Origin of the sequence: Kitasatospora sp. GAS204B (assembly GCF_029892155.1) — a bacterium.
Taxonomy (GTDB): domain Bacteria; phylum Actinomycetota; class Actinomycetes; order Streptomycetales; family Streptomycetaceae; genus Kitasatospora.
Genome location: NZ_JARZAG010000012.1, coordinates 55,667 through 113,337, shown reverse-complemented (window position 1 = coordinate 113,337; position 57,671 = coordinate 55,667). Strand labels below are relative to the sequence as shown.

Annotated in this window: 45 protein-coding genes, 1 tRNA gene, 1 other RNA gene and 2 pseudogenes (2 of these 49 running past the window's edge); 27 read left to right on the top strand and 22 right to left on the bottom strand. The window is 70.2% G+C overall.

Annotated features, from left to right (window positions below; genetic code table 11):
* Positions 1–138, bottom strand: the beginning of a protein-coding gene (locus P3T41_RS18415) for an ATP-binding protein (RefSeq protein ID WP_280690983.1). The gene continues 363 nt to the left of window position 1, outside the view; only the first 138 of its 501 coding nucleotides appear in the window; the start codon lies at positions 136–138; its stop codon lies off the left edge, out of view.
* 104 nt (positions 139–242) lie between these two features.
* Here P3T41_RS18415 and P3T41_RS18410 point away from each other — a divergent pair, with 104 nt between their 5' ends.
* Positions 243–1,160: an FkbM family methyltransferase gene (locus P3T41_RS18410; protein ID WP_280690982.1), complete on the top strand. Its 918-nt coding sequence runs from the start codon at positions 243–245 to the stop codon at positions 1,158–1,160.
* A gap of 88 nt (positions 1,161–1,248) precedes the next feature.
* The gene (locus tag P3T41_RS18405) at positions 1,249–1,725 is read left to right on the top strand and encodes an NUDIX hydrolase (RefSeq protein ID WP_280690981.1); all 477 of its coding nucleotides are present in this window, start codon (positions 1,249–1,251) and stop codon (positions 1,723–1,725) included.
* A gap of 104 nt (positions 1,726–1,829) precedes the next feature.
* On the opposite strand, the gene P3T41_RS18400 is transcribed toward P3T41_RS18405, so the two are convergent.
* The 5 genes from P3T41_RS18400 to P3T41_RS18380 form a co-directional block, all read right to left on the bottom strand.
* Positions 1,830–2,159, bottom strand: coding sequence for a hypothetical protein (locus P3T41_RS18400; RefSeq protein ID WP_280690980.1), 330 nt, complete (start codon positions 2,157–2,159; stop codon positions 1,830–1,832).
* 206 nt (positions 2,160–2,365) lie between these two features.
* Positions 2,366–4,126, bottom strand: a complete 1,761-nt coding sequence (locus P3T41_RS18395; RefSeq protein WP_280690979.1) for a mobilization protein — start codon at positions 4,124–4,126, stop codon at positions 2,366–2,368.
* 6 nt (positions 4,127–4,132) lie between these two features.
* Positions 4,133–4,699 (bottom strand): MobC family plasmid mobilization relaxosome protein, encoded by a 567-nt coding sequence (locus tag P3T41_RS18390; RefSeq protein WP_280690978.1) that lies wholly within the window; start codon positions 4,697–4,699, stop codon positions 4,133–4,135.
* 428 nt (positions 4,700–5,127) lie between these two features.
* On the bottom strand, positions 5,128–6,045 hold the full coding sequence (locus P3T41_RS36955) for a SpdA protein (RefSeq protein WP_348533669.1): 918 nt from the start codon (positions 6,043–6,045) through the stop codon (positions 5,128–5,130).
* A 416-nt stretch (positions 6,046–6,461) separates the two neighbouring features.
* On the bottom strand, positions 6,462–7,583 hold the full coding sequence (locus tag P3T41_RS18380; protein WP_280691121.1) for a DUF3631 domain-containing protein: 1,122 nt from the start codon (positions 7,581–7,583) through the stop codon (positions 6,462–6,464).
* A 595-nt stretch (positions 7,584–8,178) separates the two neighbouring features.
* On the opposite strand from P3T41_RS18380, the gene P3T41_RS18375 reads away from it, so the two are divergent.
* The 3 genes from P3T41_RS18375 (at position 8,179) to P3T41_RS18365 (ending at position 10,536) form a co-directional block, all read left to right on the top strand.
* The gene (locus tag P3T41_RS18375) at positions 8,179–8,700 is read left to right on the top strand and encodes a helix-turn-helix transcriptional regulator (RefSeq protein WP_280690977.1); all 522 of its coding nucleotides are present in this window, start codon (positions 8,179–8,181) and stop codon (positions 8,698–8,700) included.
* Positions 8,701–8,991: 291 nt separating this feature from the next.
* A complete protein-coding gene (locus tag P3T41_RS18370) occupies positions 8,992–9,297 on the top strand; it encodes a helix-turn-helix domain-containing protein (protein ID WP_280690976.1) in 306 nt (101 codons plus the stop codon).
* Between the two features lie 12 nt (positions 9,298–9,309).
* Positions 9,310–10,536, top strand: coding sequence for a site-specific integrase (locus P3T41_RS18365; RefSeq protein WP_280690975.1), 1,227 nt, complete (start codon positions 9,310–9,312; stop codon positions 10,534–10,536).
* A gap of 136 nt (positions 10,537–10,672) precedes the next feature.
* Here P3T41_RS18365 and P3T41_RS18360 read toward each other — a convergent pair whose 3' ends face one another.
* Together P3T41_RS18360 and P3T41_RS18355 are read right to left on the bottom strand one after the other, a co-directional pair.
* Positions 10,673–12,655 (bottom strand): AAA family ATPase, encoded by a 1,983-nt coding sequence (locus tag P3T41_RS18360; protein WP_280690974.1) that lies wholly within the window; start codon positions 12,653–12,655, stop codon positions 10,673–10,675.
* Between the two features lie 349 nt (positions 12,656–13,004).
* Positions 13,005–13,092: transfer RNA gene (locus tag P3T41_RS18355), tRNA-Ser, on the bottom strand.
* A gap of 132 nt (positions 13,093–13,224) precedes the next feature.
* Between P3T41_RS18355 and ffs the strand changes: the two genes are divergently transcribed.
* The 10 genes from ffs to P3T41_RS18305 all read left to right on the top strand — a co-directional run bounded on the left by ffs (position 13,225) and on the right by P3T41_RS18305 (position 23,210).
* An RNA gene (gene ffs / locus P3T41_RS18350) (signal recognition particle sRNA small type) lies at positions 13,225–13,315 on the top strand.
* Positions 13,316–13,384: 69 nt separating this feature from the next.
* On the top strand, positions 13,385–15,577 hold the full coding sequence (locus tag P3T41_RS18345; RefSeq protein WP_280690973.1) for a DNA polymerase III subunit gamma and tau: 2,193 nt from the start codon (positions 13,385–13,387) through the stop codon (positions 15,575–15,577).
* 93 nt (positions 15,578–15,670) lie between these two features.
* Positions 15,671–16,015, top strand: a complete 345-nt coding sequence (locus tag P3T41_RS18340) for a YbaB/EbfC family nucleoid-associated protein (RefSeq protein ID WP_280690971.1) — start codon at positions 15,671–15,673, stop codon at positions 16,013–16,015.
* A gap of 234 nt (positions 16,016–16,249) precedes the next feature.
* Complete coding sequence (recR, locus tag P3T41_RS18335; protein ID WP_280690970.1) at positions 16,250–16,849, top strand: recombination mediator RecR; 600 nt, start codon at positions 16,250–16,252, stop codon at positions 16,847–16,849.
* Positions 16,842–17,498 carry a DUF5063 domain-containing protein gene (locus tag P3T41_RS18330; RefSeq protein WP_280690969.1) on the top strand — a complete coding sequence of 219 codons (657 nt, stop codon included), beginning with the start codon at positions 16,842–16,844 and terminating at the stop codon, positions 17,496–17,498. Before recR ends, P3T41_RS18330 begins: the two co-directional genes overlap by 8 nt.
* A 430-nt stretch (positions 17,499–17,928) precedes the next feature.
* The gene (locus tag P3T41_RS18325) at positions 17,929–19,209 is read left to right on the top strand and encodes an aspartate kinase (protein ID WP_280690967.1); all 1,281 of its coding nucleotides are present in this window, start codon (positions 17,929–17,931) and stop codon (positions 19,207–19,209) included.
* Positions 19,206–20,279, top strand: a complete 1,074-nt coding sequence (locus P3T41_RS18320; RefSeq protein ID WP_280690965.1) for an aspartate-semialdehyde dehydrogenase — start codon at positions 19,206–19,208, stop codon at positions 20,277–20,279. The genes P3T41_RS18325 and P3T41_RS18320 overlap by 4 nt, the downstream gene beginning before the upstream one ends.
* 201 nt (positions 20,280–20,480) lie before the next feature.
* Complete coding sequence (locus P3T41_RS18315; RefSeq protein ID WP_280690963.1) at positions 20,481–21,002, top strand: SigE family RNA polymerase sigma factor; 522 nt, start codon at positions 20,481–20,483, stop codon at positions 21,000–21,002.
* Positions 20,995–22,293 (top strand): hypothetical protein, encoded by a 1,299-nt coding sequence (locus tag P3T41_RS18310; RefSeq protein ID WP_280690961.1) that lies wholly within the window; start codon positions 20,995–20,997, stop codon positions 22,291–22,293. The genes P3T41_RS18315 and P3T41_RS18310 overlap by 8 nt, the downstream gene beginning before the upstream one ends.
* A 131-nt stretch (positions 22,294–22,424) precedes the next feature.
* Positions 22,425–23,210, top strand: coding sequence for an SURF1 family protein (locus P3T41_RS18305; protein WP_280690959.1), 786 nt, complete (start codon positions 22,425–22,427; stop codon positions 23,208–23,210).
* A 15-nt stretch (positions 23,211–23,225) separates the two neighbouring features.
* Here P3T41_RS18305 and P3T41_RS18300 read toward each other — a convergent pair whose 3' ends face one another.
* The 3 genes from P3T41_RS18300 to P3T41_RS18290 form a co-directional block, all read right to left on the bottom strand.
* Complete coding sequence (locus P3T41_RS18300) at positions 23,226–25,037, bottom strand: prolyl oligopeptidase family serine peptidase (protein WP_280690957.1); 1,812 nt, start codon at positions 25,035–25,037, stop codon at positions 23,226–23,228.
* 45 nt (positions 25,038–25,082) lie between these two features.
* The gene (locus P3T41_RS18295; RefSeq protein WP_280690956.1) at positions 25,083–26,486 is read right to left on the bottom strand and encodes an MFS transporter; all 1,404 of its coding nucleotides are present in this window, start codon (positions 26,484–26,486) and stop codon (positions 25,083–25,085) included.
* A gap of 70 nt (positions 26,487–26,556) precedes the next feature.
* Positions 26,557–26,919: a nuclear transport factor 2 family protein gene (locus P3T41_RS18290; protein WP_280690954.1), complete on the bottom strand. Its 363-nt coding sequence runs from the start codon at positions 26,917–26,919 to the stop codon at positions 26,557–26,559.
* A gap of 101 nt (positions 26,920–27,020) precedes the next feature.
* On the opposite strand from P3T41_RS18290, the gene P3T41_RS18285 reads away from it, so the two are divergent.
* Positions 27,021–29,750 carry a helix-turn-helix transcriptional regulator gene (locus P3T41_RS18285; RefSeq protein WP_280690953.1) on the top strand — a complete coding sequence of 910 codons (2,730 nt, stop codon included), beginning with the start codon at positions 27,021–27,023 and terminating at the stop codon, positions 29,748–29,750.
* A 27-nt stretch (positions 29,751–29,777) separates the two neighbouring features.
* On the opposite strand, the gene P3T41_RS18280 is transcribed toward P3T41_RS18285, so the two are convergent.
* From P3T41_RS18280 to P3T41_RS18265, 4 genes are all read right to left on the bottom strand, one after another.
* Positions 29,778–31,334: an adenosine deaminase gene (locus P3T41_RS18280; RefSeq protein WP_280690952.1), complete on the bottom strand. Its 1,557-nt coding sequence runs from the start codon at positions 31,332–31,334 to the stop codon at positions 29,778–29,780.
* Between the two features lie 105 nt (positions 31,335–31,439).
* Positions 31,440–33,629, bottom strand: a complete 2,190-nt coding sequence (locus P3T41_RS18275; protein WP_280690950.1) for an MMPL family transporter — start codon at positions 33,627–33,629, stop codon at positions 31,440–31,442.
* Between the two features lie 97 nt (positions 33,630–33,726).
* On the bottom strand, positions 33,727–35,382 hold the full coding sequence (locus tag P3T41_RS18270; protein ID WP_280690949.1) for an alkaline phosphatase family protein: 1,656 nt from the start codon (positions 35,380–35,382) through the stop codon (positions 33,727–33,729).
* A 152-nt stretch (positions 35,383–35,534) separates the two neighbouring features.
* Positions 35,535–36,227, bottom strand: a complete 693-nt coding sequence (locus tag P3T41_RS18265) for a TetR/AcrR family transcriptional regulator (protein ID WP_280690948.1) — start codon at positions 36,225–36,227, stop codon at positions 35,535–35,537.
* A gap of 252 nt (positions 36,228–36,479) precedes the next feature.
* Here P3T41_RS18265 and P3T41_RS18260 point away from each other — a divergent pair, with 252 nt between their 5' ends.
* Entirely contained in the window at positions 36,480–37,124 is a 645-nt protein-coding gene (locus P3T41_RS18260; RefSeq protein WP_280690947.1) for a hypothetical protein, read from the top strand.
* On the opposite strand, the gene P3T41_RS18255 is transcribed toward P3T41_RS18260, so the two are convergent.
* The 3 genes from P3T41_RS18255 to P3T41_RS18245 all read right to left on the bottom strand — a co-directional run bounded on the left by P3T41_RS18255 (position 37,125) and on the right by P3T41_RS18245 (position 39,698).
* Positions 37,125–38,066 carry an N-acetylmuramic acid 6-phosphate etherase gene (locus P3T41_RS18255; RefSeq protein WP_280690946.1) on the bottom strand — a complete coding sequence of 314 codons (942 nt, stop codon included), beginning with the start codon at positions 38,064–38,066 and terminating at the stop codon, positions 37,125–37,127.
* A 91-nt stretch (positions 38,067–38,157) separates the two neighbouring features.
* Complete coding sequence (locus P3T41_RS18250; RefSeq protein ID WP_280690945.1) at positions 38,158–39,114, bottom strand: hypothetical protein; 957 nt, start codon at positions 39,112–39,114, stop codon at positions 38,158–38,160.
* The gene (locus tag P3T41_RS18245; RefSeq protein ID WP_280690944.1) at positions 39,111–39,698 is read right to left on the bottom strand and encodes a SigE family RNA polymerase sigma factor; all 588 of its coding nucleotides are present in this window, start codon (positions 39,696–39,698) and stop codon (positions 39,111–39,113) included. The genes P3T41_RS18250 and P3T41_RS18245 overlap by 4 nt, the downstream gene beginning before the upstream one ends.
* A gap of 138 nt (positions 39,699–39,836) precedes the next feature.
* On the opposite strand from P3T41_RS18245, the gene P3T41_RS18240 reads away from it, so the two are divergent.
* The 3 genes and pseudogenes from P3T41_RS18240 (at position 39,837) to P3T41_RS18230 (ending at position 42,889) form a co-directional block, all read left to right on the top strand.
* Complete coding sequence (locus P3T41_RS18240; protein ID WP_280690943.1) at positions 39,837–40,730, top strand: phytanoyl-CoA dioxygenase family protein; 894 nt, start codon at positions 39,837–39,839, stop codon at positions 40,728–40,730.
* Positions 40,731–40,791: 61 nt separating this feature from the next.
* Positions 40,792–42,096: pseudogene (locus P3T41_RS18235) on the top strand (bifunctional GNAT family N-acetyltransferase/ATP-binding protein); the annotation flags it as partial.
* Between the two features lie 421 nt (positions 42,097–42,517).
* The gene (locus P3T41_RS18230; RefSeq protein ID WP_280690942.1) at positions 42,518–42,889 is read left to right on the top strand and encodes a hypothetical protein; all 372 of its coding nucleotides are present in this window, start codon (positions 42,518–42,520) and stop codon (positions 42,887–42,889) included.
* Positions 42,890–42,931: 42 nt separating this feature from the next.
* Here P3T41_RS18230 and fxsT read toward each other — a convergent pair whose 3' ends face one another.
* Both fxsT and P3T41_RS18220 read right to left on the bottom strand, forming a co-directional pair.
* Positions 42,932–45,616 carry an FxSxx-COOH system tetratricopeptide repeat protein gene (gene fxsT, locus P3T41_RS18225; protein WP_280690940.1) on the bottom strand — a complete coding sequence of 895 codons (2,685 nt, stop codon included), beginning with the start codon at positions 45,614–45,616 and terminating at the stop codon, positions 42,932–42,934.
* On the bottom strand, positions 45,613–46,029 hold the full coding sequence (locus tag P3T41_RS18220; protein WP_280690938.1) for a hypothetical protein: 417 nt from the start codon (positions 46,027–46,029) through the stop codon (positions 45,613–45,615). The genes fxsT and P3T41_RS18220 overlap by 4 nt, the downstream gene beginning before the upstream one ends.
* 553 nt (positions 46,030–46,582) lie before the next feature.
* On the opposite strand from P3T41_RS18220, the pseudogene P3T41_RS18215 reads away from it, so the two are divergent.
* The 6 genes and pseudogenes from P3T41_RS18215 to P3T41_RS18190 all read left to right on the top strand — a co-directional run.
* Positions 46,583–46,786 (top strand): annotated as a pseudogene (locus P3T41_RS18215) (LacI family transcriptional regulator); the annotation flags it as partial.
* A 1,213-nt stretch (positions 46,787–47,999) separates the two neighbouring features.
* Complete coding sequence (locus P3T41_RS18210; RefSeq protein WP_280690937.1) at positions 48,000–49,475, top strand: RNA-directed DNA polymerase; 1,476 nt, start codon at positions 48,000–48,002, stop codon at positions 49,473–49,475.
* Between the two features lie 7 nt (positions 49,476–49,482).
* The gene (locus tag P3T41_RS18205; RefSeq protein ID WP_280690936.1) at positions 49,483–49,998 is read left to right on the top strand and encodes a hypothetical protein; all 516 of its coding nucleotides are present in this window, start codon (positions 49,483–49,485) and stop codon (positions 49,996–49,998) included.
* Positions 49,999–50,338: 340 nt separating this feature from the next.
* Complete coding sequence (locus P3T41_RS18200) at positions 50,339–52,849, top strand: glycoside hydrolase family 3 C-terminal domain-containing protein (RefSeq protein WP_280690935.1); 2,511 nt, start codon at positions 50,339–50,341, stop codon at positions 52,847–52,849.
* A 247-nt stretch (positions 52,850–53,096) separates the two neighbouring features.
* Positions 53,097–53,645 (top strand): hypothetical protein, encoded by a 549-nt coding sequence (locus tag P3T41_RS18195; protein WP_280690934.1) that lies wholly within the window; start codon positions 53,097–53,099, stop codon positions 53,643–53,645.
* 310 nt (positions 53,646–53,955) lie between these two features.
* Positions 53,956–54,402 (top strand): hypothetical protein, encoded by a 447-nt coding sequence (locus P3T41_RS18190; protein WP_280690933.1) that lies wholly within the window; start codon positions 53,956–53,958, stop codon positions 54,400–54,402.
* Positions 54,403–55,083: 681 nt separating this feature from the next.
* Here the strand turns inward: P3T41_RS18190 and P3T41_RS18185 are convergent.
* Together P3T41_RS18185 and P3T41_RS18180 are read right to left on the bottom strand one after the other, a co-directional pair.
* Positions 55,084–55,653, bottom strand: a complete 570-nt coding sequence (locus tag P3T41_RS18185; protein ID WP_280690932.1) for a hypothetical protein — start codon at positions 55,651–55,653, stop codon at positions 55,084–55,086.
* Positions 55,654–55,935: 282 nt separating this feature from the next.
* Positions 55,936–56,688, bottom strand: coding sequence for a GntR family transcriptional regulator (locus P3T41_RS18180; protein WP_280690930.1), 753 nt, complete (start codon positions 56,686–56,688; stop codon positions 55,936–55,938).
* 512 nt (positions 56,689–57,200) lie between these two features.
* Here P3T41_RS18180 and P3T41_RS18175 point away from each other — a divergent pair.
* On the top strand, positions 57,201–57,671 hold the 5' portion of the coding sequence (locus P3T41_RS18175) for a GntR family transcriptional regulator (RefSeq protein ID WP_280690929.1). The gene runs 261 nt beyond the window's last position; only the first 471 of its 732 coding nucleotides appear in the window; the start codon lies at positions 57,201–57,203; the stop codon falls past the right edge of the window.

The following is a 57,671-nucleotide window of genomic DNA, read 5'->3' as shown; positions in this document are numbered from 1 at the left end:
GCCGTGCCGCTCGTGGACGACCTCGTCCACCGACAGCCGCACAGCACCCTGCGGCTCAAGCTCCCGCTGAGCGTAGGTCGTCTTCCCCGAACCGGTGAGCCCCACCAGCAGGAACACCACCGAGTCACTATCGGTCACCGACAACTCCCCTCACCGCCACCAGCGTTCACCGGCAAGTCTGCCACCACTGCGGACCCCGGGAACCGCGTTCCGCACCCGCCGCCACTCGAAGGAGCACACGCGTGCCCGCATCCGCCTTCGCCCGCCTCCTGCGGGCCTACGTCCGCCACGCGCCCGGAACCGTCGGCAAGGCCCAGCTCGTCGACCGCTTCCTCGACGACCACCTGCGGATCCACCCTGTCCACACCACCGCCAGGTTGCGCTCGGGCGACACGGTCACCGTCACCACCAGCGACGTCATCCAGCGCTACCAGTACCTCTTCGGCGATTGGGAGCCGAACCTGAGCGCCTTCCTGCGCGACTGCCTGCGGCCCGGGGACACCTTCATCGACGTCGGAGCCCACCGCGGCGCGTTCAGCCTCCTGGCCTCCCACGCCGTCGGCTCCCACGGCCGAGTCGTCGCCATCGAGCCCACCCCGCAGTTCCACGACGACCTGACCGTCGCGGCCACCACCAACCACCAAGCCAACATCCGCGCGGTCCGCGCAGCCGCCTCCGACATCACCGGCACGCTCACCCTCTACCTGGAGGACCCGGCCAACCTCGGCCACACCACCGCCATCCGGCCCCGCCACGTCCACACGGCCTTTCATGTGCCAGCCGCGCCGCTCGCGGAGCTGGTCAGCCAGGCCGAACTCTCCACCGCCCGGGTCATCAAGATCGACGTCGAGGGCGCCGAGGCGGCAGCGGTCAGGGGACTGCTGCCCGCGATCCCACACCTGCGTGAGGACGTGGAGCTGGTCGTGGAAGTCACCCCCAGGCTCCTGGCCAAGCAGGGCGAGAGCGCCGCCGGCATCATCGACACCTTGCGCGAGCACGGCTTCCACGTCTACACGCTCACCAACGACTACGACCCGGCCACCTACCCCCGGGCCATGCGTCGGCCGCAGCCGCCCGTCCGGTGCACCGAGACCCCGGAGCAGATGACCGACCTGGTCTTCTCCCGCACCGACGCCGACCGCCTCACGCTCGGGCGCTGAGCACCCAAGCGATCCGAGAAGCGGAGCCAGCCCGGCCACCCGCCTGGCTCGCCGACATCCTCCGGCACTTCGACAAGGAGTGGGTACCGTGACCACCACCAGCGTGATGAACAGCCGCAACGCGGTCTGCGTGATCGTCCACGACAAGGACACCGACACGATCCCCGCCGTGCTCTACGCCGCTCGCAACTGGTCCCCGCTGCCGGCCTGGACCGTCCCGGGCGGCAAGGCCGAGCCCGGCGAAGCCCTCGACGAGGCCGCCGCCCGCGAACTCAAGGAGGAGACCGGCCTGCTCGTCGACCCGGCAGATCTCGTTCTCGTCCACGTCGTCCACGTCGAACAGGGCTGGGACCTGGCCGGACCGTTCGTCCTCTTCGTCTTCGCTACCGACACCTGGACCGGCGAGCTGACCAACACCGAGCCGGACAAGCACCTGGCCGCCCAGTGGGTTGCCGTAGACCGCTTCCCCGAGCCCGCGTTCCCGACCTCCGCGCAGGCCCTGGCCGCGTACCGGGAGGGAGGTCCCTCCTTCTCCCGCTACGGATGGTCGGTCACTGCGGCGTGATGGCGTCAGCAGGCTGGGGCTGGGAGTTTGGTGCACCTTTCCCAGCACGGCAAGTGGGTGGGGCCAACGCTGAACAGCGTTGGCCCCACCCGGCCTTGAGCGCACTAGTTCCAAATCACTCCCGCGAACAGCCCGTCGAACGCGAGTGCCCGCATGGCGGTGTCGTAGTCGTCCCACTCGTGTTCGGGTTCGGTGTAGTGCTGGTCGAAGTAGGCGCGGGTGAGGTCGGGCTCGGGCCACTCGGCCGCGCAGCGGCAGCGGACGAAGACCTGGGGGCCGACATTCAGGAGGAGCCAGTCGCGGCGGGCGTGGCAGTTGAGGCAGGTGATGGGGATGCCGCGGGCGTCGAGTTCGCCGGGGTGGGGGACGGCGCGGATGACGGGCTGGTAGGGCTCAAGGCGGGGGTTGTAGAAGTCGTGGTCGTAGTCGGTCATGCGGTCCTTCCGCGTTGGTGGCGAGTTGCAAGGACCACAAGACGTACGGCGGCCGGGATGGTTCCTGGCCGCCGCAGAAGACATCAAACCGACATCTCAGCAGTGCTGTTGGCCTGCTGACGGGGTGGATCGGATGGCCTTGTGGCTGGTCGGCGTCGTGATGAGGCGTGGATCTCGTCGCGCGGCGGGTGTGCGGGTGCTGGCGGTCAGCGGCGTCGGGGCTGATTCCCGGTTGGCTGGAGGGCGGTTATGGGGGCTGGCGTGGTGGTCAGCGGGCCGGTGGGCTGGCGGGGGAGTGCCCTTGCGGCGCGGGAGCGCATGAGAGCTGCCTCGGCGGTGCGGTTGGGTGCGGGGTTGCGGCTGGTGTGTTGGATGCGGCCGATGAGGACCTTGGCGGGTAGGCGGGCGGTGGTGAGTTCGCGGCGGGCGGCGGCGTCGGTGAGGAGTTGGCGGGGTTGGTGGCCGCTGGCTTCGGCGTCGGCGAGGACGGTGGCCAGGGCGGGCCAGTTGGGGTCGGCGAGGATCCGTGTGGCGTGCTCGGGCACGGCGGAGCGGACGTCGCTGGCGAGGGTGTTGCAGACTTCTTCCTTGGGCTGGCGGTTGGCGAGGGCGGCGAGTTGCGGTGCGGCGGCCTGGTCGTAGGCGGTCTGCAGGTGCTGGACGGCCTGGCTGGCGGCTTCGGCCTGCTGGTGGTGGCCTCGGCTCTGGTGCCAGCGTCCGGCGAGGATCGCGGCCCAGACGAGGGTGGCGAGAAGGACCGTGAGGGTGCTGCCGTCCTTGCCGTCGGCGGCGTGGATGACGTCACGGGCGGCGTGGCGCAGGTCGGCTGCGGCGCGGTGTTCGGCGCGGATCTGGGAGCGCTGGGCTCGGGCGAACGTCCTTGTGGCGGCTCGTAGTTCGGCGCGTAGTTCGGCGGGTGCGGTCTGGGAGGTGGCCTCGATCAGTTCGCCCAGTGCGGTGATCTGGGCCTGCGCGAGGCTGCCGTCACCGTCGCCGCTGCCGGCCGGGTCGCTGTCGGCGAGGTCGGTGTGGAGGGTGTCGAGGGCGTCGAGGGCGTCGGTGGCGCGTGTCCAGGGGGTGCCGGGCCGATTGCGGCGGGCGGTGGGGTGCTCCTCGGGCTGGCCGTCTTCGAGGAGGGCCTGGAGCTGGGGCAGGGACAGGTCGGGGGCGATCTTGCTGCCGGGGATGTAGTTCGGCTGGCCGTTCTTCTTCAGGTCGTCGGGGTGGGCGGCGGAGTAGCTGGCCAGGTCGCCGGAGGGCAGGCGGCGGAGCTTGACCTCGATGCCCTCGGCCTGGAGGTAGGCGAGGAGTTCCTCGATGTTGGCGGCGTGGGGGATGGCGGCGCGGATTCGCTCGTCGAGCCATGCGCGGGCGGGCTGTTCCCAGCCGAGGCGTTTGGCCTTGTGCATCTCGCCCTGGGTCGGCCGCTTGGCGGCGGTGCCGTCGCCGGTGCCGAGCTGACGCAGGCCGTAGTTCCTCTCGATCTCGCGGCACTCGGCTCCGGCGCGCTCGCCGCTCTTGTGGAGCTTGGGACGGCGGCCGTCCTCGCGGACGCTGGTGGCGAGGATGTGGATGTGGTCATCCGCGTGGCGCACCGCGATCCACCGGCAGGCGAGGTCGTCACCTTCGGGGGCGATGCCGGCGGCGCGGACGATGCGCTCGGCGATCTCGCCCCACTCGGCGTCGGAGAGATAACGGTCCTCAGGGGCGGCGCGGACGGGGCAGTGCCAGACGTGGTCGGTGACCGGCTTGCCGGGCTCGCTGTTGCGGAGCTTGACCGGCTCATCGAGGTAGCGGGCGAGTTCGGTGAGCGTGGCGCGCTCGTCGCGGCCGGGGTCGGGCATGCCGAGCATGGCGAAGCCGGCGACGATGTGCGGGTCGTGGTGCTCGTCGTGGCGGCCGGGCCCGTAGAGGTAGGCGAGCAGACCGCGGGTATTCGAGCCGGGGTCCTTGATGGGCGCGATCATGGCGGGTCAGGCTTCCTGGTCGGCGGGCTGACGGACGGCTTCGGCGATCTCCGCGAGGAGGCGGTGCAGCTCGTCGAGGGTCTGGCGGGCGTCGACGGGGGGTTCGTAGCCGCCGTTGAGGGCGTGGGCGATCTGGTTGACGTTGTTGCCGATGCGGTTGAGCGCGCGGATGACCTGGGTGCGGAAGTGGTGGAGCTTGCGGCGTTCTTCCGCGAGCGGCAGGTCGACGAAGAACCGGCCGTCGATGAAGGCCAGGGTGACGTCGGCGGCGAACCCGCCGGGGCTGCGGTAACCGTTGGCGGCGGCGGAGATATCTAGGTGCGCGCGTTCCTCGGGCCGGAACTGCAGAGGGCCGACGCGCTTCTCGCGGTTGACGCCGTTGAAGCGGCGGTTCGAGCGGTGGGCGCTCTGCTCGACGTGCTCGGCGGCGGAGCTGTCGTCGTCGGCGCTGTCGCTTTGGCGCACGGGGGCGAGGACTTCTTGCTGGACGGTGAGGAGCTTGTCCGGGTCGTGGCCGCCCACGGCCGCGACCTCCAGGCCCGGCGCGCCCTCGCGCTGGGCCGTCTCCGCCACCCCTGGGGCGGAGACTCCCCCACTCCGGCTGTAAGTCGGAGTTGGGGGACTACTGGCTCCACCAGGTGCTTCTTTTCCGAAGGCTCGCCGCCAAAGAGCCTTCAGTGTATGGGACTTCGGACGCTCGTCGGGGCCTTCCGCGGTGTGGTCGGCGTGGTGCTGGTCGTGTGTCACGGCTGGGCTCCCGGTAGAGCGGTCGGTGGGCCGAGCAGGTCGTGGCCCGCTCGTGTGGTGTGCGGGTGATGATCTCGGCGGCTGGCGGTTTGGCAGTGCCGGGTGCGCGGTGTAGTGCGGCGGCGGACCTGTGTTCGCGGATGTCGGCTGACGGCTCGTTGGACATCCGCGAACGGACCGGCAGGCGACGAGGGAGCCCCCTGCCCGGTCCGGACGGATCGCGGGCAGGCGGCATGGCTGGACTGGATAGGCGGTCAGTCGACGGCCGGATGCGCGAGGGCCAGTTCGTACTGAGGACCGGTCTGCTCGGCGCGCAGGAGCTTCATCAGCTTCGTGAAGCGCTCGCTGCTGATCGGGAGGCCGGATTCGCGGAGGGCCTCCTTGACCACGGCCACACTGACGCCGTCCTCGGCGACGGCCGGACGCGCGACCGCCAGAAGCTCGTCCATGCTCGCGCGCGGCGGACGGCCGGTGCGCTTACGCGGTTCGGTGGGCTCGCGGTCCGCGCTCGGGGAGTCGACGGCAGCCGACGGCTCAGCCTGGTCGTCATCGCTGGCTTGCCCGAGTTCCGGCTGCGGCTTGGGGCCACATTCGACTGGCGGAGCGCCGCCGCCGACGGGCGGCTGAGCCTGCGTGGGCTCCGGAGCCGACTGCGGCTCGGCGTCGCACTCGGCCGGGGGAGGCTCGGTGGCGGGCGTTTTGGCCGAAGGGGTGTGCTCCGTCGGGTCCGTGGTGGTAGCGGTTGGGGCGTGGAGGTGGCGTAGGAGGGTGGGGCCGACGGTTCCCCACCCGAGGAGGAGGGCGGGGGCGACGGTGTCGAGGGCGGCTCGGCCGTAGTGTCCGGCGAGGAGCGGTTCGGCGAAGTTGAGGACGAGGGCCAGCAGGCCGCACAGGTGCATCAGCCTGTTGGCCGAGCGGAGCTGGTCGGGGTGGGTGCCGGTGGCGGCGAGGTGGTGCAGGGCGACCATGAGGCCGACCACGGAGAGGTCGACCATGGGCGCGATCAGCGGCGCGACAGGGTGTGGGACGCCGAGTCGCAGGGCCAGGGTCCAGACGTTGCCGAAGGAGAAGACGAAGGCGAGGGCGGTGATGACCGCCATCACGATGGTGATCGTGGTGCGGGCGAAGGTGCCGGGGGCGGCCGGGCGGGCGGCCGGCGGGGCGGTGGGCATGCGGGAGGGGTCCTTGCGGTGGAGGTGGTGTCGTGGGATCCGTCTTTGCCGTCTTGGCCGTTGCATCCGCAGGTCAGGGCGGGTACGGCAGGGGCGGGCTCGGGTGGCCGGTCGCGTATTGGACGCGGGCGGGTGCCGTCTCGGTACGCGGAGCGTTTCCGTCTTGGGACGGTGATCCGTCTTGGCGGCAGGCCATCTGAGCTGCGGTTTTACGGCAGGGACGGCTGGGACGGCACAAGACGGATGTGCTTGCCGTCCCGGCCCGGCCCGCCGTCGGCGCGGTGGTGCGCCCGGCGGCAGGCCGGTGGCGGTGTCGGCTCACGTGCCGTCTTGGACGTGGTTGCCGTCTTGCCCGCAGCGGCTGTGACCTGCGCTGTTACGGCTGGGACGGCAGGGACGGCAACCGTGGGGGTGGGTCAGCTCTCGCCGGCCACTTTCGGCGCGAGGGGGTGGACGGTGGGGCAGTACCGTCGCCAGGCGTCGGCGAACTTGTTGCGCATGTAGCCCTTGCGCTGGGAGCCGTCGCCGATGCGCACGTTGCCCGGGGAGATGCCGTAGGCGCGGAGCATCGTGCCGAGCCCGCGCGCCGTGAGACCGCCTCGGCCCCATTCGGCCCACGGGGCCTCGGGGTCGCTGTTCAGGGCGAACAGGAGCTGGTCGGTGGTGACGCTGTCCTGGTCTCCGCTGCCGACGAAGATCCGCCGGATGTCGGCGAGGATCCGCGCGCCGCTGGGGGCCTCCTCCTCGGCCTGGGCCTCGGAGGCGACCATGCGGGAGCACGCCTGCCGGGCCAGGCGGGGCCAGGGGCCGCCCGCGAGGTCGGCGATGATCACCAGGGGCTCCCAGGTGTCGGCGGCGCGGTCCTCGACCGGCATGGCCGGTTCCAGCTGCAGGGCCTGGTCGGCGAGGGGCTTGGTCCAGAGGGCGATCTTGGTGCGGATCTCGTGCAGGGAGGGGCTGTCGCGCTTGGTGCGGTACGGCGAGACACGCTCGCCGTCGGCTCGGCGGCGCATGCGGATGACGATCGAGCGGTCCATGATCGTGTCGGGGAGGTCGCCGATCCCGGCGATGGCCGCCATGGCGAAGGTGTGGAACCGGTGGGGCGTGTGGTCGTTGCCGACCACCCGGAGCACGTAGCGGTCGCGCTGGTGCCCGGCGTTGAGCAGGCCGCGCATCTCCTCGTTCTTCTCGGCCATCTTCGGGCTGCCGAAGATCGTGTCGGCCTCGTCCACCAGGAGCGTGGGCGGCTCCTCGGTGATGGAGCGGAAGACCGCCGCCGGGGTCGAGTTCACCGTCAGCACCGGCTGGTGCACGGTCTCGGCCAGTACGTCGAGCAGGCGGGACTTGCCGCAGCGCTTCGCGGGGCCGACCACCGCCAGACGCGGGGCGTGCTGCCACGAGGGCTGCAGGTGGGTCGCCGCGACCCAGAGCGTGGCGGCGTCCAGCGCCTCCTCGCAGGGCAGGATCACGTACTTGGAGATCAGGGCCTTCAGCTCCGCGAGCACCTCGGCGCCCCCGTTCACCGGGGCGTCCGGCATGTCGTCGAAGCCGGTCGGCCCGGCGGGCTCGTCCGGTGCGGCGTCCTGCGGCTGTCCACAGGATGTGGACACGGCGTCCTGCTGGGTGGGCAGGTAGGTGCCGGGCTCGCCGGCCTTCGCGACGGGCGGCCAGCCCGTGGCCGACAGTGCGGTGCTGGGGGCTGCGGGCGTGGGGCTGGAGGCAGTAGTCTCGGTCATGGCGATTCCTCACTCGGCGGCTCCGGGGGGCAACCCGGTCCGCCGTAGCTCGACTGTCCTGGGATGGGCGGTGGCGAGGTTTCCGATCAGCCCCCGGTGTTCGTAGCGCCGGGGGCTTCGCGTTTTCTCTGGGACACCGGGCCGCTGCTCGACCCGACGTAACCTCCTCTCGGTTGGGATCTTCATGCTGACGTGGACAGTGTAAGCATGCGTGGCGCGCCGATGTCAAGCTATTAGAGCATGAAGTTTTCATGCCAATCCAGCATTTTCCCTGTTCGGCCGCTATGCGAAGGTCTTGTGAAGGATGGCTTTAACCGCTTGGCGCATAGCAGGTTCATACTGCTAGATTCTTCCTATCCGCCCCGTCGCGTCTACGAGCAATCGGAAGGAGGTTGGTATGGTCAACCCCATGGTGCATCGCTACAAGCCCCTTGAGGGCGAGGCCCTGGTGGCCCACAACCTGAAGGTCCTCCGGCAGGCCGCCCGGCTCTCCCAGGAGGACGTGGCGGAGCGCATGACCAGGCTCGGCTTCAAGCTCCACCAGACCCAGATCGCCAAGATCGAGAACGGCACCCGCCCGGTGCGCTTCGACGAGGTGATCGGCCTGGCCAAGGCGCTCAGCGTCCCGGCCGCCAACTTCATGACGGAGGCCGTCGCCGGCCCCGATGAGCCGGACTACGAGCTACAGGAAGCGGGCTTCCGCCTCCAGGCAGTCGAGCTGGAGTGGAGAACCGCCCACGACATCGAGCAGGGCGCCAAGGCCCGGCTCGAAGCGGCGGAGCGCGAGTACGACGAGATCGCCGAGCGTCTCGCCGCCCAAGGCATCGCCGTCGACACCGGCGACACCACGCCCGCGTTCTACCCAGCTCCCAACTCCCCCTGGGATCCGCTCCGCAAGGACCCCGGAGCCGACCGGTAAGCCCGCACGCTCCACCTGACTCGGGGCGCGACGACTTCGTGCGCACATCGTCGCCCAGCGCCTGGCCGTTTTCCTAAATGGCTGGCCTGGACGGCCTCCCCGGCCCGTTTTTAGGAAAACGGCCGGACCTGCTCCTACGGTGCTGCTTCGTTGCCTTGAGCACGCCGCAGTCCCGCTGCCAGACCCCCGGCGCTACGAACGCCGGGGGCCGCCGAGCGGGCCTGTCCATCCACCGCCCATCCCAAGTCGCCACGGCGGCGCGTTGCCCACGCGCCGCCGGGAGGAATGCCCATGTCTGAAATACCCCTGTCCCTCGCGCGCCTGGCTGGTGCGCTCGGCCTCACCGAGCACCAGCTCCTCGGTCTTGTCGCCAGCTGCGGCGCCGCTATGCCGGACCCGACGCTGGTCGCGCTCACCGTCGAGGAGGCTGCCCGCCGACTCGGCGTCGGCCGCACGACGATGTACGCCCTCGTCGCCGCTGGTGAGGTCCCGTCCGTAACGATCGGCCGCCTTCGCCGGGTGCCCGCCCAGGCGCTGGCCGACTACATGGCCGCCCGAGTCCAGACCGCCGGCACTGCCGTCGCGCTCGCGGCCTGAGGGGGGGATCACATGACGAAGTCTCGACAGCCCAACGGCGCCTCCTCCATCTACCAGGGCGGCGACGGGCGCTGGCACGGCCGCGTCACCGTCGGGGTCAAGGACGACGGCGCCCCGGACCGCCGCCACGTCACTGCCAAGACCCGGGCCGAGGTCACCAAGAAGGTCCGGCAGCTGGAGAAGGACCGGGACGCCGGAACCGTCCGCAAGCCCGGCCAGCAGTGGACGGTCAAAACCTGGCTCACCCACTGGATCACGGACATCGTGCCCGACTCCGTCGGGGAGAACACCCTGTCCGGCTACGAGGTCGCGGTCCGCGTACACCTCATCCCCGGCCTGGGCGCGCACAAGCTCCTCAAGCTGGAGCCCGAGCATCTGGAGCGCCTCTACAAGAAGATGCGGGCCAACGGGAAGCGGGGCGGAACCGCTCACCAGGCGCACCGCACCGTCCGTGTCGCGCTCGGCGAGGCCGTCCGCCGTGGCCACCTCACCGTCAACGTGGCCACGATCGCCAAGGCGCCGAAGCTGGACGACGACGAGGTCGAGCCCTACGAGCACGAGGAGGTCCAGGCCCTCCTGGAGACGGCGCACAAGCGGCGCAACTCCGCCCGATGGATCTTCGCCCTCGCGCTCGGCCTGCGGCAGGGCGAGGTCCTCGGGCTCCGATGGACGGACATCGACTTCGACAAGGGGGTGGCCTGGGTCCGGCGAGGCCGACTGCGGCCCAAGTACGCGCACGGGTGCCACGAGGACTGCGGTCGCAAGCCCGGCTTCTGCCCCCAGAAGATCCTGACTCGCTCCGAGACCGCGGACCCGAAGTCCAGGGCGGGGAGGCGGCCCGTCCCGCTTCCCGAGCAGCTGGCCAAGATCCTCCGCCAGCACAAGGAGGAGCAGGCCCGCGAGCGCGCCCTCGCCCATGACCTCTGGGTGGACAAGGGCTACGTGTTCGCCTCCGAGGTCGGCGAGCCGCTCAACCCCAGCACCGACTACCACCACTGGAAGCGGCTCCTGCGCGAGGCCGGCGTACGCGACGGCCGTCTGCACGACGCGCGCCACACCGCGTCGACCGTGCTGCTGTTGCTCGGTGTGCCGGAGCGGATCGTGATGGCGATCATGGGCTGGTCCTCGGCCTCGATGGCCAAGCGCTACCAGCACGTCACCGATCCGATGCTGCACGACGTCGGCAAGAAGATCGGTGCCGCGCTGTGGGGCGGATCTGCGCTGGAAACCGCAGACTGACGCTCAAGGGCCTAACGGCTCATCAGTGAGTGAGCCGACGGGCCCTCTGCGTCCATGTCTCGCTGATCGCGCAGTCGCCCTTCACAAAAGACCTGCGGCCCCGTCCGGGGGAACGGGGCCGCAGCTGAGATAGGGGTTAGGAGGCAGCCTGCAGCTTTTTGAACACCGCTTCGAACTGGTTGAGGGTCTGGTCGTCCACCTGCTCGAAGAACTCGTCTCGTTCGCGGGTGAGTTCGTGGGCGGGTCCGACGTGGTCGAAGGTACCCGGCTTGCTCTGCTTCTCGCGTGCGATCTTGAGGCGCATCAGGATCGGGGTGGGCTTCTCCGTGGTGATCAGGTCCGTCTCGGCGAGGTTGCTGCCCGTGGCCTTGTTGTAGAGCCAGAGGTAGTCCTCGGTGGTGAACAGGTCCTCGATGTCGGCGGTGTCGGGCAGACCACCAAGCTGGCCGATGACGATGATGGCGGACGGGTCAACGCCGGCGGCCTCGGCCGCGCTGATGACCTTCGAGGTGACCTTGGTGGTCTCCGCGCCGTCGATGATGGCGCGGACAGTCAGGCGGCGGCCCATGACCGCGATGAAGGCCGGCATGTTGCCCACGCCGCCCACCGGGATGATGGCCGCGCGCGGATCGAGACCGGTACGGCCCTTGCTGATCAGGTAGTCCGAGACGCGCAGCAGGAAGACGAAGTCGCTGCTGCCCTCGACCGCCAGGAGCGGGCCGGAGCCGAGGAAGAGGTGCTGGGCGACGGAGTACCCGAGGGCGGCTTCGACGGGGAGGATCGTCTTGGGGTCGGCGGACAGGCTCACCGGGGTAATCACGACGCCCAGGGTCGGGTCCTGCCGGGTCGCCTGGTCGTGGATGGCGCGCATGGTCTCGTACCGCGTCGGGTCGATCATGTGCTGGGAGTGGGTGGTGTAGAGGACCTGCTGCTTGGTGCCGATTTCGCCGTAGATGTAGCGCAGGAAGTCGCCCTGGGCCTCGCCGTGCAAGCTGGTGCCGGGTTCGTCCAGCAGGACCACGACCCGCTCCTTGCGGTCGCGGTAGACGCTGAACGCCGCGAGGAAGGAGAAGAACCACTGGAAGCCGGTCGAGCGGGTGGAGAAGTTGGTCTCCACGCCGTGGCGCTCGTCGCGCAACTCGATCTTGAGGATGCGGTGGTGCGGCTGCGCCTCCCCCGTACTGGGGTCCGGCGGCGTGGGGACCAGGTCGGTGTCGAAGACGACCGTGAGCGCGTCGTTCTGCTTCCAGTACTCGAAGACCTGCTCGCTGAGCTCCAGGCTGGCCGCCTGGAGCTCAGCCTTGCGGCTGTCGTAGTCCTCGTCCAGGAAGTCCGCCGGGCCCTCGCCGGCGAGGCGCAGCAGGGCAAGCATGGTCGCGTCGCCCCGGCGCCGGGTCCCGCTCTTGTCGCGAGCGGCGAGCTCGTGGAGATCGCATTCGCCGGGCAGGAGCTCATAGGTGGAGAAGTAGAAGAACTTCGGGAGAAGGTCGACCAGTGCCTGGTGCTGCTCGTCGTCGAGCTCGCCGTCAAGGAGCAACTCGTACTTCTGAAGCTCGGTGGGGACCTTGTCGATGACCTTGGCGCGGGCGGTCTTCTTCTCCTCCTTCAGCTCCTTGGAGCGTGCCTTGGCCGCGGCCACGACGTCCGCGGTGCTCGCGCGGCCTTCCGTCAGGTGGGCGCGGTCGTCCTGCTCGTCGATGCCGACCTCATCGAAAACCAGCTCCAGGATGCGGTGCAGGTCGCAGACGATCCTGACCTCGAGCTCGTCGTCGTAGGTCCGGGCGGCCTCGATACGGGCGTCGGCCGGGGGCCGCACGCCCCACTGATCCTCCAGGACGTCGAGATCGCCTTCTTCAAGAACGAACGTCGCCGTCACGGGAGCGAGTTCGAGGAGGTCGTGCGCCCGCTTGTCCCGGGCCAGGTGCCGGCGCGGATAGTCCCTGGTGAGGTTGAACGTGTCCGGGTTGTTCGCGGGGTTCAGCCGGTGGAGGGCCTTGAGCACGGTGGTCTTCCCGGACTCGTTCTTCCCGATCAGGCAGGTGACAGCCGGGTCGACGGTCATGGTCTGCTTGTTCGTGAAGTTCCGGAACTTGTCGATCTGTACGGACAGCACCAGCATGGGCGCTCCCTCCCTGGGCGACGTTGCCCTGGTCGTTCAGCAGGCGGCCTGACAGCCTGATCCGTCAGTATGACTGGACGCGCCGACAGCCGCAGAACGCTTTTGTCGTGCCTTGTTTCCGCAGTTCGCGCTGTTGCCGTCCCGTAGTCATGGAAAGGGCGACCTACGATCGCGGGAAACTCCGAGAGCAGCTCCTGGGCCCTGTCACAAGCCGCGCTGCCATCCTTGGGGTGGTGCCGAGCGCCTTCTGTGCGACCCAAGGTTCGAAGTGAGACCAAAACTGAGACCACGAGACGACGAAGGCCCCGACCGCTGGGCGGTCGGGGCCTTCGTTATGGCTGGTCAGCCATGGCGGAGGATACGAGATTCGAACTCGTGAGGGGTTGCCCCCAACACGCTTTCCAAGCGTGCGCCCTAGGCCTCTAGGCGAATCCTCCGTGGGAGAGCTTAGCCCATGTTCAGGGGTGCTCGCGAACCGCTATGTCGCAGGTAGGGGGTGCGGGTGGCCTGCGGATCGGAGAGTGGGGGAGTGGGACGGAGTGGGGGTCGGGATCCGGTACTCTGGTGCCAGCCCCTCGTGTGGCGTTATCTCTCTGAACCCCCCCAGGGCCGGAAGGCAGCAAGGGTAGGAGGGCTCTGGCGGGTGCACGAGGGGTCCTTGCGTTCCCGGGGGAAGCCTGGGGATGAGGGACGACGCGTTTGTCCGTGCGTCCCGATATCGTCGGTGGCGTGTCCCTAGCCCTGTACCGCCGCTATCGCCCCGAGACTTTCGCCGAGGTCATCGGGCAGGAGCACGTGACCGCTCCGCTCCAGCAGGCCCTGCGCAACAACAGGGTCAACCACGCGTACCTGTTCAGCGGCCCGCGCGGCTGCGGGAAGACGACGAGCGCGCGGATCCTGGCGCGCTGCCTCAACTGCGCGCAGGGGCCGACGCCGACGCCGTGCGGGGAGTGCCAGTCCTGCCGGGACCTGGCGACGGGCGGACCCGGGTCGATCGACGTGATCGAGATCGACGCCGCCTCGCACGGTGGTGTGGACGACGCGCGTGAGCTGCGGGAGCGGGCGTTCTTCGCGCCGGTGCACAGCCGGTACAAGATCTTCATCCTGGACGAGGCGCACATGGTGACCTCGGCCGGCTTCAACGCGCTGCTGAAGGTGGTGGAGGAGCCGCCGGAGCACCTCAAGTTCATCTTCGCCACCACCGAGCCGGAGAAGGTGATCGGGACGATCCGGTCCCGGACGCACCACTATCCGTTCCGGCTGGTGCCGCCCGGGACGCTGCGGGACTACCTGACCGAGGTGTGCGGCCGGGAGGGGATCCAGGTCGAGGACTCGGTCTTCCCGCTGGTGGTGCGGGCCGGTGCCGGGTCGGTGCGTGACTCGATGTCGGTGATGGACCAGCTGCTCGCCGGGGCGGCCGAAGGCGGTGTCACCTACAAGATGGCCACCGCGCTGCTCGGTTACACCGACTCCGCGCTGCTGGACGAGGTGGTCGACGCGTTCGCCGCGCAGGACGGGGCGACGGTCTTCCAGCTGATCGACCGGGTGGTCGAGGGCGGGCACGATCCGCGGCGGTTCGTGACGGACCTGCTGGAGCGGCTGCGGGATCTGGTGATCCTGGCCACCGTGCCGGAGGCCGGGGAGAAGGGGCTGATCGACGCCCCGGCCGACCGGGTCGCGGTGATGCAGGCGCAGGCCGACCGGTTCGGGGCGGGGGAGCTGAGCCGGGCCGCCGACATCGTCAACACCGGGCTGACCGAGATGCGGGGCAACGCCGCGCCCCGGCTGCAGTTGGAGCTGATCTGCGCCCGGGTGATGCTGCCCGGCGCGTACTCGGACGAGCTTTCGCTGATGGCGCGGCTGGACAAGCTGGAGCGCCGGGGGGTGCTGCCGGGCGGCGGGGCGGTCCCGGGCCCGACGGCCCCGGCGGTACCCATGGCCCCGACGCCTCCGGTCGCACCGGCGGCGATGCCCGCTCAGCCGCAGGCTGCTCCGGTGGTCCAGCCGGCCCCGGCTCCGGTAGCGCAGCCCGCCCCCCCGACCCCTGCCCCCGCCGGCCCGGCCCCCGGGGCCTGGCCGATCCCGCGCAGCTTCGCCGCCCCCGGCGAGGCCGCGCCGGCGCCCGTGCAGCCGCCGGCTCCGGTGCAGGCGGCGCCGGCCCCCGCGCCCGTCGCGCCGCAACCGACGCCCACGCACCAGGCGGGCCCGTCCGCGCAGCAGCAGCAAGGGGCGGCCCAGGTCCGGCAGATGTGGCCACAGGTGCTGGAGGCGGTGAAGAACCGGCGCCGGTTCACCTGGATCCTGCTCAGCCAGAACGGCCAGGTGGCCGGATTCGACGGCAGCACGCTGCAGGTCTCGTTCATCAACGCCGGCGCCCGGGACAGCTTCGTCAGCAGCAACAGTGACGATGTGCTGCGCCAGGCCCTGGCCGACGCGCTCGGGGTCGACTGGCGGGTGGAGTGCATCGTCGATCCGTCCGGCGGCACCCAGACTCCGCAGCCCGGCGGCGGTGGCGGTGCCGGCGGTTGGGGCGCGGCCCCGCAGCCGCAGGCCCCGCGTCCGGCGGCCCCGGTGGCGACGGCCACGGCGGTCGGCGGCTTCGGTGGGCCGCCGCCCGGGCAGGCCGGGGCCGCTGCGCCGAGTCCGGTCCCGCCGGGCCCGGCTCAGCCGACGCAGGCCGCACCGCCGGCCCCCACGCCGCAGGCTCAGCAATCGCGACAGCCGCAGGCCCACGGCCAGGCCCAAGTCCACGGCCAGGTCCAGGCGCAGGCCCGGCCGCAGGCGGTGGATCCGGAGGACGAGGAGGTCTCGGCCGACGACGTCGCCGTGGCCGGGGTGCCCGAGGAGAGCGTCTCGGGGCAGGAGTTGATCATCCGTGAGCTGGGCGCGACCGTGTTGGAGGAGATCCAGCACGGCGGCTGATCGCTACCAGGGCCGCCGGGGCCGGCGGGTGCTGCCGAGCGCGTAGGCTCGACTCGAGCTACCTACTCACTTGTACCCAGGCAGGAGTGACCCGTGTTCCCTGGCGGCCAGCCCAACATGCAGCAGCTGCTCAAGCAGGCGCAGAAGATGCAGCAGGACCTCGCCACCGCCCAGCAGGAGCTGGCCGAGACGAAGCTGACCGGTTCGGCGGGCGGCGGCCTGGTCGAGGCGACGGTGACCGGCAGCGGTGAGCTGGTGGCGCTGACCATCGCCCCGGCGGCGGTCGACCCGGACGACACCGAGACGCTGGCCGACCTGGTGCTCGCGGCGGTCCGTGACGCCAACGCCGCCGCGCAGAAGCTGCAGGCGGACCGGATGGGCCCGCTGACCCAGGGCCTGGGCGGCATGGGCGGCGGCATCCCCGGCCTGCCGTTCTGACGTCGGACGTCCATCCAGGGCCGGACACCTGGCGTCCGACCGCGGCGCGGTTGCGACCCGTCGGGCCCGTCGCCGGCCGTGACTTCTCGGAGTCGCGCAGGGGAACTGTTCGATCAGAGTCGACTTTCGGGCGTCGGACGCTGTGTCCGGCGCCCGGTTCGTTGGATGATGGCACCGGCGGTACAGCGATACAGCGGTACGGCCGGGTCGTCTGACCAGTGGAAAGGCAGAGCGGTGTACGAGGGCGTGGTTCAGGACCTGATCGACGAACTGGGCAGGCTGCCAGGCGTCGGGCCCAAGAGCGCGCAGCGGATCGCCTTCCACGTCTTGCAGTCGGACCCGGTGGACGTGCGCCGGCTGGCCCACGCGCTGCTCGAGGTCAAGGAGAAGGTGCGGTTCTGCGCGGTCTGCGGCAATGTCGCCGAGGCCGAGCGGTGTCGCGTCTGCCTGGACCCGCGCCGCGACCTCACGGTGATCTGCGTGGTCGAGGAGTCCAAGGACGTGGTGGCGATCGAGCGCACCCGCGAGTTCCGTGGGCGCTACCACGTGCTGGGCGGCGCGATCAGCCCGATCGAGGGTGTCGGCCCGGACGATCTGCGGATCCGGGAGCTGCTGGCCCGGCTGGCCGACGGCAGCGTCGGCGAGCTGATCCTGGCCACAGACCCCAACCTGGAGGGGGAGGCGACCGCCACCTACCTGGCCCGGCTCTGCAAGCCGATGGGCCTGAAGGTGACTCGGCTGGCGAGCGGGCTGCCCGTCGGCGGGGACTTGGAGTATGCCGACGAGGTCACCCTCGGCCGGGCCTTCGAAGGGAGACGACTGCTCGATGTCTGACAACAGCACGCACCAGGCGGTGCACACGGTCCACATGGCCGAACCCGACGACTTCTCGGTCCAGATCTCGGACTCGATCAAGAGTTTCGTGCTCGCGGTGACCGAGATCGCCAAGGGCGACGAGCCGGGCAGCGCCGTGTCGCTGCTGCTCCTGGAGGTCTCGCAGCTGCTGCTGGCCGGTGGCCGGCTCGGCGCCATCGAGGACGTGCTGCCGGAGGACCGCTTCGAGCCGGACGCCGGTCCGGAGCCGGACGGGGTCGAGCTGCGCGAGCACCTCGCCGAGCTGCTCGCACCGATCGACGTCTACCACGAGGTCTTCGACCCGTACGGGCCGCCGATGATGCCGAACACCTTCCGGATCTCGGACGACCTGGCGGGCGTGGTCAGCGACCTGCGGCACGGGCTGACCCACTACGACGAGGGACGGGTCAGCGAGGCGCTCTGGTGGTGGCAGTTCTCCTACCTGTCGACCTGGGGCTCCACCTGCACCGCCGTGCTGCGGGCGCTGCAGTCGCTGATCGCGCACGTGCGCCTGGACAGCCCGATCGGCGCGGTGCCGGACGGCGCCGACACCGATGACGACGGGCTGACGGACGAGCAACTGGAGCAGCAGGCGGGCGACTTGATGGCAGCCGAGTTGGGGACCTGACGGTCCGACCGACGCGCTCGCCGCGCAGCCGGCACCCCGGTAGCGCGGCGAGCCGGCTACTCGTCGGCCGCCGAACCGCACGAACTCCCCGAAAAGCACCCGGCCCCGCCCTTGCGACCCCCTCCGCGTCCCGCTTCGGAGAATTCGCCGAAAAAATCTTCGCGGCAAATTCCGAGCCCGCGCCGCCCCCTTCCGCGAATTCTTTCGAAACCGTCGCCCCTCGCCCGCAGAGTCGCCGGTCGAGCCGCCTAACCGGCGTTCACCAGGTGAAACGTGAGTATCAACATATGGAATATGGCTGACGGCCGCCCCCTGCTCGGTAGACTGACGGGCGACCGCAGTACCCCCGCAGAGGGGGTCTGGGGGGACCGGACGGCGCCACCCCGCGTCGGGTACCACCCCCCGAAGACGACTTAGTCGAGGAGCGCACGTGGGCCTTGTCGTGCAGAAGTACGGCGGCTCATCCGTTGCGGATGCCGAGGGCATCAAGCGCGTGGCCCGTCGAATCGTCGACACCAAGAAGGCCGGCCATGAGGTCGTCGTCGTGGTGTCCGCGATGGGCGACACGACGGACGAGCTGATCGAACTCGCCGAGCAGGTATCCCCCATTCCGGCCGGTCGCGAGTTCGACATGCTGCTGACCGCCGGCGAGCGGATCTCCATGGCCCTGCTGGCGATGGCGATCAGGGCGCTGGGACATGAGGCCCAGTCCTTCACCGGCAGCCAGGCCGGCGTGATCACCGACCAGGTCCACAACAAGGCGCGCATCATCGACGTCACGCCGGGCCGGATCCGCTCCGCCCTGGACGAGGGCAACATCGCGATCGTGGCCGGTTTCCAGGGCGTCTCCCAGGTGAGCAAGGACATCACTACCCTGGGTCGAGGTGGGTCCGACACGACCGCGGTCGCGCTGGCCGCCGCGCTCAAGGCCCAGATCTGCGAGATCTACACCGATGTGGACGGCGTCTTCACCGCCGACCCGCGGGTGGTGAAGAAGGCCCGCAAGATCGACTGGATCGCCTACGAGGACATGCTGGAGCTGGCGTCCTCCGGGTCCAAGGTGCTGTTGGACCGCTGTGTGGAGTACGCGCGGCGCTACAACATCCCGATCCACGTACGATCGTCCTTCTCCGGTTTGCCGGGGACCATCGTCAGCAACACCAACCCGAACAAGCCCGAAGGGGGCGAGATGGAGCAGGCCATCATCTCCGGAGTCGCCCACGACACGTCCGAGGCCAAGGTCACGGTCGTCGGTGTGCCGGACAAGCCGGGTGAGGCGGCCCGGATCTTCCGCGCCATCGCGGACGCCGAGGTCAACATCGACATGGTCGTGCAGAACGTCTCCGCCGCCTCCACCGGGCTGACCGACATCTCCTTCACCCTGCCGAAGACCGAGGGCCAGAAGGCCATCGACGCGCTCGGCCGGGTCAAGGAGGGCATCGGCTACGAGTCGCTCCGCTACGACGACGCGATCGGCAAGATCTCCCTGGTCGGCGCCGGCATGCGGTCCAACCCGGGGGTCACCGCGACCTTCTTCGAGGCGCTCTCCGAGGCCGGCGTCAACATCGAGCTGATCTCCACCTCGGAGATCCGGATCTCGGTGGTCACCCGGGCCGACGACGTCAACGAGGCGGTCCGCGCCGTGCACAGCGCCTTCGGCCTGGACAGCGAGACCGACGAGGCGGTCGTCTACGGCGGGACCGGACGATGACCGGCGGCGGGGAGGAACGCAGCGGTCGGCCCAGCCTCGCGGTGGTCGGTGCCACCGGTGCGGTCGGGACCGTGCTGCTCGGCATCCTCTCCGCCCGAGCGGACATCTGGGGCGAGATCCGGCTGATCGCCTCCGCGCGCTCGGCCGGCCGCCGGCTGACCGTGCGCGGTGAGCAGGTGCCGGTGGTCGCGCTCAGCGAGGAGGCCTTCGAGGGCATCGACGTCGCGATGTTCGACGTGCCCGACGAGGTCTCCGCGCAGTGGGCGCCGATCGCGGCGGCCAAGGGCGCCGTGGTGGTCGACAACTCCGGTGCGTTCCGGATGGCCGAGGACGTGCCGCTGGTGGTCCCCGAGGTCAACGCGGCCGCCGCCCGGATCCGCCCGCGCGGGATCATCGCCAACCCCAACTGCACGACGCTCTCGATGATCGTGGCGCTCGGCGCGCTGCACTCGGAGTTCGGCCTGAGCGAGCTGGTGGTCGCCTCCTACCAGGCGGCCTCCGGGGCCGGCCAGGCCGGGATCGACGCGCTGCGCGAGCAGACCGTGAAGGTGGCGGGGACGGCGGCCGGCGAGCAGCCGGGCGACCTGCGGGCGCTGATCGGCGACAGCGGTCCTTTCCAGGTGCCGCTGGTGCTCAACGCGGTGCCGTGGGCGGGTTCGCTGCAGGAGGACGGCTGGTCCTCCGAGGAGCTGAAGGTTCGCAACGAGAGCCGCAAGATCCTCGGGCTGCCGCACCTGCGGGTGGCGGCGACCTGCGTGCGGATCCCGGTGATCACCACGCACTCGCTGGCGGTGCACGCGGTCTTCGAGCGCGAGGTGACGCAGGCGCGGGCGCAGGAGATCCTGGCCAGGGCCCCCGGGGTGGTGCTCTACGACAACCCGGCGGCCGGCGAGTTCCCGACCCCGAACGACGTGGTCGGCACCGACCCCACCTGGGTCGGCCGGGTGCGCCGCTCGATCGACGACCCGACGGCGCTGGACCTGTTCCTCTGCGGCGACAACCTGCGCAAGGGCGCGGCGCTGAACACGGCCCAGATCGGCGAACTGGTGGCCGGCGAGCTGATCGGCTGAGGCCGACTCGACCTTTCGATCGGACCTGAGCTCCCTCCTCGGTGGAGGGAGCTCATCTCTTTGCGGAAGAATGTCCGCCGAACGGGGCAACCCTGAGGGGGGATCGAGTGTCCAACGGTCGTGACAGACCTGGCAGTGATAGTGGCGGCACCGACCGTACGGATGCCGCGGGGCGCCGTGCGGCAGCCGGTTGAGTCAGCGATGACCACCGCCGCCACCGACACGGTCGGCGCCAGCGTCGACCTGCTCACGACCACCTATCAGGCCCACTACCGCGCGCTGCTGCGGCTCGCCGCGCTGCTGCTGGACGACCGGTCCAGCTGCGAGGACGTGGTGCAGGAGGCCTTCATCCGGGTGCACTCGGCCCGGAAGCGGGTGCGCGAGCCGGAGAAGATCCTCGCCTACCTGCGGCAGACCGTGGTCAACCTGTCGCGCAGCACGCTGCGTCGGCGGTTGCTCGGCATGCGACTGCTGCCCAAGCCCATGCCTGACATGGCCAGTGCAGAAGAGGGAGCCTACGATGCTCTCGAACGTGACCAGCTGAAAGCGGCCTTGCAAGGTTTGCAAAGGCGTCAGCGCGAGGTCCTGGTGCTTCGCTACTACGCCGACATGACGGAGGCCCAGGTGGCCGAGCTGCTCGGAATCTCGGTGGGTGCGGTGAAGGCGTACGGCTCACGCGGATTGGCGGCGCTGCGGGTGCTGATGGGGAGCAGTCATGACTGAGGATCAGTTCGGCCGCCGGAGCCCGGTCGGGCCGACCGGCGGTGCGTCGGCTGCGAACGCGTCGGCTGCGAACGCGTCGGCCGGGAGTGGGTCGGCGGATCGGGAGCCGACCTCGGGCGAGGAGCAGGCGCTGCGCGCGCTGCTGCACCGCGCGGTGGACGGCCTGCAGCCCGATGCCGAAGCGCTGCCTCGGATCCGGCGGGCGATTCCGGCCCGACGGGTCCGGCACCGGCAGGCGTGGACCGGAGCGATGCTGATCGCGATGGTCTCGGCGGCCGCCGTGCCGACCCTGCGCGGCCTGGGCGCCCTGCAGCTCTCGGACGGCTCGGCGGTCACCCCGGGTGCCACCCCCGGTGCCACCTCCGGAGGTTGGCTCAGCGCCACGGCGCGCCCCGGGGGCGCGCGCTCGGTCGTTCCGCTTCCGGTGCCCGACGCGAGCGCCGGCGCGGCGAGCGGCAGCCCCAGCGGCACCGCGAGCGCGCCGGTCGGCGGCAGCCCCAGCGCGTCCGCCCAGGGCGCCACGGCGGGCGCGGCGGCGAGCGGCGTGACCGCGACGGCGGTCGTGCACCCCGCCTGCGGGCGTGGGGACCTCGGCGGCGGCCAGGCGACGGTGAGCGCGCCCGACACCGCAGGGTGGGTGTACGGCGCGTTCACGGTGGCCAACGTCTCCGGGTACCCCTGCGCGCTGACCGATCCCGGGACGATCAGCGCGGTGATCGGCGGCAGTGGCGGCGGGACGGTGCGGGTGCTCGCGCACACGACCGGTGACCCGGCCACCAACCTGCCGGACCCGGCGAGCGCGACCGGCGAGCTGCTGCTGGGGCCGGGGGCCGGCTACCGGGTGCGGTTCGCCTTCCTGCCGGACGCGCCCTGCCCGGCGAACGGTCCCGCGGCCGGCGGCGGGCAGAGCCCGCCCGCCAGCCCCAGCGCGAGTGCCGCCACGCCGGCGGCGAGCGGGGGCGCGAGCCCGTCGAGCGGCGGCGCCGGCCCGGCCGGTGCCCCGGCCGGGGGCGGTTCGGCGGCGGGCGCCGCACCGGCGGGTGCGGCCGCGGACCGGGTCGCGGCCGGCGGCGACCAGAGCCCGCTGGCCGATGGCGGTCCGGCCTCGGTGGCGGCGACGCTCAGCCCGACACCGACCGCGACCGGCAGTCCCACGACGACCCCCACCCCGGCCGCCGTGCAGCTCGGCTACCGCCCGCTCGGCACCGCCCCGGACGCCGCCGGCACCAGCATCACCGGCGTCTGCGGCGGTGGCACGCTCTACCGCGGCGCCCCGGAGGCCGCCGGGTAGGTCCTGTCCGGTCGATCTTGCCGGGCGCCAAGATCGACCGGACAGGACCTGGGCCGCCCGCGAGCGCCCCTGACACCCCCGAGCGGGGGGCCGTGGTCGGCGGTCCGCAATCGCTGGTTACCGTGATGGATGTGTACCGATTCCTCCTGACCGCGCGCTGGCTCGGCGGCACCGTGCTCGCGATCCTCGCCATCGCGGTCTGCCTCTGGCTGGGCTCGTGGCAGCTGAGCCGTTTCGAGGGCCGGGTCGCCAGCCACCCCGCCGCCGCCCCGACCAGCCCCGGCGGGGCCCCGCAGCCGGCCGGAGCGCTGGACACGGTGCTGGGCGGGCCGACCGCGCAGGTCGGCACCAACAGCCTGGGCCGCGAGGTGGCCGCCGCCGGGCAGTACGACGCCGCCCACCAGCTGCTGGTCCCCGACCGCACCGTGGACGGACGTCAGGGCTACTACGTGCTCACCCCGCTGCGCACCGGCTCGGGCCGGGCGGTGGCGGTGGTGCGCGGCTGGCTCCCCGGCTCGCCGGGTGCCGCGCTGCCCGCCCCGCCGACCGGTGAGGTCACCGTCGTGGGCCGGCTGCAGGCCTCGGAGACCACGGACACCGGCGGCGCGGTCAACGGCGGCCTGCCGGTCGGGCAGCTGGGCATGATCAGCCCGGCCACCCTGGTCAACCTGCTGCCGTACCCGGTGTACGACGGCTGGGTGGCCGCCGACGGCGTGCCGGCCGGCCTGACCGCCGTGCCGACCACCCAGCCCGACGGCGGCAACGGCCTGGACGCGCGCGCCTTCCAGAACCTCGGGTACACGCTGGAGTGGTTCGTCTTCGCCGGGTTCGTCGTCTTCATGTGGTTCCGACTGGCCCGCCGCGAGGCGGAGGCGGTCCAGGACCGGGAGCTCGGGCTGGTCCCGGCCCTGGACTGACCTGCCGTCAGCGGCTCACGGCTTGAGGTGCCGCCGGGCGAAGTCCAGCTCCAGCCGCAGCTGCTTGATCCGCTCCTCCACCACCAGCGAGCCGTGCCCGGCGTCGTAGCGGTACACCTCGTGCGGGACGCCGAGCTGCGCGAGCCGGGCCACGTAGTTCTCGATCTGCTGGATCGGGCAGCGCGGGTCGTTCAGCCCGGCGCTGAGGTAGACCGGCACCCGCACCCGCTCCACGTGACTGAGCGGCGAGGAGGCCCGGTAGCGTTCGGGCACCTCCTCGGGAGTGCCGCCGAAGAGCGTGCGGTCCAGCGACTTGAGCGCCTCCATCTCGTCCGCGTACGCGGTGAAGTAGTCCGCGACCGGGACGGCCGCCAGGCCCAGCGACCAGTCGTCGGGCTGGGTGCCGAGACCGAGCAGGGTCAGGTAGCCGCCCCAGGAGCCGCCGGAGAGCACCAGCCGCTCCGGATCGGCCAGTCCCGAGGCCACCGCCCAGGCCCGCACCGCACCGATGTCCTCCAGCTCGATCAGGCCGACCCGCTCGCGCAGCGCGTCCGTCCAGGCCTGGCCGTAGCCGGTGGAGCCGCGGTAGTTGACCCGGACCACCGCGAAGCCGTGGTCCAGCCAGGCGGCGGGTCCGGCGGCGAACGAGTCGCTGTCGTGGTGGGTCGGGCCGCCGTGCACCTCGAAGAGGGTCGGGTACGGGCCGGGGCCGGCCGGGCGTTGGACCAGCGCGTGCACCCGTCCGCCGGGCCCGTCCACCCAGACGTCCTCCACCGGCACCGAACGCGGCGGTGTGCCGCCGGCCGCCCGCAGCACCACCGAGCCGGCCGTGGAGCGGACCACCGAGGGCTCGGCCGCCGAGGACCAGAGGAACTCGACGGTGCCGTCGGGGCGGGCGGTGGCGCCGGCCACCGTGCCGCGCGGGGTCTGAAGCCGGGTCAGCACGCCGGTCGCCAGGTCGTGGCCGAACAGCTCGCTGCGGGCCTCGAACTCGTGCTCCACCAGCAGCGCCCGCGCGCCCGGGCGCCACTGCGCCGAGACGTCGCCGGGCAGCGGCTGCCCGTCCTCGGTGTGCAGCGCCGGCTCGCTCTCGGCGCCGGTCAGCGGGTCCCAGATCATCGGCTCCCAGCGGCCGCGGCGCTGGTGGGCGACCAGCAGCCGGTTGTCCCCGGCCACCGGGGCGAAGCCCAGGCAGGCCAGCCCGCGCGGCTCCTGGCGACCGGTCACCTCGTCGAGCTCGGCGACCGTCGCGCCGTCGGAGGTCCGCACCACCCGGATCGCGCTGTGCATGGCGTCGCCGTGCTCGGTGTGCTCGATGGCCAGCAGCGCGCAGTCGTGGGAGAGGTCGCCGACCCCGCCGTACTCGGCGTGCCGGTAGATCTCCACCGGCTCGCCCGCGCCGGGGCGCAGCAGGTGCAGGGTGGTGCCGTCCTCGTCGGTGGAGCGGCCGACCACCACGGTGCCGTCCCGTCCCAGCGCCAGGCCCGCGTCGTAGGCCGGGGCCAGGCCGGGCACGGCCTCCTCGTCCGGGCCGCCCGCGAAGGGCTGGCGGCGCCAGACGCCGAACTCGTCGCCGTCGGTGTCGTCGAACCACCAGATCCAGGCGCCGTCGGGGGAGAGTGCCGCGTCGGTGGTGCCGCTGGGACGATCGGTGACCTGCCGGTGGGTGTCGGCCGCCCGGTCCCAGGCGTAGACCTCATAGCTGCCGGCCGCGTTCGAGACGTACAGCGAACGCTCCGGGGCGTCATCCGCCCAGTCGGGAAGTGAGACCCGTGCCGCCCGGAAGCGCTGCTCCCAGGCGGGCACGTCGTTCTTCTCGCTACTCATCCGAGTCACTCTGGCACGGCAGGGCGGGGACCCGGCAGTGGGGTGTCAGTTCCGCGGCAGCAGCCGGGAGAGCGCGGCCACCGCGAGTTCCAGTCCGGCCAGGACCAGCATGCTCAGGCCGAAGGCGTGGGTGTAGCCGTGCTGGAGCGCGCCGTAGAAGAGGTTGCCGAGCAGTGCGACACCCAGCGCGTTGCCGATCTGCGGGGTGGTGGCCACCACCCCGGCCGCCGAGCCGACCAGCTGCGGCCGGACTGCCCCGAGCACCCCGCCGGTCAGCGGGCCGATCACCAGGCCCATGCCGAGCCCGTCCAGGAACATGCCGGGCGCCAGGCACCAGGCGCTGCCGCTGGTGCCGACCAGCTGCGCGGTCAGCGCGAGCACGCCCAGGCCCGCGGCCATGCCCACGGTGCCCAGCGCGACGGCGTGCCGGCCGAGCCGGGCGGCCACGCGGTGCGCGCTGAGCGAGGTGAGCAGGTAGCCGCCGCCGATCGAGACGAAGAGCAGCCCGGAGCCGAGTGCGTCCAACCCCCTGCCCTGCTGCAGGTAGATCGCGAGCACCAGGAAGAAGGAGGCCTGGCCCAGGTTGAAGGCGAGTTGGGCGAGCACGCCGACGGTGAAGCCGGGCTCGCGCAGCAGCCGGGGGTCGAGCACCGGGTGGGCGGCGATCCGGGACTGGTGCAGGGCGAACAGCGTGAAGAGGACGGCCGAGCCGGCCAGGCAGAGCCAGGTCCACAGTGGCCAGCCCTGCGACGGGCCCTGGATCAGCGGCAGCACCAGGGCGGTCAGCGCGCTGGTGACCAGGGCGCTGCCGGGCAGGTCCAGGCCGGTCCTCCCGGGCGCCCGGGACTCCGGCACGCAGCGCTTGACCAGGGCCAGGGTGACCAGGCCGACCGGCACGTTGATCAGGAAGCAGCTGCGCCAGCCGAGGCCGAGGAGGTCGGCTCTGATCAGCAGGCCGCCGATCAGCTGGCCGAGCACCGCGCCGACGCCCATCGAGAGCGCGTACCGGCCGAAGGCCCTGGCCTGCGCGGGGCCGGTGTAGCTGTCCCGCAGGATGGCCAGCACCTGCGGGCCCATCAGCGCGGCGGCCAGACCCTGCACCACCCGGCCCGCGACCAGGGTCCCGGTGCTCGGGGCCAGGCCGCAGGCGGCCGAGGCGAGGGTGAAGAGCAGCAGCCCGAGCGCGAAGACCCGGCGGCGCCCGAACCGGTCCCCGAGCCGGCCGGCTGGCACCAGTGCGGCCGCCAGCGCCAGGCCGAAGCCCGCCACCACCCACTGCACACCGGCCGGGCCGGCGTGCAACTGGCTCTGCAGCGAGGGGATGGCGACGTTGACGACGAAGAAGTCGAGCGAGGTCACGAAGGTCGCGATGAGCACGACGGGCAGCAGGCCGCGCGGCGGGCGGTGCTGCTCGGTGGCGATCGGGGCGGGGGCAAGGGTGGTGGCCATGGCGGACTGCTCCTTCGGGAAAATCGGGAAAGGGGCGCCGGCGGGGTCCGGCCGCCGGCGCCCCGGGGGTTCAGAGGGAGGGGACCTTGTCGAGGAAGCCGTGCACCGCGCCGATCAGGCCGTCCTCGGTGGCCACCAGCACGTCGAAGCCGACGACCAGCGGCTCGGCGCCCGCCGGGCCGAGGTCCCAGGTGAACCGGGCCAGGTCGTGGTGGGCGTCGACCGCCCCGAGGGTGAAGACCAGGCCGGGGAACTGGGCCTGGACGGCGCCGATCACGGCGTCCACCCCGTCCCGCCCCGCGACCTCGGCCAGCGGGTCGGTGTAGCTCGCGTCGGCGGCCCAGCAGGTGTCGATCAGCTTGCGTCGGGCAGCCGCGTCGGTCTCGTTCCAGGTGGCGATGTACTGCTCGGCCAGCTGCTGAAGGTTCGTCATCTTCCGTTCCCATCCTGTGTTCTGCGGTTTGTTCCGGCAGGTCAAGACGGTAGGCGGGATACGCACGGGCCGAATCGGTCACGCATAGGTAGGGTCGACCCATGCTGTACGGACGGGCGGGGGAGCAGGCCGCGGTCGGCGAGTTGCTGGCAGCGGCGGGCGAGGGACGCAGCGGGGCGCTGGTGCTGCGCGGGGAGCCGGGAATCGGCAAGAGCGCGCTGCTGGAGTACGCGGCCGAGCGGGCGGGCACCGACTTCGAGGTGCTGCGGGCGACCGGTGTCGAGTACGAGGCCGACCTGCCGTTCGCCGGACTGCACCTGCTGCTCGGCCCCGCCCTGCCGCTGCTCGCGGCCCTGCCGGCGCCGCAACGCCGGGCCCTGGAGGCGGCGTTCGGGCTGGCCGAGGTGAGCGGCCCGGCCGACCGGCTGCTGACCGGCCTGGCCGCCCTGGGGCTGCTGGCCGAGTTGGCCACTGAGCGGCCGCTGCTCTGCCTGGTGGACGACGCGCAGTGGCTGGACCACTCCTCGGCCGGGGCGCTGCTGCTGGCCGCCCGGCGACTGGGGCGCGAGGGCGTGCTGCTGCTCTTCGCGGCTCGGGACGGGGAGGGGGCCTTCGTCGCGCCCGGGCTGCCCGAGCTGCGGTTGGCGCCGCTGGAGCCTTCGGCCGCCGCCGAGTTGCTCGCGGCCCGCGCCGGCGAGGACGGTCGCGGCCGGGTCGGCCTGCGCTACCGGGTGCTGGCCGAGGCCCGCGGCAATCCACTCGCGCTGACCGAGCTGCCCGCCGCGCTGGCCGCAGACCAGCCCTACCAGGGCGGCGAGTTGGCGCTGACCGAGCGGCTCAGGCAGGCCTTCCACGGCCAGGTCGCCCGGCTGCCCGCGCCGACCGGGACGCTGCTCCTGGTGGCCGCCGCCGAGGAGAGCGGCGAACTGGCCACCGTGCTGCGGGCCGCCGAGACGCTCGGCGCGGGGGCCGAGCACCTGGCCGCCGCCGAGCGGGCCGACCTGCTGCGGCGCACCCCGGACGGGCGGTGCGTGCTGCGCCACCCGCTGCTGCGCGCCGCGATCCTGGAGAGCGCGCCGCTGGACCGCAAGCTGGCGGCCCATCGGGCACTGGGCGCCGCGCTGCTGGCGAACGGCGAGGTGGATCGCGGCAGTTGGCACCTGGCGCTGGCCGCCACCGGGCCGGACGCCGAGCTGGCCGAGGCACTGGAGAACACCGCCCGCCGGGCGGTGGCCCGGGGCGGGCACGCGGGTGCGGCCGCCGCCTACGAGCGGGCCGCCCAGCTCGCGCCCGATCGCGAGCGGGTCACCCGCTGCCTGGTGCTGGCCGCCGAATCGGCGCTGGACGCGGCGGAAGCGGAACGGGCCGTCGCCCTCGCCCGGCGCGGTGCCGAGCTGACCGAAGAGCCTTTCACGCTGGCCGTGTTGGACTGGGTGCGGGCCACCGCCGAGTTCTGGCGGGGCGGTTACCCCGAGGCGCACCGGCTGCTGCTGGGCGCGGCGGCGCGGGAGATCGAACCGGCACTGGCCGCCCGGCTGCTGCTGCAGGCCTTCCACACCGCCTGGTACCTGGGGGAGGAGCAGGTGGGCGACCTGCTCGACCGGCTGGCGGCGCTCGAGCTGTCGCCGGCGGACTCGACCACCCCGCTGGTCGAGTACCTGATTTCGGCCGCCGGTCCGACGCTCGGCCGGTCGGCGCCGCCGGCTCGCCCGCTGCCAGAGGTCGCCGCGCTGGCCCGGGCGGCCGGCGCGGACAGTCCGCGCGAGCTGGTGCAGCTCTGCGGTGCCTCGCTGATCCCCGGTCGGGACGCGGAAACCCACCTGCTGGCCGAGGAGTTGGTTGCTGAGGCGCGGGCGGCCGGTGCGCTCGGCCTGCTGCCCACGCTGCTCTTCTTCTTCGCCGAGGCCGAGCTCTTCCACGGCCGCCACCGGCAGGCCGAACTCGCGGTGGCCGAGGGGCTGGACCTCGCCCGGGACACCGCGCAGCCGCAGTGGATCAGCCAACTCTCGGCGATAGACGCCTACTTGGCGGCGCTGCGCGGTGACGGCGAGCTGCTGGCCCGGCGGGTCGGCGAGGCACTGGCCGACCAGGCCACCGCCTGGGGCGCCCCGGCGGCGGGCACTTCCTGGAGCCGGTGGGCGCTGGCCCTGCACGATCTCGGCGCGGGCCGGGCCGCCGAGGTGGTGGACCGCCTGGAGCCGCACACCGCCGGCCGGTACCGCAGCCACGTCTCGGCCATCCGCACCGCGCCCGACCTGGTGGAGGCGGCCGTCCGGCTGGGCCGCCCCGAGCGGGCCGAGGCGGCCTTCCAGCGGTTCGCGAGCTGGTCGCGGCGGATCGGCGAACCGGACTGGACCCGGGCGCTGGTGCTGCGCTGCCAGGCGCTGCTCGGGCCGGCCGAACTCGCCGAGTCGGGCTACCTGGCAGCCCTGGAGCTGCACGCGGCCACCGACCGGCCGTTCGAACTCGCCCGCACCAGCCTGCTGTTCGGCGAGTGGCTGCGCCGGGACCGGCGCAAGAGCGAGGCCCGGACCCGCCTGCGCGCCGCCCTGGAGATCTTCGAGCGGCTGGGCGCCGCGCCGTGGGCCGAGCGGGCCCGCGCCGAGTTGAGTGCGGCCGGGGCGGCCACCCCGGTCGCCGCCCCGGCCGGACCGCTGGCGGGGCTGACCCCGCAGGAGGAGCAGATCGCCCGGCTCGCGGCGAAGGGGCTGTCGAACCGGGAGATCGCCGCCCAGCTCTTCCTCAGCCCCCGCACCGTGGGCCACCACCTCTACAAGGCCTACCCGAAGCTCGGCATCGCCTCCCGGGCGGAGCTGGCCGAGCTGGTCTGATCAAGCGTCAGATCACCTGTGGGCGCGTTACTTCCGGAGCACGTGGCGCTCGAAGGCGGCGAAGCCGGCCTCCTCCTGCCACTGCGCGGCCGCCTTCGGGCTGCCCGCCAGCAGCGCCGCGCAGTCGGCCCGGGGGTGCCGGTTGCCCGGCCGCTCCCCGGCACACTCGGGAGCGAGCCGGAACACGTCCCCGTCCCGCCAGATGCTGGCGCCGGGCAGGAAGCCGTACTCGATCGAGGTGCGGGACAGCCGCTTGAGCGTGCGGTAGTCCAGGCCGTAGGTCTCGGCGGCCCGCCGGTACTCGTGGCTGATGTCGATCCGCTCCACACCCTGGTCGTCGGTGGCGAGGGCGACCGGCACCCCGGCGGCCAGGTAGCGCGGGAACGGGTGGTCGGCGCCCATCACGTTGAGGATCTGGGCGTTGCTGGTCAGCGGTACCTCGACCAGTACGTGGCGCTCCACCATGGTGCGCAGCAGGCCGTCCGGGTCGTCCTCGTGGCCGAGGTCCACGCCGTGCCCGATCCGCTCCGCCTGGCCCTTCTCCACGGCCTGGCGGATGTGGAAGCGCAGGTCCTCGGGCTTGACCAGGCCGGGGGCCAACTCGCCCGCGTGCAGCGTGATGTGTGCCTCGGGGTACTGGCCGTGCAGGTAGTCCAGCATGCCCATCTGCAGCTCGTAGTCGCGCAGCGCGACCGGCCCGTCCTCCGGCTGCACCAGGTTGACGGCGACGAACCGGTTGTCGTGGCGGGCGAGTTCCATGCCGAGCAGCAACTGGGTGAAGACCCGCTCGGGCGCCGTGCCGCGGCTCGCCTGGGAGATGATCCGGATCGGCAGCGCGCAGCCCGGGGTGGCCTGGGGTGTGCCGCAGTGCGAGACATCCCGCTGCTCGGCGAACATCCGGTCCAGGTCGCCGCTCGCCTGGGTGACCAGGTCGGCGATCTGGTGGTCGGCCAGCAGCTTGTCGCGCAGCGCGGCCAGGTCCGGGTCCCAGCCGACCTTGGCCGCGAGCGCGGCCGCGCCGCTCGAGGCCGGCGTGATCATGGTCTCCAGGTAGTACTGGTGCTGCTCCGCCGCCCGGTTGGCGACCTCGGCCAGCAGCCGCCCGGTGTGCGGGTAAGTGGCGGCACCGAACTTGCCGAAGGTGGCGAAGAAGTGGTCGTGACCGGATTCGGCGCCAGGCACGAAGTCCTGCATCGACCAGGCCCGGATCACCTCCTGCCGGAAGGCCGGGTCGGTGCTGGTGTCGGCGGCCGGCCGGGTGCCGGCAGCACAGGGCGGCTGCTGGGCGGTGTCGGTCGAGTCGATGCACAGTCCCTGCTCGACGGCCAGCTGCAGCAGCAACTCGGTGCTCGCCGCGCCGGACAGGTGGTTGTGCAGGTCGCCGCCCTTGGGAAGGTCGCGGAAGAAGGCGTCCAGCGCCTCGGGCCGGTCCTGGATCGAGGCCAGGTAGCGGGAGACCGCCGCGTCGACGGGTGGGTCGGTCGGTCGACCGAAGGCGGCGGTCGGCGCCAGCGGCGAAAGCGCCAGCGCGGCACCGAGGAGCAGCGGGATCCAGGCGCGGCGGCGGTTCGGGTACGTCGTCATGGGCGCATCCTGGACAAGATCACCCGGGTCGGCCGCATGTCGCGTGCCGGCGCACAGGGGCGCGTCGGGGGCGCTCGAACAGTACGAGTGCCCGCTGACGCGCCGTCAGTCGCCTTCGACGTTCACCGTCGGCAGCATCCGGTCCAGCCGGCGCGGCATCCACCAGGCGCGCTCACCCAGCAGCGTCAGCACCGCGGGGACCAGCAGCAGCCGGACCACGGTGGCGTCGACCAGCACGCTGACGGCCAGGCCCAGGCCCAGCATCTTGACCACGATGTTGTCGCTCAGGATGAAGGCCGCGAAGACGCTGACCATGATCAGCGCGGCACAGGTGATCACCCGGGCGGTGATCTCCAGGCCGTGCGCCACGGCGTCGCGGCTGTTCCGGGTCCGGGTCCAGTCCTCGTGCACCCGGGAGAGCAGGAAGACCTCGTAGTCCATGCTCAGGCCGAAGACGATGGCGAACATCATCATCGGCACGTAACTCTCGATCGGCACCTTGCCGTTCACCCCGAGCGCCGGGCCGCCCCAGCCCCACTGGAAGACCGCCACCACCACGCCGTACGAGGCCCCGATCGAGAGCAGGTTGAGCACGGCCGCCTTGACCGCCACCAGCAGGCCGCGGAAGACCACCAGGATGATGATGAACGCCAGGCCCACCACCACCGCGATGATGCCCGGCAGCCGCGCCGCGACCAGCTCCAGGAAGTCCAGCTGGGCCGCGGTGGTGCCGGTCAGGTAGCTCTTGGCGGTCGTTCCGGTGGTGCCCTGCGGCAGCGCGGTGTTCTTGAGGTGGTTGAAGAGGTTGGTGGTCGCGGCCTCCTGCGGCGCGCTGGTGGAGATCGCGGTGGCGATCAGCACCTGCCCGTCCGAGGTCGGCTGCAGCGGGCTGATGCTGGCCGCGTTCGGCACGCCGGTGAGGGAGTGCTGAAGGTTGGTCAGCAGCGTGGCGCGGTCCGCGGCGGGGACCGCGCTCTGGTCGACCACGATGGTCAGCGGCCCGTTGGCGCCGGGACCGAAGCCTTCGGAGATCAGGTCGAAGGCGCGCCGGTCGGTGAAGGTGATCGGATCGGCGCCGTCGTCGATGTGGCCGAGCCGGATCGAGAAGAGCGGGATCGCCAGCACCCCGATCACCACCAGGCCGCCGGCCAGGAACCACCACGGGCGGCGCTCGACCCGGCGGGCGTAGCGGTGCCAGAAGCCGGCGCCCTGCTCGGCGGGGACCGCGCTGACCTCCGCCACCGGGGTGCGCAGGCAGAACCGGTCGATCCGCCGTCCGATCAGCCCGAGCAGCGCGGGGACCAGGGTGATCGCGCCGAGCACCGCGGTGATCACGGTGACCATCGCGGCCACGCCCAGCTTGCCGATGAAGCTCACCCGGGAGACCGAGAGCCCGGCCAGCGCGATCACCACGGTGCAGCCGGAGACCACCACCGCCCGCCCGCTGGTGGCCACCGCCCGTCCGGCGGCACTTGTCGGGTCGACCCCGTCCATCAGCAGTTGGCGGTGTCTGGTGATCAGGAAGAGCGCGTAGTCGATGCCCACGCCCAGCCCGATCATGGTGGCCAGGGTCGGCGAGACGCTCGCGAAGGTGAAGGCGATCGCCAGCAGGCTCAGGCAGCTCAGCCCGACGATCACCGCGAGCAGCGCGCTGAGCAGCGGCAGCCCGGCGGCGATCAGGCTGCCGAAGCCGATCACCAGCACCACCACGGCCACCGCGAAGCCGATCGCCTCGCTGGTCAGGTCCTTGGCATGAGGCCGGGCCAGCTCGCCGAGCGGCCCGCCGTACTCGACCTGGAGGCCGGCCGCCCGCATCGGTGCCACCGCCGCGTCCACGCCGGTCAGGTAGCCGGTGCCGTAGACCGTGGGGTTGGCCTCGAACCGGACGGTGACGTAGCCGATGGTCTGGTCGGCGGAGAGTGCGCCGGTGGGCGGGGCGCCGGGGGCGGGCAGCGGGTTCACCACGGAGAGCACGTGCGGCAGTTGTTGCAGCGCGGTGACGCTCTGGCCGATCGGTCCGGCCGCGGCGGTGAGCGGGCCGCTCGCGTCGCGCAGCACGATCTGCGAGCCGAAACCGCCGGAGGCCGGGGCGTGCGCGGCGAGCACCTGCTGGCCGGTGTGCGACTGCACTCCGGGCAGCGAGAAGTCGTCCGAGTAGCTGCCGCCGACGGCGTTCTGCAGCCCGTGCAGCCCGCCCAGCGCGACCAGCCAGCCGATGAGCACCACGGCCCAGTGGCGCGCGCACCACTGACCGAGCCGGTGGAGGCCGCCGGGCCTCTGGGTGAGCGTGGACATGGGCCCGACGGTAGGCCCTCCCGGCGCGGGGCCATCCGTGCGACATACGCCCAATCAGGTAGGCGGCCCGCGGCGGGGCCGCCCACCTGGTGGACGGTCAGCGGACCGGCAGCACCTTGGTGTTCTCCTCGCGCACGGCCTGCAGCGCCTGCGGGTTCAGGCCCAGCAGCTTGAGGATGGTCGGGGCGATCTGCTTGGTCTGCACCGGGGCCGCGTCACGCACGTGGTCCGGGGTGCCGGCGCCGGAGACCACCAGCGGCACGTCCAGGTCGTCGGCGTGCGCGCCGCCGTGCTCGGCCACCTTGCCGTGGCCGCCGGTGTAGACCACGCCGTACTGGCCGATCCCGAAGATGTCCGGCACCCGGGCGTCGCCCGGCTCGACGCCGAAGTACCGGGCTGCCGCGGCGCCCGCGTAGACCTTGCTCAGACCGCTCGCGGTGAAGGCCTTCGACGTGCCGTTGATGTCGTTGCCGGTGCCGTTCTGGGCGAGCAGGTAGTTCTTGGCGAACTCGGTGGCCGCGGCCGAGCGGTCGTTCAGCCAGAGCAGCATGCCGTCGTCGTCCACGGCGTGGGCCACCAGGTCGCCGGCGGTCGGGTGCAGCTTCTTCCAGGCGGCGTTCAGCCCGTCCAGCAGCGGGCCGTCGTCGATCCGGGTCAGTGCGCTCGGGTCGGTGGGCGACTGGCCGTGCTTGGCGGAGAGCACGATGGTGGTGGAGTCGGCCAGGTGCTGCTTGCGCAGCTCGGCGGTGAGCGCGCCGATCTGGGCGTCGACGTAGGCCAGGTTCTTCGCCAGCAGCGGGCTGGGCACGTTCTTGGCGGTGTAGCCACCCGTCAGACCCTCGGACGTGGGCAGCTTCTGGGCGGTGGAGACCGACTGGAAGTTCAGGCCGAAGATCGCCGGGGTGCCGGTCCTGGTGGTGCGGCTGTGGTCGTAGCCGTCGATCTCGTTGAGCACGGCCTGAACCTTGTAGCCGTCGTACTGCTCGGTGGCCTGGTTGTCGGTGGTCCAGTCGCCGCCGGCCGGGTAGCCGGGGGCGTCGCTGTTGATCTCGGGCGTGAACAGGTCCTGGATCCCGGTGCCGGACGGGCCGTTGAGGATGTCGTAGGCCGCGTGCTTGTCCGACCAGGCGGTGCGCAGGCCGGCCTGGCTCGCCACCTCGAAGATGGTGTTCACCTGGAGGTAGGAGTGCGGGTAGACCGGCTTGCAGGTGGCCGGGTCGACCGGCAGCTTGCTCGGGTCGATCAGGGTCTGCGGCTGCCCGGTCATCGACAGGATGGAGCCCGGCAGGCCGGCCAGGCCCTGGCCGGCGTCGATCGAGGCCTTGTTCCTGTCCAGGTCCTCGGTCAGGTCCACCTCGACACCGGGCTTGACGCCCTTGCAGTCGGTGGTGCCGGCCGGCAGCAGCTTGGCGTTGTAGGTGTCGTCGTAGTAGACGCCGGTGGTGCCGGGGCCGCCGCCGGTGGCCTGGGCGACCATGCCGGGGAAGGAGTCGGAGGGGGTCGTCGTCTGCGCGTTCGTGTACTCCACGCCGCCGCCGACCAGGCGGGCCAGCGCCGACTGCGGGTGCTGCGCGACGTACCAGCTCAGGTCGGACTGGTGCAGCCCGTCGACGGAGATCAGCAGGACGTGCTTGGCGGCACCGTGCTGCCGTGCGGCGGCCGGGGCGGCGGCCAGCGCCGGGGCGACGGTGCCCAGGGCGAGTGCGCCGGTGGTGCTGAGGACTGCGGCGAGGCGGATGGAGCGTCGGTTCACGGCTTCTCCTGGTACTCACAGTGCGGGCGGCAAGGGCTCGCGCTATGACTATGGGTCGGCCGTGTACCAGGGGCGGCCGGCGACTGAACGCCTGGCGAAGCCTGCCTGGGCCTTCGGCGGAGGCCTGGGCGTGTTTCGTAATTCGCGTCGGATCAGCGCGCGGCGGGCAGCGCGATGCCGTCCAGCAGCAGCCGCAGGATGCCCTGCAGCTCCCCGGTCAGCGCCTCGGGCCCGGTGGGGTCGGGCCCGTCCGCCCAGCGGTGGAGCGCGCCGAGGTAGAGGTCGTGCAGCAGGTCGCCGACCTGTTCGGGCGCCGGCCCCGGGCGTAACTCGCCCTGTGCGATACCCGCTCCGACGATCCGCGCGAAGGTCTGAGCGACGTACGGCTGCCGCAGGATCGGGCGCCCCGCCTTGCCCGAGGCCCGCAGCATGGCCACGGTGAGCTCCCGCTGCGCCGAGTCGAGCCCGCCGAGCACGGCTATGCAGCGGGTCAGCTGCGCGAGCGGGCTGCTGCTGTCGCGCCGGCCCTCGGCCAGCAGCAGCATCAGGTGGTGGCCCCGCTGCTCGCTCCAGGCGGTGATCAGATCCTCTTTGCGCTGGAAGTAGTTGAAGAAAGTGCCGCGGGCGACATCGGCGCGCTCGACGATGTCCTCGATCGAGGTGTGCTCGTAGCCCTTGGCCACGAAGAGGTCGACGGCGGCGGTGTACAGGCGTTCGCGGACCCGCTGCTTGTTGCGTTCGCGGCGGCCCAGGCTGGGGGCGGCGGGCGGGCGCGGGTCCATGGTGTCTCCGTTCGGCTCGACCCGGTCGGCTGGGGCGGTGGCCTGCACCGACGCGGTTTTCATACCACGGTCTGAATATCAGACCCGGTTCCCCGCGACGCCGAGCCACCGAGCAGTCGAATGAATTAACAGACATAACGTCAAGTCACCTGTCTGACCTGCGTGGTAGACGTGTTTGACCAGAAAAGCTTTGACTGCGGACCAAGTTAGGACTTGCGTTCATCGATTGGCTGCCATCTATGATTGACGTGCGGTCAGATCGCCTTGCAGACAAGGAAGCTGGGCGCCCGAGTGAGGAGAGTCGAGGTGTGCGCCGTGGTGCCAGTGATGGAGCCGGCCGAGCCGCCGCCGCTGAGACCGTGGTCCTATCCCGAGGTGACGCGGCTGCTGCTCACCTTCGACGGCTCGGCCAACCGGCTGCTGGCGAGCCTGGTCGGCAGCCCCGTGCGCGCGGTGGTGGACGGCCAGCAGCCCCTCGTGCCGGCGGTCATCCCGTCGGCGGTGCGCGAGGCGCTCGCGGGTGAGGGCGGGGCTGTCCCGCTGCTGCTGCGTCGTTGCCGGCTGGTCACGCCCCAGGGAGTCACGGTCAGCAGCAGTCGGATCTACCTGCCCGCCCGGCAGGCGGAGTCGCTGCTCCCGTCGCCCGGGGTGCCGCTGCTTCACCATCTCGCCCAGCAGCAGCTCGCGTTGAGCTGTCGCCCGGTCTCCTTCGCGCCCCGGCGCTGGTCCTACGGCGCCGGGCGGCAGTGGAGCGTGGGGCGGGACTACCTGGTCGACTGCCGCGGTGGCACGCGGATCTGGGTCAGCGAGCAGTTCAGCCCCGACTGCATCCCGCCCGCCGCCGCGCCGGGCCTCGGCACGGCGCCCGACCTGACGGCGCCCGACCGGACACCGCCCGACCTGACGGCACCCGACCGGACACCGCCTGCGGGCGAACGCCCTGATCAACCCGCCCCCTGATCAGCCCGCCTCGACGCCTTCGACGGTGGCCCGGCCCAGCTCCCGCACCGCCGCCCACGGCCGGCCGTGGTTGCGCTCCAGCGCCGCCCTGGCCCGCTCCGGGGTGCTGCCGCCGACCAGCGCCACCAGCGCCGTCGGCGTCTGCCCGCCGCAGGCGTCGAGCGCCTCCTCGGCCTGGTGTCGCGATACCTGACAGGCCGTCATCAGGTTCCGGACGGCTCGCTCGCGCAGCTTGGTGTTGGCGGCCGAGGCGGTGATCATCAGGTTGGACCAGGTGCGCCCGCTGCGTACCATCAGCGCGGTCGAGAAGGCGTTGAGGGCGAGTTTCTGGGCGGTTCCCGCCTTCATCCGGGTGGAGCCGGTGACCACCTCGGGTCCGGTGTCCAGCAGGACGTGCAGGTCCGCGAAGGCGGCCGCCGGAGCGTGCGGATTGCCGGACAGCAGCGCGGTCGTCGCCCCCACCGCGCGCGCCGCCCGTAGCGCGGCGGTCACGTACGGGGTGCCGCCGCCGGCGGTGATGCCGATCGCCAGGTCGCGCTCGTCCGCGGGCTGCCGCTCCGCCGGGTCGGGCGGCTCGTCCTCGGCGCCCTCCCGGGCGACGGCGGCCGTTCGGTGGCCGCCCGCCAGGTGCGCGACGAAGTGCTCCTCGCCCACCCCGTAGGTCGGCCCCAGCTCCACGGCGTCGCCGAGCGCGAGCCGTCCGCCCGTCCCGGCGCCGAAGTAGTGCACCCGGCCGCCCGCGCGCAGCGTCCGCAGCCCCGCCTCGACCAGCTCGGCCAGCTGCGGCAGCGCGGCCCGCACCGCGCCCGGCACGGTGGCGTCCTGATCGTTGATCAGCTCCAGGATCGCGGTGGTGTCCATCCGATCCAGCTCCAGGCTGGCCGGATTGCGGTGCTCGGTGGGCGGGAGCAGGGCTGACGGGTCGTCGAAGTCCAGGGACACGAGGGCTCCCTCGGGTGAGCGGCAGCGGCCGTCAGCAGTCTGCCACCCGGGGCGCTCCCAGGGCGCCGGACGGGGCGCGGCAGGTCGGGAGTCACTCGCCGGTGAGCAGGCTGACCGTCCCAATGGCCGTGGGCACCCCGCTGCTCTGCTGCACCAGCGGGTGGTCGACGCCGTCGCCCGGAGCGTCGCAGCGCAGCGACGTCCGGTTGTCGCCGGGCAGCGTGATCCTGGTCCGCCAGATGCCCGGGCGGCTCTGCGTCCAGAGGACTTCGGCGATGCCCGGGGTGTGGTCGAGACTGAGGACCCGGGCACCGCCGCCGCAGGGCGGCGCCAGCAGGATCAGGGCGACGTTGTCGGTGGGGACGCCCACGGCGAGCGCGATGGGTGCGGTGGGCGTGCTCGGCGCGGGCCAGTCGGCCAGCAGCAGCAGTGACTGATCGGTCAGGCCCTGCTCGGCGTTCCGATCGCTGTGCAGCAGCAGGATCCGGCGCCGCCCGTCCGGCTCCCGGCCGGCCACCAGCAGCAGGAACCCGCTGGGTGTCGGCTCCTGGTCGAGCAGCCGCACCTCGTCGTGCGGGCCGCTGTCCTTGCTGTCCCAGAACGCCTGCAGTGCCGCCGAGCTGTCCGGGGCGGTCGCTGTGCCGCTCGCCGCGTTGCCCGCCGGGCCGCTGGCCTGGTCGGAACTCGTGCCGGCTGCCGTGCCGCCGGTCGGGCGGGCTGTCGAGTCGGCCGCCCACCAGGGCGTGTCGGACGCTGCCGTCGCGGTCGGCCGCGCGCCGGGCGGACCGGTCACCGACGGTCCGTCGGCGGCGGGGACGATCACCCGGCTGTCGCGGCTCGGCAGCGAGAGGCCGAGCGAGGCGGCCAGCACCACGGCCGCGCCGGCCGCGACCGCCGCTGCCACGGTGGCCCGGCGCCGGCGCCGGTGCAGCGCGATCCGCTGCCGCACCCGGTACTGGAAGTCCGGCGGCGGCAGTTCGATGGAATCCGCGATGGCGGCCAGTTCCGTCTGCAGCCGTGCCTCGAAGCGCTCGGTCGAGGAGTTCATCGGGCCGCTGCCTGGATCGCGCGCCGCGGGGCCTCGGTGGCCTGCGGGGCGGGTGGTTGCCGGTCCATCGCGGCCCGCAGTTGGGCGAGCCCGCGGGAGCTCAGCCGCTTGATGTTGCCCACCGAGCAGCCGAGGGTCTGCGCCGTCTCCTGCTCGGTCAGTCCCACGTAGTGCCGCAGCACCACGGCGGACCGGGTGCGCGGGGCGAGTTCGGCCAGCGCACGGCGCAGCAGGTCGCGGTCGTCCACGGCGCCGGCCGGCTCGCGCTGGCCGGTCTCCGGCAGGTGCAGGGTGAGGATCTCCTGGAGTCGGCGCCGGCGCACCGTGCTGATGTGCGTGTTGACGATCGCGGCTCGCACGTAGGCCTCCTCTCTGCCCTGGGAGGTGGCCTGGTCCCAGCGCCGGTAGCAGTTGGCGAGCGTGGTCTGCAGCAGGTCCTCCGCCAGGCCCCGGTCGTTCGTCAGCAGGTGGCACAGGCGCAGCAGGGAGGGCGAGCGGGCCAGCACGAACTCCTCGAATCTGGTCTCCCGCTCGCTGCGCCGCACGAAGGTCCCCCGCTTGTCCCGCGCGGAGCCGTTCGCCACCGCACCATCCAACAACGCGTTGTGCGGCGAGCCGGTTGTATCCGGGGGCTGTGGCGGTGGTCACACCGATCGAGGTCAACCGGGCGGACCGGGGCCGCGTTCTCTAGGACGCAATCAGCCGGTACAGGGGGAGAGTTCATGACCAAGAGCGCCACGGCGACGCTGCGTCCGATGACCGGGGAGCAGCGCGCGCGGTTCGAGCGGGACGGCTACCTGGTGATCCGGGGCGCCCTCGACGAGCACGAAGTCGCCCGGTACGCGGACGCGTTGGACCGGCTGCACGCCGAGGAGCGCGCGGCCGGCCGGGTCGGCCCCGGCGGCTCGATGCACCGGCTCTGCGCGGTGGCCGGACTGCCGCAGGCGGTGCACCTGATCGACCATCCGCGGACCTTCCCGCTGGTCTGGTCGGTGCTCGGCTGGAACGTGCACGTCTACCACTCGCACCTGGACGTGCACCCGCCGATCCGGGTCCCCAAGCCCTACCGCTTCGAGTGGCACCAGGACGGCGGCCGGCAGAACCGCGAGCTGGAGACGGAACCGCGCCCGCGCCTGTCGGTCAAGGTCGCCTTCTGGCTCTCCGACGTCTCCGAGCCGGGCCGCGGCAACTTCAAGGTGGTCCCCGGCAGCCACCTGGCCAATCGGATCGACGGGCCGCCGCGCCGTGACGTCCCGTGGCCCGAGCCGGTCGGCGCCGTCGAGGTCACCGTCGCCGCCGGTGACGCCGTCTTCTTCGACCGTCGGCTCTGGCACACCAGGACCGACAACCACTCGGAGCTGACCCGCAAGGGCATCTTCTTCGCCTACGCGCACCGCTGGCAGCACAGCCGCGACGAGAACACCGAGCTGCTCGCCACCCGGGCGGCCGCCGGTTTCACCCCGGTGCAGCGCCAGCTGCTCGCCGCCCCGCTGGCCGGCCCGGGCCAGTCTCCGGGCGACCACCAGTGGGGCCACCACCCGGACACCACCCCGCTGCACGGCTACCTGGCCTCGCGCGGCCTGCTCGACCCGCACTACCCGCCGCTGCAGCCCTGACCGGCGCCGATGCGGGCCCCGGCCTTCCGGCGGCGGCCCGCCGCTCCCGCGCCGAGAATGGAGGTCCGGACGGGGCGAGGTGAACACGATGCCGGTATGGCACCTGCGGGACTATCGCGAAGCCGACCTCGACCAGGCGATCCAGATCTGGGACCAGAGCCGCCAGGCCGACGGCGAGGTCCCGATCTTCCCGGTCTCCGAGGTGATGGCCGCCGCCGCAGCCGACCAGGCGAGCGTGGTCGCCGCGGTCGGCGACGAGGTGATCGGCATGGTGGTCGCCCAGCCGCGCGGCGACCGCGCCTGGGTGCTGCTGGTGGCCCTCGCCTCGCAGTGGCGCAACCGTGGAGTCGGCAGCGCGCTGCTCGCCGAGGTCGAGCGGCGCCTGCGAGCGGTCGGCGTGCGCCGGATCAGCGTGCTGCTGCCCGAAGGCGCCACCGGGACGAAGGCCCTGGAGAACTCCGGCTACCTGGTCCGCAACGGCCTGGCCTACTACGAGCGGATCGAGCCCCCGGGCGCGGCCGACGCCGACGCGCTCGCGGTGCTGGGCGGCCGGATGCTGCCGGGCGGGCTCTGGGAGGCCATGGCCGGCATGGAGAGTGAGAAGCAGGTCGTCGAACGCCGGGTGGTGCTCCCGCTGGTGGAGCCGGCGGTGGCCGAGCGCTACGGGGTCGCCCCGCCCAAGGCGGTGATCCTCTTCGGCCCGCCCGGCACCGGCAAGACCAGCTTCGCCAAGGCGGTGGCCTCCCGGCTCAGTTGGCCATTCGTGGAGCTCTTCCCGTCCCGCCTGGCGGCGGCCACCGACGGCGGACTGGCCGTCGCCCTGCGGGACGCGTTCGCCGACCTCGCCGGGCTGGACGCGGTGTTGCTCTTCATCGACGAGGTGGAGGAGATCGCCGGGATCCGCTCCGGCAAGGCGGTCGACCCCGGACACGGGGTCACCAACGAGCTGCTCAAGATCATCCCGGGCTTCCGCGAGCACGAGGCCCGTCTACTGGTCTGCGCCACCAACTCGATCCGCTCGCTGGACCCGGCCTTCCTGCGACCGGGCCGCTTCGACTACGTGATCCCGATCGGCCCACCCAACCCGGCCGCCCGCGCGGCCATCTGGGCCCGCTACCTGGGCCCCGCCGCCTCGGTGGACGTGGACCACCTGGTGCGGGCCAGCGAGCTCTTCACCCCCGCCGACATCGAGTTCGCCGCCCGAAAAGGCGCCCAGGCAGCCTTCGAACGCGAACTCACCCACCACCAGGGAACCCCCGCCACCACCGACGACTACCTCACCGCCATCGCCGACACCCGGCCCACCCTCACCCCGCAGGCCATCGCGGAGTTCAACGACGACATCGAGGCGTACAGCCGCTTCTGAGGCGGGGGGCGGGGGGCGAACTCCGGTGCTGGCCGAGCCCTGGCCGGGGGCGCCGGCCAGGTCGCCCCGGTCACCCGTGGTCGGTCTCGCTGCGGTGCTGATGGGGCGTCAGTAGCAGGCGCTCGGGAGTGGGATTCCGTGATCCACTCCCCAACTCACTCCCGAGTGACCCTCAGAGGAGTCGGGAAACCAGTCAGGGCCGGTACTCCTTGCGGAGTACCGGCCCTGACTGGTGTTACTGGGTCGGGGTGGCGGGATTTGAACCCACGGCCTCTTCGTCCCGAATTACGGGCAGGGCGGTCGCCGAGGTCATTTGGGCTGTTCAGAAGTGGTGTCAGGTGCACTGAAGGCCACTACCGGACGGCCCGGTTGCTGTACTTTGCTGCTGTACTTCCGGAGCGCGAACCAGGAGTGGGGCGCGATGGACGAACGCATTCTCGCGATGATGGCAGCCGTGAGGTCGGGCGAGGCCGACAGGCTGGTGCATGCCGTGCACGGCATGGTGGATGCCAACCCCGAGGTCTCGGGACGTGAGGTTCTCCTCCAGCTCGAAGCGCTGGCCCAGAAGTCTCAGGAGTGGGCGAACAAGACAGTCGTGGCGAGCGAACCCGATCGGGATACGTGCGCCAAGTGTGGGCAGCCCATCGAGACCGACTCCCGGGACCGGGAGCGCTGGGACCACAGTTCCGATCGGAGCCGAGGCTGTCGAGCGGCAGATTTCACCGCCGAGGACGGCTGGAACGACGAGATCCCGCGCTCATGGGTGGCCAGTCCGCGGAAGCGTCGTTCCTGACCTTTGTTCCTCTGCCTGACGGCACGGCGAGATGGCGAGTCCTCAGAACGGCTGCGACTCCAGGTCCCGGTTGATCCGATTCCAACCGCGCGCGGAGACGGTGTTGGGGTGCTCCTCGCCCAGCTGTCGGATGAACTCGGTGAGCGCCCGAGCCCGCAGTTCGGCGGCCTGGGCGGTGCGGCCAAGCGCCCGTAGGGTGACCGCCAGGTTGGACTGGCAGCTGACCGCGTCCGGGTGGTGGCCATTGAAGCGCTCCGTGAGGCCGCGGTGGGCAGCCAGCTCCAGTTGCTCGGCCCTCGTGTACTCGCCGAGGTCGGCGTACGCGTTGGCTAGGTTGATCTTGGCGTTCAGGTCGTACGGGTGGTCGGGGCCCAGCACGCGCTGCAACGTACCCACCGTCCGCCGGCCGAGCTCGACCGCCTCCTCCACCTCGCCGCTGCCGCGCAGGTAGATCACCAGGTTGTTGGCGCAGGCCAGGGTGAACGGGTGCTCGAAGCCGAACAGCTGCTGGTGGCCGACGTGGACCTGGCGGGCCAGGTCGCGGGCGGCGTTCTTGTCGCCGCCCGCGCTGTAGTCGGCGGCCAGGTCGAGCGCGCAGGCCAGGGTGTCGGGGGCGTTTTCGCCGTAGCGCTCCCGGTAGCGCTCGTAGGTCTCCGTGATGATCCGGCGGGCCTCGGTCTGCCGGCCGGCCTTGCGCAGCGAGACGGCCAGTGACGTGGCGTTGCGCAGGATCTCCGGCGCGTTGATGTCGAGCACCTCGGCGAGGGCCTCCACCACCTCCTGGTGGATCGTCACCGAGGCCTCGTAGTCGCCCGCCGCGCGCAGGTCGCGGGCCAGGTTGGACTTGCTGGAGAGGGTGTACGGGTGCTTCGGGCCGAGCACCAGGGCGCGCCGGTCCAGGGTGTCCTGGTCCAGCTCCTGGGCGGCCAGGGCGTCGCCCGTCAGCCGGTAGTCGATGGCCAGGTTGTTGGCGCAGGACAGGGTCCGCGGGTTGTCCTCGCCGAGTTGCTCGCGGAGCCGCTGCAGCGTTTCCCGGTCCAGCGCCAGCGCTTGGTGGAAGTCGCCGACCGTGCGCAGGTCGGCGGCCAGCGAGCTGGCCGTCCTCAGGGTGTACGGGTGATGCTCGCCGAGCACCCGCTTCTGTCGCTCGAGGGTGTCCTGGTCCAGCTGTTGCGCTAGGGCGTACTGGCCCTGCGTGCGCATCACGTTGGCGAGCTGGAAGCGCAGTAGCAGGATCTGGGGGTCGTCATCGCCGAGCTTGGCGGTCCAGGCCTCCTCCAGTAGGTCGCCGGTGTGGCGGGCCTGCTGGAACTCCCCGCGCCTCCACAGGTAGCGGACCCGGTCGATCATCAGCTCGCGGGTGTCCGGCTCGTCGCAGTTGTGTGCCCGGGAAGGTGACAGGTGCGGCCAGATCTCCTCGAAGGCGGGCCAGTTGGCCGGGTCGTCGGCGTCGCCGGTGACCGGTCGGGCGCCGATCAGGATCCGGTGCACTTCGTGCGCCGCGGTGCTCTTCTCGTCCTCGCTCATGCCGCTGCGGACCACGGCCTGCACCAGGCGGTGCACCTGGACACTGTCGTTTGCCGTGTCGACCCTGGCGAGCCCGTATCGGCTGACCGCACGCAGGACCTTGCCGAGCATGAAGCCCTCGGCCAGTTCCCGGTCGTACGGCTCCAGGGCCAGCCGCATCGACTCGGAGTAGAAGAAGTGCCTGAGCGAGATCGGCTCGGGCCCGAAGAAGGCTAGCAGTTCCAACAGCCGGACGGCAGCTGGTGACTGCTCGCGCAGCCTGGCGATCGAGACGTTCCAGGTCTGACCGACCGGGGCCGGGTAGTCCAGCGGGGGCTCGCCGGCGGCGAGGGCCCTGGGGGCAGCGGCCTTCAGTTGGGTGAGATAGGTGTCCACAGGGATCCCGGTGGTCGCCAGCCAGGCGGCGGCGACCTCGACGGCCAGCGGCAGGTCGCCGACCTCGCGGGCAACCCGGGCCGCGTCCTCCTCGGACAGGCCGGGGACCCGGTTGCATAAATGCTCGATGCTCTCCGATCGGTCGAACACGTCTACCGGCAGCACCTGAGCCAGCCCGGACCAGTTCGGGTTTCGGGAAGTAATCAGGGTGTGTCCGGGGCCGTCGATGAAGAAGCGGCGAACATCGGCGGGGGCATCGGCATTGTCGAAGATCAGCAGCCATCGGGTGGTTGGCACGCCCCGGCGCAGTGCATCCTGGGCTGCTTCCGCCGCCTTCTCGACGTCACCGCCGACGGGGAGGAGTATCCGCTCAGCCAGTTGGGCGAGGGCAGACGTGATCAGCTCGGTCTGTTCGGCATCGATCCACCAGATCAGGTCGTAATACGCCCTGTAGCGGTTCGCATACTCTGCGGCCAGTTGTGTTTTGCCGACCCCGCCAAGCCCCTGCAGGGTCTGGGGCGCCGCGGCCACCAGGGCCGTGGTGCCCTCGGCCAGCGTCGTGTGCAGTTCGGTCAGGACATCGTCGCGGCCGGTGAACGACGGATTCTTCTGGGGTGCGTTTGAGTACTTCGGGCCGATGCCGGCGGATGGTCCTCGCAGCTCGGGGCCGCTGTCGGCGGGCGTCGGTGTGCCTCCGGTAACGGTCTCGGCCGGCGTCAGGACCAAGTCGCCGTTCACGACCATGTCGATGTGCTGCGCAGCCAGTCCGCGGTGGCCCTTGGAATTGATCCAATACTTGGCGGACGGCTCGTCGGGCAGCGTCACCGCTGAATCGTGGTGTTGTCACCGTTGATGACGGTGCCGATGTGCTGGGCGGCGATACCCCGTTCACCCGAGGCGGTGATCACGACCTGCGGGGTGGGCGGCAACATCGCGGCCACGTCCTCGCGGAGCCGGTCATCCTCACGCAGGGCGCGCTCGATCTGCCGCCGCAGGTCTGCGGCGGCCTCGGGGTTCTCCGGCTCGGCAGCGGCCTCCGCCACGGAAACGGTCAGGGCTGCCTGGTCCGAGCGTTGCCTCCGCTGCCACACGGTCTGAAGGATGCGCTGCCCGAGATTCGCCGTCGCGTCCACGGCAGCATCCTGCGCCCGTGTGAGCACAGCGGCCCCGTACGCGGTGACCGCAGCACTGACATAGGGCCCAGCCTGTTCAACCAACTGCACCAACTCGGCTGACATTCAGTCCCCTCCGGGGTCATGACTCTGCCTCTCAGCGAAATCTAACCCAACGCCGCCAAGGCGGCCAGAGTGCAAGGTCGTTGGGCTACGCTCGGGGCCCCAACGGGCGGCTTGGGAGGCCGTCCGGGGCGCGGACCGAGGAACTGCGTGCGCTGACCTGGAACCATCCGTTCCTCAATGCCTGCCGGACGCCGACCCGCCGGCGCCCCTCGCGCTGTCGCCCCGGTGCGTGGAGGCGCTGTGGGAGCACTGGGTGGACCAGGGCCGGGACCAGCTGGCAGTGGGGGACAAGTGGGAGGAGAACGACCTGGTCTGCCATTCGGACATCGGCAAGGAGCTGGACCCCTCCCACGTCCGCTGGGCCCTCCGGACGGCGATCGGCAGGGCCGAAGGCTGTACAGCAGCGCCTGCTCGGTCATGAGGTCAGGCTCTTGCGGCGGGCGCGCAAGGAGTACGTGGTTCGGCCTTGCCCGGAGCTGCGGCCCCAGCCTCCGGATGTGGCGATGTCCCAGCCACGCTGCTCACGCATCTGGCTGGCGAAGGTCCTGCGAGGACCCCGAAGGTGCTGGCCGATGAGCGGATCGGTCATCTCGACGGGTCGGTTCAGGCGCGGTACTCGCATGTGACGCAGGAGATGCGCGAGGAACTGATGGACGGCCTGACGCGGATCTGGGGGGCCGCTCTCGAAGCTCGCCGGCGGATGTCTCCCCGCTCACCCGTGGCCGTCCTCGACGCCCTACTGACGGGCCGCCAGTAGTAGGCCGCCGGGAGCGGGATTTGCATGATCCACTCCCGAGGCCACTCCCCGGGAGGCTTGAAAACCAGTCAGGGCCGGTGTCCCGCAAGGGACACCGGCCCTGACTGGTGTTACTGGGTCGGGGTGGCGGGATTTGAACCCACGGCCTCTTCGTCCCGAAGCAACTCGGACACTCACCCGACGTGAGGAAGGGGCGCCGATGACCTGCACAGACGGTGCGTGAGTGTCCGTGGTTGTGCGCGGGGGTACGGGGCCGTTGTAGCGCAGTTAGACACTCAACCCCGCATGGCTGCGAGACGCCCTGGCTGCTACTCGTCTGCTGGTGGGGTCCAGTCCATCCCGATCTTCTCCAACGACGTTAGGATCCACTCTCGGCCAGCTGGCCCGGCAACCTTCCAGGTCCAATCCATGGGTCGCCGGTTCTGCCGGTCTCGCCAGTGCCACCACCGACGTGCTCGGAAAGGATCAACCGGCATGTTGTGGCACAGGTCAGCCAACCACGCGATGCACGCAACGAAGTCGTCGTCGGGCCACGTGCTCAACGGCTTGCGCCGTCGCGCCATGGTTCGGATCTCGACCATCGCCCAACCATGCAGGTACGTGCCCGCTGTCCAGCCATCGACCCTGCGCTTGCGGTCCATGCTGTTCTGCCCCTGACTCTGTGATCGCTGCGGAACGGTACCGCCCCCTGTCGGGTTCGAACCGACGACCCCTGCTTTACAAGGATTGGCGCGGGGCACCCAGGCTGACCTTGGCCCTTCCGCCGATGGGCCTTCGCCTGGCTCTGGCCTCTTGATGGCTCTGACTGTCAGTCACATACCGTCCGATCCGGCACGGCTGTGGCACGCACCCCCCTGCCGCCCGCGCCTTCCTGGCCGCGAAGTCTGCCGGCAGCCAGGCCGCCATGGTGCCGTACCTCGCAGCTGTGTAGTCACACGCGTTGGTGGCTCGAACGCTGCTTATAAGCATGACTTTGCAGCACTCAAGATATTGCGCTTGCTGTCAATATGGCCTCCGATGCGAACAGCCGGCGCCACAAATCGGATAAATGATGCAAACCCATCAAATCCTCCAGGTATCGACATGAACCCACGAGATTGGCTCGGGCCGCTAGCCAGCAGCTGACTCATGCATGTAATCTCTGTTGGCTAAATGAAGATTTGCAGGTCTGCGCACCCAGCTTGGGTTCGCCTGACTAGCAAGAGGCCGAGCGATGAACGTTCCACGGGTCCTGGACTCTACATGGCGGCACCATTATCGGGGCCGCTATAACGAGGAGCTTCCGGACGTAATAGGCCTTGATGATCTGCGCCTATTCTGGCCTACGCTGTACAACTCACTCCTTTCTGACCTCCGGGCCGGAAATACTAGGATCGACAACATTGAAATAGTCGATCTCCCCAAGGATAAGATTTCCGTTCGCCCTCTAGTGCGCTTTTCCACGAGGGATCGGATTCTGTACGAGGTGCTCGTTTTTAGGCTGGCCAGGGCCGTGGACTCGCAAATCTTCGATTCCGTCTACAGCTACCGGTGGAGCCGAGGAAGCTTTTCATTCAAGAGTCCGATCGACATGTGGCTCCGGATGCAGCGATCAGCAGCGCGCCATCTCTCAAGAAATCCTGGTCACTATGTGGCCCGCACCGACGTTACATCCTTCTACGACAGCATCCACCTAGAAACATTGATGGATGATCTCGAGGCAGCTTCGGGGGAAAATGGCTGGGTCCGCATGCTCAGCAACTATCTAGACTCATTTCAATCTTTCCATAGCGCATGGGGAATTCCCCAGGGATCGGACGCTTCGGGCATACTTGCGAATCTCTACCTGCTGCCAGTCGACGAGCTACTTCGAAGGCGGGGCATTAAAAGTTTCCGATACTCTGACGACATGTATCTGTTTGGGCCGGACTTCTGGGTTCTCCGCGACGCCATCCTTCAGATAAACGATGTCCTTCGGTCGCGCCGACTGACCATGGCCTCACAAAAGACCATAATTATGGAGCCGGCCGAGGCTAAGGACTTCTTTGAAGATGCAGAGAAAGATGCCATCCAGTATGGAATCCGGGTCGGGAGCCCCGGCACGCCAGCCACGGTCCGAAGCTACTTCGACAAGGTCGTCGGCCAAGAAGAGATATCCGCGCGGGATCTTCGGTTCGCAATAAACAGGCTGAAGCGATTAGGAGATGACTACGCCCTCTCCTGGACCCTGGAGAACTCTCCCTCATTCCCTCATCTCGCGAGGGATTTCTTTCCCTACATAGCGAAGTTCACCGATACGAGAGGAAATGAAGTAAGGCGGAGTCTTGCATCGATGGCGCGAAGCGGGGCCATACGGCCATATCCTTATCTGCAATTCCAGGTAATCCGGATGGCCCTCAAGCATGGCATACGCGACCCCAGCATCCTTGACGCCGCATGGGAGATTCTAGAGGACAAAAATAGGGGAAGCCTGCCGAGAGAGTTTGCCGTGCGCTACATCGCTAGATCGGGAAGCCTTTCTAGTGGAATGCTCATGAAGCACAGGTTCGAAAACGAGCCGACAGAGTCCATGCGAAGAGCTCTAATGGTCGGCATGTACGAGTCTGGATACTTCCCGAAGAGGATATTCAGGCACCTATCCAGCGAAAGCGGTGCTCTCGGAGTTACTGCCGCCTACCTACAAAGCGAACCTGATATACCGATCGTGTGAGGCGAAAATGTCAAGCTCTGGTCAAATAAGCGCTCCCATCGACGCACTTAAAAGACTTGAAATCGATGCCCTATATAGCGCCCAGGCATATTTTGAGGCAGCAAAATCGGCAGACTTCTGGGGAAGGTTCATCGTCTTCTTTCCGGCGATCATTTCGGCCGCATCAGGGATCGCTACTGCAATTTTTTCCATCAAGTTCGGAGGTGCCCTCTCTGCGACCTCCGGAGCAGTTGCTGCAACAGCGTCGTTTATCGGTTCAGGTAAGCTTGCTGCTTCCTACCGAGAGTCGGCTCGGCAGTATACGGCGCTGAGGCATAATGCGCGGCTAGAGGCTTCAATCGGACTCTCCAGAGCAGCAGAAGAGCTGGAACAAGTAGTTCGATCGTTGAATAAAGTGCGAGAATCCATCGTCGCCAAGGACGAACCGGTGCCCAACAGGCTCTTCCGGCGCGCCTCGCGGCGAATTGGTGCCGGTATCACCTCCTATGAGCAGGCAGTCGCTGAGACTCCTCCTGTGCAGTAGCGGGCGCAGTGGGTGGCGGAGTCTCACTGAAAACGCGCAGCGCTGTGCGCGGCGCCTGAAGCTGCAGTAAAGGTCTTTATGCAATCACCCGCGGGCGCCGGCGCAGTCTGCAAGGTAGCGCAGTACCGGTGCAGTTGATTGGCCTGCAACCAGCAGAAATGGCGTGCAATGAGATTGGCTGACGGGGTGTCTCCTCCGCGAATCGGCATAAGGAATGCGCGCTGACCTGGTCTGGCGTCGTCGCTTCGCCGTCTCCGGTGTCGTGTTCTGACCTGGAGGGTTCGCCAGATTAGTGTGCAGGGGCCAGCGAGTCATCTCCCTTCCGTGAGCCGGAGGCGTCATGCGCAGGATCGTCACCGCACCGTGGCTCGCGCGAATGGCGGTGGCCTTGAGCACTCTGTCCGGTTCGCTGCCGGCTGCCTATGTCGTGGCTCCACCCGCTGCGGCGGTCTCGACCGCCTGCCCGTGGGTGGGATCGAGCGCGCCGATCCCTCAGCGCGTCAACGAGGTGATCTCGCGGATGACGCTGAATCAGAAGGTCCAGCTGATGACCGGGGCCGGCGGCTCCAGCTACGTCGGCTTTACGCCGGGGATCGGTTCGTTGTGCATCCCGGCGTTGAGCCTGGAGGACGGTCCGGCCGGCGTGAGCGACTGGATGACGGGGGTCACCCAGTTCCCGGCGCCCGTCAGCGTCGCCGCGACCTGGGACACCACAGCGGAGCAGACCTACGGCCAGGCCATCGGTGAGGAGCAGGCCGCCAAGGGCACGACTGTGGACCTCGGACCGACGATCAACATCGTGCGGGACCCGCGCTGGGGCCGCGCGTTCGAGTCGGTCGGTGAGGACCCGTACCTCAACGGGCAGATGAGCGCAGCTGACATCCGCGGTGTGCAGTCCACCGGGGTGATGGCACAGGTCAAGCACTTCGCTGTGTACAACCAGGAGACGAACCGCAACACGCCCGCCGACGACGCGATCGTCGGCGACCAGGCGCTGCGGGAGATTTACCTACCCGCCTTCCAGACCGCCGTGCAGCAGGGCGCCCCCTCCTCGGTGATGTGCTCCTACAGCCAGATCAATGGGACCTTCGCCTGCGAGAACCCGCTGATCCTGAACTCAGTCCTGCGCCGGCAGTTCGGCTTCACCGGCTTCGTCACCTCCGACTGGCGCGCCACACACTCCACCGTGCCGTCAGTGAACGCGGGCTTGGACCAGGACATGCCGGGTGACAACACCTACTTCGGCAGCGCGCTGCGGCAGGCCGTCACCTCCGGTCAGGTGAGTCAGTCCATGATCGACACGTCCGTCTCACGCATCCTCACCGAGATGTTCGCCTTCGGGCTGTTCGACAAGCCGGCGACAGGATCCGCGACCCAGGTCGCGACCAGTGCCTCGCACCAGGCGACGGCAGAGCGCCTGGCCGAAGAGGGCACGGTACTGCTGAAGAACTCGGACAACGTCCTGCCGCTCGGCGCCTCGGACACGTCCATCGCCGTCATCGGCTCGGATGCCTCGACCAGCGCACAGACCGGCGGTGGCGGGACCGCGGGCGTGAACTCCAGCGGCACAGTCACGCCGCTGCAGGGGATCACCAGTGCCGCGCCCAGCGGTGCGACCGTGAGTTACGACGACGGCTCCTCGCCGAGCTCGGCCGCTGCGCTCGCCGCCAGGTCCAGCGTCGCGGTGGTGTTCGCCAGCACCTGGGAGAGCGAAGGAAGCGACCTGACGAGCATCGATCTGCCCAGCGAGGACAACGCGCTGATCTCTTCGGTGGCCGCGGCGAACCCGGACACGATCGTGGTGCTCAACACCGGCTCCGCGGTCACCCTGCCCTGGCTCTCCTCGGTCAAGGGCGTGCTTGAGGCCTGGTACCCAGGGCAGCAGGACGGCACCGCCATCGCGAACGTTCTGTTCGGCGCCACCAACCCCTCCGGCCACCTGCCGGTGACCTTCCCGACCTCGCTCTCCCAGCTCCCGGCGAGCACGAACGCGCGATGGCCCGGCGTTGACGGGCAGGCTCAGTACTCGGAGGGCGTCGATGTCGGCTACCGCTGGTACGACAGCAAGGGCCTGACGCCCCAGTACCCATTCGGCTACGGCCTTTCCTACACCACGTTCTCCTTCAGCAACCTGCAGATCAGCCGCTTGCCGCGGGGTGGCGAGGCCACGGTGAGCGCGACCGTGACCAATACGGGCACCCGGGCCGGAGCGGAGGTCGCCCAGCTGTATGTCATCGACCCGGCTGCTTCCGGGCAGCCGCCGCGGCAGCTTGAGGGCTTCGTCCGGGTGAACCTGCAGCCTGGCCAGAGCGAGACTGTCACCTTCCCGCTCACCGAGCGAAGCCTTCGTTACTGGGACGTGGACACGAACAACTGGGCTACCAGTACTGGCGATTACGGCATTGCTGTCGGCGACGCCGACTCTTCCGCAGGGCTCAAGCTCACTGGCACGCTCAGCATCTGCGCTGACCAACTCGGGCAGCTCATGACGATCACCGCCCCTGGCCCGCAGGAGGGTTCGGCCGGCACTCCGGTCTCATTGCAGGTCGCCGCAAGCGACTCGACGACCGGACAGAGAGTGGCGTACAGCGCCACCGATCTGCCTGCCGGTCTGTCTCTCTCGTTCTCGGGCCTGATCACCGGCATTCCGACCACGGCCGGGACCAACACGGTGACTGTAACCGCGAAGGACCCGAACGGCGCCCAGGCCGAGACGTCGTTCACCTGGACTGTCGAACCGTCCACTGACGGCCTCGCCGCGACGGCGCTCGTTGGCGGTTCTGATCAACATTTCGGGATGGCTGAGCGTGACCATTGGTCAGTTCGATCTCTGAACAAGCGCGTTGAGTGATCACATACTTGAGGTGCTGCTGCCGCATCTGCTGGCTGTTGCTGTCGAAGACATCCAGGGCCAGTCTCAGGCCCGTTGACCAGCGGGAATAGAGAAGTCCGGCTGGAATATTAGTCCGCCACGCCTGGCAAGGGCGGCCACTTCCAGAGGAAGAAACCGAATACATCTGACATATTTCATACAACATGTCATTTCTGGCAAAGTTTGGTCATTTCGAGTTTATTTGCACGGTATCCATGCGCAAGTCTTGACCGCCTCGATTCCCCCTGAAAGAATTGACGAGGTCGCGGCTGTCAAGTATTCACTCTCAGTGGCGGTCGCGGGTGGAGCTAGCCGGGAGGTCATTTTGGGCACTGCTCGCAAGTTTCGACGGTCGATGGCGAGTGCGCTGACGTTCGGAGTGGCGGCGACTGCGCTGCTGGTCGGGACGACCCCAGCTTCTGCTGCCGGTAATACGGGCACTTGGTGCAACCAGAGCAAGGTTACGAACGACGTCTACCTGTCGACGTGCGTTCATGTGCTTGCGTCGTATTGGGCTTCACCTGACGTAAACATCGTGAACTATGGGCATCATCGGATCGCGGTTACGCTCTGGTATAACAGCGGTGGCTACATGTTTAATATTGCCACCTGTCAGGGCTATCCGACAAACAGCACTTTCAATACGCCTTGTCATGGCGATGCAGGATATGGGAGCAGTGCCTTCCCGAATGGCTATGCGCAAGGTCAGAGCTTCATCGTGATCGACGGGCAGAAGTACGGGACGTTCTACTCGCCTAGCCGGCCGGTCTGGTAGTCAAAGCGCGAGTGCAACGGACAGCGCCCTGGCCTCGATCTTTCGTGACGGTCCGTTGGTCATCCGGCGGGCCGTTTCGGCCGGCTTCCTAATAGGTTTTCCATGTGCCCCACCCACGCCGCAGCCTCGATACACTCACCGTCCCCAGGCCACTGACCAGGGCACATGGAGAACTCTCACTGGAGCACTAGGCTGCTGATCTCTTTTCAGTTTCCCATGCAGGTGGCTACAGTGGCGCCGGGGGGCGTGATCGAGTTGGCCCATCCGTATGTTGACGTACAACCTTGGACCCACGGAGGGACTCAGAGCTATGCAGAACCGATCGAAAGTCCGCGTCGCCGTAGTCGCGGCGGCCGCGCTGGCCGCGCCGCTGGCGCTTGCCTCGGCAGCGCACGCGTCCACCGGTGGCGGGTGCCGCGCCTGGTACTCGTACAGCGGCTTGAATGTGTCCACCAGGCCGTGCATCAGTTCCAGCGGCGCCACGGTCAACGGCAGCGGCTACCTCAGCGGTAGCGGACTGGTGCGTTCGGTCGACTTGCAGCTCGTCCACAACGGGCAGATCGTTGCGGAGATCTCCTCCTTTTGCGACCCGTCCCAGACGCAGTGGGCGATACCCGCAGGGCAGTGCACCGCTTTGGACAACATCTCGTTCGGACAGCAGGCAACCGGAAACACCTACTACGTCGACATGTCCTTCACCCCTGACGGCCTCAACTGGTATGGGCCGACGGAGTCGCCGGCGCTGAACCTGTCCTGACCCGCCCGGCCCGCATGACGAGGCTGCTGAAGTAGCCGTGTGCAGGCCCCGGTTCGGTCACGTCGCCGGGCCGGAGCCTGCGCAGCAGGTTCTGCCGGTCAGCTGGCCGCCCAGCGGCCGGTCGGGTTGAACCAGCCCTCGACCGGGCTCCATACCAGACAGCGCTCACCCATCATCGCGGGCGTTTTACCCTCGGCCTTTAGCTCGCCGAGCAGCTGCGGTAGTCAGAGACCTGACGGTTCTTCAGCCGGAAGTCGCCGTTGACGCGAGCTGTCCAGACCCGGCTGCAGCCCGGGTCGGCCATCGAAGACCGCTCTCTGGCGAGACCGCCGGAGACCTCGGCATGGGGTGTTGGTCCAGGTCCATCCAGCACTCGCCGAAGCCGACCCGGCCGTCCGCGTACTCGATCCGGATGTCTGGCATGCTGTGCGAGCTCCCGTCGTCCTGGAGGATGACGTGCTCACCGGTCAGCTGGGCCATCACCCGGCCGGCCGTGTACTCGAAGTCCCAGCCCATGTGGTCGGCTGCCTTCTTGGCGCGCTGCTCGGCTGTGCGCCGGTCGTCAGGGTAGCCCCGCTGCCACTCGCCGATGAGGGAGACTCTGCCGCCCGCAGCAGGGAGTTCCCACTGGGTTTCCCTGGGCGGTGCTGAGGTGTCTCGCTCGACGTGGTGGGCGGCGAATCAGCCATTCTTGCCCGTCGCGCCACCTCTCTGGGGAGGCAGTAGAAGGTCTCGCTCCGGGTGGCTCTCACCGCTGACGTTGCCCTGGACGCCGAGGTCCTGGCGCGCGGCGTCGTGGAACTCGTTGATGCTGCGGAAGACGGCGCGGTTACGTGAGCGCCACTCGTCCAGGGTGCCGTGGACCTTGCCGCCGGCCTGCCAGTCGACTTCGAGGGCTGCCGCGTTGAGCTGGTGCGCTGCCTCAACGACCTCATCGCCACCGAGCAGCATGATGCGCTCGAATGCGCGCCCGCGCTGCCAGCTGGCCTCCGCCAGCTCCACGCTCAGCTCGTGTTCGCCCTTGGGGCTCGCATGGATGCCCTCCTTGTGCTCGTAGAGCTGCACGGCAAGGAAGATGCACGATCTGATCTTGTCGATGTAGCCCTCGTAGGCGTCGAGCTTCTTCTCGTCCCATCGCGTCAGTAGCTCGTGCTGCTTCCGAGTCCGCTCCATCGCGTGGTTGGTGAGGTGCGTGGTCATCGCACCGACCAGGACAGCTGCGATCGTCACTAACTGTTCGGCGGCCGCCAACTCATCCCCCAGGACATGAAGTTCTCTTGATGTCTTGAGATTCTAGGGGGCAGAGAGGTTCATGGCCCTGTCAACGAGTGTTTTGGCAGGCTGAGTTAGGCCGCACGTCCGGCAGCCGGCGGGTGGCAGGCTGAAACACGGGGGTGGTCCCGATCCCTGGCCTGCTGGCACGCTGACGTTCTGTGACGCTGTGACAGTTGTGACTCCCGCGCCCCGTGTTCCAGCCGCTTGAAGCGGTGGACCGGGTGACTCGTCTGGTCCACAGCCGCATCCGGGAGCTTCTCAGCGCCCGACCGGTACCTCGTAGACCAACTCGCACAGGCCTGCGGGAATGATCAGGTCCGCAGTCTCGACCGCGAGGTCGTCGCTGAAGTAGGTGCGTCGGATGTGCGTGACGAGAGCGCCGCGTTGCACCCCGAGGAGTGTGGCTTCCTCGTCGGTCGCGTGCCGGGGCTCCGGCTGCTCAGTGAGGTGGCTGACCGTGATGCCGATCTCGGCCATGCGGTTGACCACACCGCGGCCGGCGTGCGGGCCGCCCTCGGGGAGTACGACCAGCGTGCCCCCGGTGATGCGGTAGGGCTCCCAACTGGTCGACAGCTGGACCGGTTTGCCGTCGGCGAAGAACTCGTAGGCCGTGCGCACGCACAGGTCGCCTACTGCGATGCCGAGGCGGGCCGCGATGTCGGCAGGCGCTGGCACCTTGGCGTCGGTGCGGCTCTCCCACGTTCCCCGCCGGCCGAGGCTCGTCATGTCGGCTTGGAAGGGGGAGCCGTCGCGGTCTTCGCGCGCCCGAGAGCGGACGAGTCGCAGTCGCTCTCGCGGTTCGGCGACGAAGGTGCCCGAGCCCGCTCGGCCTTCGAGAGCACCCTGAAGGATCAGGAGTTCCTGAGCGCGCCGGATGACGTTGTCACCGACACCGAACTCCTGAGCGAGCAGCGCGCGCGACGGCAGGCGATCGCCCGGCGACCACTCCCCGCTGGCGATGCGCTCCTGCAGGGCATCCACGATCCGCAGGTACGGAGGTTGCTCACGCATATGGAAAATCTAGTCCACTAGGTCTAGTCTAGTTAACTAGCTTCGCTCTTAGTAGTCGAGGGGCTGCGGAGGGGTGTCCTGTGTCCTCGTGCCATCAAGCACGTGTCGATGACATCGCTGCTGGTCTTTCGGCCCTTGGCCTCGACGCGCACGTGCATGACCACGGCAGTCACGTCTGCTTAGAAACGGAGGTGCCGGACTCGACAACGGCCGAGTCGTGGGGAGCCCTGCTGGCTCTGCTGGAGACAGCCGACCAGTTCGGGCTCGTCAAAAGCGCCAGCCGCGGCCTGATCGTGTGGGCCGCCGTCCGTATGGATGCACCCGCGACGGACGACGCATTCGCCGTCGCGGGGCAGTGCCGTCAGCTGTATGGGAGCTGATCAGCGTGTTCGACATTATCTGTCCTGCCTCAACCTTGACCAGGTATCAGCTCGTAGCGTGTTCGAGCTACCTCCACCCGGCTCTGCCGTGTCACGGCTCCGCCGACGACGAGCGGAAGCGGTGACTGCGTCATGGCCGTCCGCTACACGCACGTAGTTGATGAACTCCGAAGCCGTATCAAGAGCGGCGCTCTACCGGCCGGCGACAGGCTGCCCTCGGAGGGGGAGCTTGCCGCGACCTATCGGGTTGGCTTGCCTACCCTGCGCCGGGCACTGGACGTGCTGCAGGCCGAGGGCCTGATCGAGAAGTTCCATGGGCGGGGGAACTTCGTTCGTCCGCCGATCCGGCCGGTCACGTATGTCAGCGGGTGCGATGCGCAGACCGTGCAGCCAGCTGGCTCAAGCCTTCTGAAGGTCGACGTCAGGGTGACCGAGCTGGAGGCACAAGGCGGGTTGCTTCCCTGGCTGCAGGTGCCCGCCGGCACTCCGCTGGTGGAGCGCGTCTACCTGAGCAAGCAGGCAGGTGTCCCCTGCAGCTTGGCTCGCGTCTACGTGCCGCGTGTCCTAGATGGGGGCGCGACGGAAGTGCCGCAATCACCGTGG

Excerpts from the sequence above, each read along its gene's own strand:
- P3T41_RS18200 (WP_280690935.1), top strand. The coding sequence starts at position 50,339 with ATGCGCAGGATCGTCACCGCACCGTGGCTCGCGCGAATGGCGGTGGCC.
- P3T41_RS18210 (WP_280690937.1), top strand. The coding sequence starts at position 48,000 with ATGAACGTTCCACGGGTCCTGGACTCTACATGGCGGCACCATTATCGG.
- P3T41_RS18330 (WP_280690969.1), top strand. The coding sequence starts at position 16,842 with ATGTCTGACAACAGCACGCACCAGGCGGTGCACACGGTCCACATGGCC.
- P3T41_RS18250 (WP_280690945.1), bottom strand. The coding sequence starts at position 39,114 with ATGAACTCCTCGACCGAGCGCTTCGAGGCACGGCTGCAGACGGAACTG.
- P3T41_RS18220 (WP_280690938.1), bottom strand. The coding sequence starts at position 46,029 with ATGTCAGCCGAGTTGGTGCAGTTGGTTGAACAGGCTGGGCCCTATGTC.
- P3T41_RS18280 (WP_280690952.1), bottom strand. The coding sequence starts at position 31,334 with ATGACGACGTACCCGAACCGCCGCCGCGCCTGGATCCCGCTGCTCCTC.
- P3T41_RS18360 (WP_280690974.1), bottom strand. The coding sequence starts at position 12,655 with ATGCTGGTGCTGTCCGTACAGATCGACAAGTTCCGGAACTTCACGAAC.
- P3T41_RS18240 (WP_280690943.1), top strand. The coding sequence starts at position 39,837 with ATGACCAAGAGCGCCACGGCGACGCTGCGTCCGATGACCGGGGAGCAG.
- P3T41_RS36955 (WP_348533669.1), bottom strand. The coding sequence starts at position 6,045 with ATGCCCACCGCCCCGCCGGCCGCCCGCCCGGCCGCCCCCGGCACCTTC.
- P3T41_RS18310 (WP_280690961.1), top strand. The coding sequence starts at position 20,995 with ATGACTGAGGATCAGTTCGGCCGCCGGAGCCCGGTCGGGCCGACCGGC.
- P3T41_RS18230 (WP_280690942.1), top strand. The coding sequence starts at position 42,518 with ATGGACGAACGCATTCTCGCGATGATGGCAGCCGTGAGGTCGGGCGAG.
- P3T41_RS18315 (WP_280690963.1), top strand. The coding sequence starts at position 20,481 with ATGACCACCGCCGCCACCGACACGGTCGGCGCCAGCGTCGACCTGCTC.
- P3T41_RS18375 (WP_280690977.1), top strand. The coding sequence starts at position 8,179 with ATGGTCAACCCCATGGTGCATCGCTACAAGCCCCTTGAGGGCGAGGCC.
- P3T41_RS18380 (WP_280691121.1), bottom strand. The coding sequence starts at position 7,583 with ATGCCGGACGCCCCGGTGAACGGGGGCGCCGAGGTGCTCGCGGAGCTG.
- P3T41_RS18400 (WP_280690980.1), bottom strand. The coding sequence starts at position 2,159 with ATGACCGACTACGACCACGACTTCTACAACCCCCGCCTTGAGCCCTAC.
- P3T41_RS18320 (WP_280690965.1), top strand. The coding sequence starts at position 19,206 with ATGACCGGCGGCGGGGAGGAACGCAGCGGTCGGCCCAGCCTCGCGGTG.
- P3T41_RS18265 (WP_280690948.1), bottom strand. The coding sequence starts at position 36,227 with ATGAAAACCGCGTCGGTGCAGGCCACCGCCCCAGCCGACCGGGTCGAG.
- P3T41_RS18365 (WP_280690975.1), top strand. The coding sequence starts at position 9,310 with ATGACGAAGTCTCGACAGCCCAACGGCGCCTCCTCCATCTACCAGGGC.
- P3T41_RS18290 (WP_280690954.1), bottom strand. The coding sequence starts at position 26,919 with ATGACGAACCTTCAGCAGCTGGCCGAGCAGTACATCGCCACCTGGAAC.
- P3T41_RS18300 (WP_280690957.1), bottom strand. The coding sequence starts at position 25,037 with ATGAGTAGCGAGAAGAACGACGTGCCCGCCTGGGAGCAGCGCTTCCGG.
- P3T41_RS18275 (WP_280690950.1), bottom strand. The coding sequence starts at position 33,629 with ATGTCCACGCTCACCCAGAGGCCCGGCGGCCTCCACCGGCTCGGTCAG.
- P3T41_RS18370 (WP_280690976.1), top strand. The coding sequence starts at position 8,992 with ATGTCTGAAATACCCCTGTCCCTCGCGCGCCTGGCTGGTGCGCTCGGC.
- P3T41_RS18295 (WP_280690956.1), bottom strand. The coding sequence starts at position 26,486 with ATGGCCACCACCCTTGCCCCCGCCCCGATCGCCACCGAGCAGCACCGC.
- P3T41_RS18205 (WP_280690936.1), top strand. The coding sequence starts at position 49,483 with ATGTCAAGCTCTGGTCAAATAAGCGCTCCCATCGACGCACTTAAAAGA.
- P3T41_RS18180 (WP_280690930.1), bottom strand. The coding sequence starts at position 56,688 with ATGCGTGAGCAACCTCCGTACCTGCGGATCGTGGATGCCCTGCAGGAG.
- P3T41_RS18395 (WP_280690979.1), bottom strand. The coding sequence starts at position 4,126 with ATGATCGCGCCCATCAAGGACCCCGGCTCGAATACCCGCGGTCTGCTC.
- P3T41_RS18285 (WP_280690953.1), top strand. The coding sequence starts at position 27,021 with ATGCTGTACGGACGGGCGGGGGAGCAGGCCGCGGTCGGCGAGTTGCTG.
- P3T41_RS18190 (WP_280690933.1), top strand. The coding sequence starts at position 53,956 with ATGCAGAACCGATCGAAAGTCCGCGTCGCCGTAGTCGCGGCGGCCGCG.